The sequence below is a fragment of the Pedobacter indicus genome (assembly GCF_003449035.1).
In the GTDB taxonomy this organism is placed as follows: domain Bacteria; phylum Bacteroidota; class Bacteroidia; order Sphingobacteriales; family Sphingobacteriaceae; genus Albibacterium; species Albibacterium indicum.
In genome coordinates this window covers 2825059-2882729 of record NZ_QRGB01000001.1, presented here as the reverse complement: position 1 = coordinate 2882729, position 57671 = coordinate 2825059, and the positions used below count along the sequence as shown (strand labels likewise).

Annotated in this window: 46 protein-coding genes, 1 tRNA gene and 1 riboswitch (2 of these 48 only partly in view); of the genes, 31 read left to right on the top strand and 16 right to left on the bottom strand. The window is 41.8% G+C overall.

The genetic code is table 11. The features are described 5' to 3' along the window. Positions 1-1863, bottom strand: the 5' portion of a protein-coding gene (gene smc, locus D3P12_RS12675) for a chromosome segregation protein SMC (protein WP_118196043.1). The gene continues 1668 nt to the left of window position 1, outside the view; the window shows 1863 of its 3531 coding nt (coding positions 1-1863); it begins with the start codon at positions 1861-1863; the stop codon falls past the left edge of the window. A gap of 62 nt (positions 1864-1925) precedes the next feature. Between smc and D3P12_RS12670 the strand changes: the two genes are divergently transcribed. Continuing rightward, complete coding sequence (locus tag D3P12_RS12670; protein WP_118196041.1) at positions 1926-2498, top strand: hypothetical protein; 573 nt, start codon at positions 1926-1928, stop codon at positions 2496-2498. Between the two features lie 52 nt (positions 2499-2550). Here D3P12_RS12670 and D3P12_RS12665 read toward each other — a convergent pair whose 3' ends face one another. Continuing rightward, positions 2551-3357 carry a nitrilase family protein gene (locus D3P12_RS12665; protein WP_118196039.1) on the bottom strand — a complete coding sequence of 269 codons (807 nt, stop codon included), beginning with the start codon at positions 3355-3357 and terminating at the stop codon, positions 2551-2553. A gap of 67 nt (positions 3358-3424) precedes the next feature. On the opposite strand from D3P12_RS12665, the gene D3P12_RS12660 reads away from it, so the two are divergent. Together D3P12_RS12660 and D3P12_RS12655 are read left to right on the top strand one after the other, a co-directional pair. Continuing rightward, on the top strand, positions 3425-4732 hold the full coding sequence (locus tag D3P12_RS12660; RefSeq protein ID WP_118196037.1) for a DUF2851 family protein: 1308 nt from the start codon (positions 3425-3427) through the stop codon (positions 4730-4732). A 22-nt stretch (positions 4733-4754) separates the two neighbouring features. After that, positions 4755-4973: a PspC domain-containing protein gene (locus tag D3P12_RS12655; RefSeq protein WP_118196036.1), complete on the top strand. Its 219-nt coding sequence runs from the start codon at positions 4755-4757 to the stop codon at positions 4971-4973. Between the two features lie 11 nt (positions 4974-4984). Here the strand turns inward: D3P12_RS12655 and D3P12_RS12650 are convergent, their stop codons facing one another. Together D3P12_RS12650 and D3P12_RS12645 are read right to left on the bottom strand one after the other, a co-directional pair. Then, entirely contained in the window at positions 4985-5635 is a 651-nt protein-coding gene (locus tag D3P12_RS12650) for an ankyrin repeat domain-containing protein (RefSeq protein WP_118196035.1), read from the bottom strand. A gap of 48 nt (positions 5636-5683) precedes the next feature. Next, positions 5684-6508 carry a sulfite exporter TauE/SafE family protein gene (locus tag D3P12_RS12645; protein WP_118196034.1) on the bottom strand — a complete coding sequence of 275 codons (825 nt, stop codon included), beginning with the start codon at positions 6506-6508 and terminating at the stop codon, positions 5684-5686. 41 nt (positions 6509-6549) lie between these two features. Between D3P12_RS12645 and D3P12_RS12640 the strand changes: the two genes are divergently transcribed. Then, on the top strand, positions 6550-7122 hold the full coding sequence (locus D3P12_RS12640; RefSeq protein WP_118196033.1) for a UbiX family flavin prenyltransferase: 573 nt from the start codon (positions 6550-6552) through the stop codon (positions 7120-7122). A gap of 72 nt (positions 7123-7194) precedes the next feature. Here the strand turns inward: D3P12_RS12640 and D3P12_RS12635 are convergent, their stop codons facing one another. The 4 genes from D3P12_RS12635 to xerD form a co-directional block, all read right to left on the bottom strand. Then, positions 7195-7782, bottom strand: coding sequence for a hypothetical protein (locus tag D3P12_RS12635; RefSeq protein ID WP_118196032.1), 588 nt, complete (start codon positions 7780-7782; stop codon positions 7195-7197). 39 nt (positions 7783-7821) lie between these two features. Continuing rightward, the gene (locus D3P12_RS12630; protein ID WP_118196031.1) at positions 7822-10140 is read right to left on the bottom strand and encodes a TonB-dependent receptor; all 2319 of its coding nucleotides are present in this window, start codon (positions 10138-10140) and stop codon (positions 7822-7824) included. Between the two features lie 72 nt (positions 10141-10212). Continuing rightward, entirely contained in the window at positions 10213-10548 is a 336-nt protein-coding gene (locus tag D3P12_RS12625) for a hypothetical protein (RefSeq protein ID WP_118196030.1), read from the bottom strand. 61 nt (positions 10549-10609) lie between these two features. After that, positions 10610-11506 carry a site-specific tyrosine recombinase XerD gene (gene xerD / locus D3P12_RS12620; protein ID WP_118196027.1) on the bottom strand — a complete coding sequence of 299 codons (897 nt, stop codon included), beginning with the start codon at positions 11504-11506 and terminating at the stop codon, positions 10610-10612. 124 nt (positions 11507-11630) lie between these two features. Here xerD and D3P12_RS12615 point away from each other — a divergent pair. Then, positions 11631-11707, top strand: a tRNA-His gene (locus D3P12_RS12615). Between the two features lie 220 nt (positions 11708-11927). Here the strand turns inward: D3P12_RS12615 and D3P12_RS15380 are convergent. Next, positions 11928-12098 carry a hypothetical protein gene (locus D3P12_RS15380; protein WP_157970344.1) on the bottom strand — a complete coding sequence of 57 codons (171 nt, stop codon included), beginning with the start codon at positions 12096-12098 and terminating at the stop codon, positions 11928-11930. A gap of 56 nt (positions 12099-12154) precedes the next feature. Here D3P12_RS15380 and D3P12_RS12610 point away from each other — a divergent pair, with 56 nt between their 5' ends. The 13 genes from D3P12_RS12610 to D3P12_RS12550 all read left to right on the top strand — a co-directional run bounded on the left by D3P12_RS12610 (position 12155) and on the right by D3P12_RS12550 (position 34184). Continuing rightward, positions 12155-12358, top strand: a complete 204-nt coding sequence (locus D3P12_RS12610; RefSeq protein WP_118196025.1) for a hypothetical protein — start codon at positions 12155-12157, stop codon at positions 12356-12358. A gap of 594 nt (positions 12359-12952) precedes the next feature. Beyond that, positions 12953-14881, top strand: a complete 1929-nt coding sequence (locus tag D3P12_RS12605; protein WP_118196024.1) for a glycoside hydrolase family 172 protein — start codon at positions 12953-12955, stop codon at positions 14879-14881. Positions 14882-14915: 34 nt separating this feature from the next. Beyond that, a complete protein-coding gene (locus tag D3P12_RS12600; RefSeq protein ID WP_205941106.1) occupies positions 14916-18032 on the top strand; it encodes a SusC/RagA family TonB-linked outer membrane protein in 3117 nt (1038 codons plus the stop codon). Between the two features lie 46 nt (positions 18033-18078). After that, the gene (locus tag D3P12_RS12595; protein ID WP_118196020.1) at positions 18079-19926 is read left to right on the top strand and encodes a RagB/SusD family nutrient uptake outer membrane protein; all 1848 of its coding nucleotides are present in this window, start codon (positions 18079-18081) and stop codon (positions 19924-19926) included. 20 nt (positions 19927-19946) lie between these two features. Continuing rightward, positions 19947-21719 (top strand): DUF4886 domain-containing protein, encoded by a 1773-nt coding sequence (locus D3P12_RS12590; RefSeq protein ID WP_118196018.1) that lies wholly within the window; start codon positions 19947-19949, stop codon positions 21717-21719. A 134-nt stretch (positions 21720-21853) separates the two neighbouring features. Next, positions 21854-23020: a glycoside hydrolase family 172 protein gene (locus tag D3P12_RS12585; protein ID WP_118196016.1), complete on the top strand. Its 1167-nt coding sequence runs from the start codon at positions 21854-21856 to the stop codon at positions 23018-23020. A gap of 31 nt (positions 23021-23051) precedes the next feature. Further along, a complete protein-coding gene (locus tag D3P12_RS12580) occupies positions 23052-24293 on the top strand; it encodes a DUF6786 family protein (protein WP_118196014.1) in 1242 nt (413 codons plus the stop codon). Between the two features lie 14 nt (positions 24294-24307). Continuing rightward, positions 24308-26071, top strand: a complete 1764-nt coding sequence (locus D3P12_RS12575) for an L-fucose isomerase (RefSeq protein ID WP_118196012.1) — start codon at positions 24308-24310, stop codon at positions 26069-26071. A gap of 44 nt (positions 26072-26115) precedes the next feature. Then, entirely contained in the window at positions 26116-27447 is a 1332-nt protein-coding gene (gene fucP / locus D3P12_RS12570; protein WP_118196011.1) for an L-fucose:H+ symporter permease, read from the top strand. Between the two features lie 36 nt (positions 27448-27483). Next, the gene (locus D3P12_RS12565; protein ID WP_118196009.1) at positions 27484-29148 is read left to right on the top strand and encodes a ribulokinase; all 1665 of its coding nucleotides are present in this window, start codon (positions 27484-27486) and stop codon (positions 29146-29148) included. Further along, positions 29133-31214 (top strand): glycoside hydrolase family 88 protein, encoded by a 2082-nt coding sequence (locus D3P12_RS12560; protein ID WP_205941105.1) that lies wholly within the window; start codon positions 29133-29135, stop codon positions 31212-31214. Before D3P12_RS12565 ends, D3P12_RS12560 begins: the two co-directional genes overlap by 16 nt. A 31-nt stretch (positions 31215-31245) precedes the next feature. Further along, complete coding sequence (locus D3P12_RS12555; RefSeq protein ID WP_118196007.1) at positions 31246-32265, top strand: LacI family DNA-binding transcriptional regulator; 1020 nt, start codon at positions 31246-31248, stop codon at positions 32263-32265. A 50-nt stretch (positions 32266-32315) separates the two neighbouring features. Continuing rightward, complete coding sequence (locus D3P12_RS12550; protein ID WP_118196005.1) at positions 32316-34184, top strand: CocE/NonD family hydrolase; 1869 nt, start codon at positions 32316-32318, stop codon at positions 34182-34184. A gap of 4 nt (positions 34185-34188) precedes the next feature. On the opposite strand, the gene D3P12_RS12545 is transcribed toward D3P12_RS12550, so the two are convergent. Together D3P12_RS12545 and D3P12_RS12540 are read right to left on the bottom strand one after the other, a co-directional pair. Then, positions 34189-35028 (bottom strand): VOC family protein, encoded by an 840-nt coding sequence (locus D3P12_RS12545; protein ID WP_118196003.1) that lies wholly within the window; start codon positions 35026-35028, stop codon positions 34189-34191. Beyond that, the gene (locus D3P12_RS12540) at positions 35021-35863 is read right to left on the bottom strand and encodes a universal stress protein (protein ID WP_118196001.1); all 843 of its coding nucleotides are present in this window, start codon (positions 35861-35863) and stop codon (positions 35021-35023) included. Before D3P12_RS12540 ends, D3P12_RS12545 begins: the two co-directional genes overlap by 8 nt. Positions 35864-35903: 40 nt before the next feature. Here D3P12_RS12540 and D3P12_RS12535 point away from each other — a divergent pair, with 40 nt between their 5' ends. From D3P12_RS12535 to porN, 8 genes are all read left to right on the top strand, one after another. Beyond that, on the top strand, positions 35904-37514 hold the full coding sequence (locus D3P12_RS12535) for a sulfatase family protein (RefSeq protein WP_118195999.1): 1611 nt from the start codon (positions 35904-35906) through the stop codon (positions 37512-37514). 127 nt (positions 37515-37641) lie between these two features. Further along, on the top strand, positions 37642-38082 hold the full coding sequence (locus D3P12_RS12530) for a VOC family protein (RefSeq protein WP_205941104.1): 441 nt from the start codon (positions 37642-37644) through the stop codon (positions 38080-38082). A gap of 70 nt (positions 38083-38152) precedes the next feature. Continuing rightward, the gene (locus D3P12_RS12525; RefSeq protein WP_118195995.1) at positions 38153-38896 is read left to right on the top strand and encodes an MBL fold metallo-hydrolase; all 744 of its coding nucleotides are present in this window, start codon (positions 38153-38155) and stop codon (positions 38894-38896) included. Between the two features lie 37 nt (positions 38897-38933). Beyond that, positions 38934-40676, top strand: coding sequence for an ABC transporter ATP-binding protein (locus D3P12_RS12520; protein WP_118195993.1), 1743 nt, complete (start codon positions 38934-38936; stop codon positions 40674-40676). A 93-nt stretch (positions 40677-40769) separates the two neighbouring features. After that, on the top strand, positions 40770-41237 hold the full coding sequence (locus D3P12_RS12515; protein ID WP_118195991.1) for a 3-oxoacyl-ACP synthase: 468 nt from the start codon (positions 40770-40772) through the stop codon (positions 41235-41237). A 39-nt stretch (positions 41238-41276) separates the two neighbouring features. Further along, complete coding sequence (locus D3P12_RS12510) at positions 41277-41966, top strand: hypothetical protein (protein WP_118195989.1); 690 nt, start codon at positions 41277-41279, stop codon at positions 41964-41966. A 26-nt stretch (positions 41967-41992) separates the two neighbouring features. Next, the gene (porK, locus tag D3P12_RS12505; protein ID WP_118195987.1) at positions 41993-43291 is read left to right on the top strand and encodes a T9SS ring complex lipoprotein PorK/GldK; all 1299 of its coding nucleotides are present in this window, start codon (positions 41993-41995) and stop codon (positions 43289-43291) included. A 23-nt stretch (positions 43292-43314) separates the two neighbouring features. Beyond that, the gene (gene porN, locus D3P12_RS12500; RefSeq protein WP_118195985.1) at positions 43315-44400 is read left to right on the top strand and encodes a type IX secretion system ring subunit PorN/GldN; all 1086 of its coding nucleotides are present in this window, start codon (positions 43315-43317) and stop codon (positions 44398-44400) included. 31 nt (positions 44401-44431) lie between these two features. Here the strand turns inward: porN and porM are convergent, their stop codons facing one another. From porM to D3P12_RS12475, 5 genes are all read right to left on the bottom strand, one after another. Next, positions 44432-45964 (bottom strand): type IX secretion system motor protein PorM/GldM, encoded by a 1533-nt coding sequence (porM, locus tag D3P12_RS12495; protein WP_118195983.1) that lies wholly within the window; start codon positions 45962-45964, stop codon positions 44432-44434. Positions 45965-45996: 32 nt separating this feature from the next. After that, positions 45997-46812 carry a type IX secretion system motor protein PorL/GldL gene (gene porL, locus D3P12_RS12490; RefSeq protein ID WP_118195981.1) on the bottom strand — a complete coding sequence of 272 codons (816 nt, stop codon included), beginning with the start codon at positions 46810-46812 and terminating at the stop codon, positions 45997-45999. Between the two features lie 157 nt (positions 46813-46969). Next, on the bottom strand, positions 46970-48301 hold the full coding sequence (gene glpT / locus D3P12_RS12485) for a glycerol-3-phosphate transporter (RefSeq protein WP_118195979.1): 1332 nt from the start codon (positions 48299-48301) through the stop codon (positions 46970-46972). Positions 48302-48390: 89 nt separating this feature from the next. After that, the gene (locus D3P12_RS12480) at positions 48391-49941 is read right to left on the bottom strand and encodes a glycerol-3-phosphate dehydrogenase/oxidase (RefSeq protein ID WP_118195977.1); all 1551 of its coding nucleotides are present in this window, start codon (positions 49939-49941) and stop codon (positions 48391-48393) included. Positions 49942-50106: 165 nt separating this feature from the next. Continuing rightward, positions 50107-51345, bottom strand: coding sequence for a DEAD/DEAH box helicase (locus D3P12_RS12475; protein WP_118195974.1), 1239 nt, complete (start codon positions 51343-51345; stop codon positions 50107-50109). 105 nt (positions 51346-51450) lie between these two features. Between D3P12_RS12475 and D3P12_RS12470 the strand changes: the two genes are divergently transcribed. The 5 genes from D3P12_RS12470 to D3P12_RS12450 all read left to right on the top strand — a co-directional run. After that, positions 51451-53418, top strand: a complete 1968-nt coding sequence (locus tag D3P12_RS12470) for a DUF3858 domain-containing protein (RefSeq protein ID WP_245977447.1) — start codon at positions 51451-51453, stop codon at positions 53416-53418. Continuing rightward, positions 53415-55322, top strand: coding sequence for a DUF3857 domain-containing transglutaminase family protein (locus D3P12_RS12465; protein ID WP_118195972.1), 1908 nt, complete (start codon positions 53415-53417; stop codon positions 55320-55322). The genes D3P12_RS12470 and D3P12_RS12465 overlap by 4 nt, the downstream gene beginning before the upstream one ends. A gap of 43 nt (positions 55323-55365) precedes the next feature. Beyond that, positions 55366-55461: riboswitch (TPP riboswitch) on the top strand. A gap of 69 nt (positions 55462-55530) precedes the next feature. After that, a complete protein-coding gene (locus D3P12_RS12460; RefSeq protein ID WP_118195970.1) occupies positions 55531-56253 on the top strand; it encodes a class I SAM-dependent methyltransferase in 723 nt (240 codons plus the stop codon). Continuing rightward, entirely contained in the window at positions 56253-57308 is a 1056-nt protein-coding gene (locus tag D3P12_RS12455) for an AIR synthase family protein (RefSeq protein WP_118195968.1), read from the top strand. Before D3P12_RS12460 ends, D3P12_RS12455 begins: the two co-directional genes overlap by 1 nt. Further along, a protein-coding gene (locus tag D3P12_RS12450; RefSeq protein WP_157970343.1) for a thiamine phosphate synthase crosses the window boundary here: on the top strand, positions 57305-57671 show its 5' portion. 281 nt of this gene lie beyond the right edge of the window; the window shows 367 of its 648 coding nt (coding positions 1-367); the start codon lies at positions 57305-57307; the stop codon falls past the right edge of the window. Before D3P12_RS12455 ends, D3P12_RS12450 begins: the two co-directional genes overlap by 4 nt.

Genomic DNA, 57671 nt, shown 5'->3' with positions numbered 1-57671 from the left:
AAAAAACACATTTTTCAACAGCAACCCACAAAGCGATCGATATTTAGAGTCTACATCGATTACCGTTAGAGCTGACAAAAGATTATCATAACCCACTTTGCTAACATCCTCTTTTTCTATCAAATCTAAGATAAAGAAACCAGCTTTCCCCTTAGCTGTATCATGCAGTAATTGAATTGCAGTGAGCGCATCTTGCGTACTCTGAACCACGTAGTAATTCATATAGGGTTCGAGATAATTTTCAATCGCAACCCGATAGGCTTCCTGACAATAAAGAATGTCAGAGAAAAGAGGAGCTTTTACATCCCATTTCTTGTTCTTTTTTAAAAAGCGAATTGATTCAGGAAAGCCCTCTAAATTATCGACAAGTGATTTCAGTAGATTATACTCGTTCTCTTTAGCATCGAGGAAGCGACTTTCGTGGTTCAACTGACTCGTGAGCTGCTCAATTTGTTCTTTAGTCTCATTGAGCTGGAGCTCCAATTCCTGATCTTGCTGCTTGAGGAAGTCATACTCGCTCTGTAAAGTATCTAGCTTAGTCTCTAATTCTGAAATAGCTTTCTCGAATGAGTTAAGCTCGTTTTCCCTATTTTGCTGATCGCTGCTTGCTTTGACGGTTTCTTCTCGCAAAGCATCAATCTGGATCAGCAAAACAGCGCTCGATTTTTCCAGCTCATACAGCTTGTTTTGAGCTTGGTTCCGTTCGTTGAGCATCTTGTCCAGCTCTTGTTTAGCCGCCTTTTGTTGGTTTTGCAGAGTTTCGACTAATTTTACTTGTCCTTGGAGATCACTTTCTTGAGCCGCCAGCTTCTCTCTTTCAGTAAATAACTCTTCATTGACTCTCTTTAAACTGTATTGAATATGATTAAGTTGCTGCCTGTCTTGAGTAAGCTCTTTACTGAGCCGGTCATTCCGTTCATTCAGATTTCGCAACTGCTCATTCTTAATCTTTTTATCAGTCTCATAGCGGTGAATGGTTGCTGTATGTGCGTTGAGCGTCTTTTGTTGAGTGGACAGGTTCTTCTCTTCGGTGACAAGTTTCTCTTTAAAGGCTTTCAGTTTCTCCTCCTGGAAGGTAAGACTGTCAATAAGCTCTCGGTTTCTTCGGATCTGTAGGTCTTCCTTTTCCCTTAGCTGACTGAGTGTCTGATCATAATTTTTGATTCTCGATGAAGCCAGCGCAATGCTGAATTGTTTATATTGTTCTTTCAGTCGATGGTAACGCTCCGTTTTTTTTGCCTGATATTCCAGGCTTTTCAGGTTTTTCTCAATCTCGATTAAAAGATCTTCAATGCGACTTAAATCCGCCTCCGTGTCTTTTAGCCGGTTGAATGTTTGCTTTTTACGAATCCTGTATTTTGATATTGCTGACGCTTCTTCGAATAGACTCCGTCTGGAATTATCCTTATTGTTAATGATCTCATCAACCATCTTCAGCTCAATGATGGCATATGAATCAGAACCAATACCCGTATCTAAAAAAAGGTCAGTAATATCTTTTAACCGGCATTGCACATCGTTCAAACGGTACTCACTTTCACCGCTGCGGTACAGCTTTCTGGTAATGGTAACCTGTGAGTAGGAGGTAGGAAGCACGCCTTTGTTATTGTTGAACGACAAGGATACTTCGGCAAGCTGAGCCGCTTTGCGAGACCTGGTTCCGTTAAAGATGATGTTTTCCATTTTTTCCGATCGAAGGTTCTTGGTACTTTGTTCTCCCAAAACCCAGCGAATTGCGTCTACGACGTTTGATTTCCCACAGCCGTTCGGACCCACAATTGCCGTCACCCCATTGTTGAAATGAATGGTCGTTTTATCACCAAAGCTTTTAAAACCTTTAATGTCGAGTCGCGTTAGCTGCATGGATAACTTTCAGGTAATCTATTGGACTGCGAATTTAATAATATTAATTGTATCTTTAATTCATGGAAGGATTTATACCCGTTTTAATCGCGATCGCATACTTTGTTCTTCAAGCCTATACCGGTTATAAGAAAGAAAAAGAAAAGGCTGCGAAGCGTCAATTGGGTAAACCTCCTGTCCCGTCAAATACTGCTCCCTCCCGTCGTCCCCAAGTACAGAGATCGGAAAAGCGGAAACCAATTCAACCCCAAGTAGGACGTCCAGTTTCAAGTCCGGAGCCCGTTTATACGGATACACAATACGTCGATCGGGCAAAAGAGTATCATCCCTCAGAACCTGCACAAAGCTATGGGTATAATTACGATAAAAAGCCCTATGTGCCTGATATGCCCCCTAGTTTGTTAGATGAATACCGGAAAATGGGTGAATATGCTGAGATGGAGAAGGTAAAAGCCGAAAAAAGGGAAGCGCTCAAAAGTCAAAATTACAATAACAATATCCAACCTGAATTAGAACGTTTAGAGATGCAGGATATTCAGGATATCGATGACATTGATCTACAGGAGTATGAAGTCAATTTTGATGTAAAACAAGCCGTCTTAGCAAAAGCAATTCTGGATCGACCGTATTCTTAGCAACATTGAGTTATGAGGAATACTGAGTTGTCAGTACTAGACTAAATCATATTTACCTGTTCTTGTCCAGTAATGACCTTCTTCTGCCAAGTGTAAAAGGATCTGCATCTTCTAAGAATGGATATCTCTCTCTTGCATTGATCAGGTCTTTCGGATAGATGGTGAAGGTATAAAGATCTTCACTTTCTGGCTTATAATAAATTACTTCGCCCGTCGGTGATAAACACATTGATCCGCCAGAATGGTAGATTTCATTTCCATCATAGCCTACTCGGTTTACCGCAATAACGAATGAAAGGTTCTCTATAGCGCGAGCAGGAATGAGCTTTTGCCAATGCTCTATTCTGGAATCTGGCCAGCTTGCTATATAAAGTAAAATATCGTAATAAGGCTCCTGATTTCGAGACCAAGCAGGGAAGCGAAGGTCATAACATATAAGCGGTCTAATCCGCCATCCCTTAAGCTCAATCGTGATGTTTTTATCTCCGGCAGTAAATATCTTTTCTTCCTCAGCCAAGCTAAAAAGATGATGCTTGTCATACTGGTCGTATGTGCCATCCGGGCGCATCCAAATCAGTCGGTTATAGTATAAACCGTCTTCCTGGATAATTAGGCTTCCTGTCACTACACAGTTGAACTTAGTGGCTTGCTCCAGCATCCATCGCATCGTGGGGCCACCAACCTCTTCGCTGCACTTTTCCACATTCATGGTGAAACCAGTATTAAACATCTCAGGGAGAATAATCAAATCGGTTGATGTTCTAAGAGAAGATAATCTCAAAGCAAGATTCGATAGGTTCTTTTCGGTGTTTTCCCAAAATAAATAAGCTTGAAAAGTAGTTATTTTTAATGGTTCCATTATGTAAAGATACTTCTTTTATTCAGATAATTGTTATTTTAGTCTCCAAACGAACGATACTTTTAAAATGAAGATTTCTGAACAAATCCTTCAACGGATTTGGAAATACCGGCTTTTTAAACAAACCGATATTTACACCCATTCGGGGAAGAGGTTATCCATAAAGCGGATAGGGGATCATAATCTAAATGAAGGTCCGGATTTTGAGAATAGCATGATCGAGATTGACGGCGTTGATTGGGCAGGGAATGTTGAGATTCACATAAGCAGTTCTGATTGGTTTCGCCATCAGCATCAGCTTCACGCAGGCTATAATACCGTTGTTCTTCATGTCGTCTTCAAGCACGATACCGAAGTATACCGCCAAGATGGTACTGAGCCAGAGACTCTGGTATTAGAACCTTTGATTGATCCGCTAACATTAGCTAGATACCGCAACCTAACGAATAATAGTTTCCGTATTGCTTGTGAAGCATTGATTCATTCGGTAGAGCCCTTCTATATTCACCAATGGTTAGGAAGGCTACTGCTTGCTCGTCTTGTTAGTAAGTCATCGTCCGTACTTCAAATACTTGAATCTACCAATGGCGATTGGGAGCGTACCTCCTTTATTGTTCTGGCAAGAAGTTTCGGGTTAAATATCAATGGTGAGGCTTTCGAACAATTCGCCCGATCGGTTCCCATGGCTTTAATATCCAGATATGCTGATCAACCCCGTAGTTTGGAAGCATTAATGTTTGGCCAAGCAGGTATGTTAGAGACAGAGCGCAAGGAAGACACCTATTATCAAAACCTCCGTTCAGAATATCAGTATTTAAAAACTATTTATAACCTCAAGCCGATGGCAGAGGGAATATGGAAGTTTCTTCGGATGCGACCTCATAATTTTCCAACGGTCAGATTAGCGCAATTTATCGCACTTGTTACAGCTATTCCTCAAGTTTTTACTAAAATTATTGAGACAGAAAGTGTACTTTTGTGGCGGTCACGCTTTGATACACTGAAAGTTAATCCCTACTGGGAGAAACATTTTCATTTTCAGAGACCCACTACATCCATGCGAAGGACAGTGTTGAGCAGGTCGATGGCTGACTTAATTATAACGAATGCCGTAGTGCAAATTTTATTCGCATACGGTCGCTATATAGATGACGAAAGGTATAGCCAGCAAGCTATTCGCTTTCTTGAACAGCTACCGGCAGAGAAGAACAGTTTGGTACAATATTATCGCGGCTTGGGTGTTGAGCTAGCGTCTGCTGCTGAAACACAAGCAATCAAACAGCTTAACGCAATATACTGCGAGCGTAAACGTTGTTTAGAATGTGAGGTTGGGATCCAGATATTAAAACCAATAAGTGGTATTGCGGCCAAATGATGTGTAGATAAACAAAATTAAAATGAAAAAGTTAATGGTATTTTTAGAACAACGTTCATTTGGGGTATGTTCATACTTAGGTGAGCGTTTAGGTATTTCTATATCTAAAATCCGTTTGTTTTTTATCTATAGTTCGTTCCTGGCGGTTGGTTTTCCAGTTATTTTTTATCTGCTAGCAGGTATTGTGCTGGATATCCGAAACTATGTAAAACGCACTAGAAACCGTTTGTGGGATTTTTAAATCTATCGTTTCTATACTTGTAGTATATTTGCTATTTCATGATGACCTTTCTCAGCGGCAACATCTGATGGACGGTCTCCATTGTCGTTCTTCACGTCTACCGACGCCCCATTCTCTAAAAGTAAAATCAACATTTCAATATTGCCATTTTCCGCGGCTGCGTGTAAAGGTGTTTGATTGCCGGCCTGTAGAACATTGACCTCTGCACCGCCCTCAACCAATAATTTAGCGATTGATTCAAAATTTGAACTGACGGCGGTGTAAAGAGGATTTACTGAATATCCGTTGTCTGAACTCTGATTGGCGTCTGCTCCTTTCAGCAGGAGGTACCGAACAATTTCTTCGTTTCCAAAATGGCAAGCCATTCCTAATGCAGTGAATCCATGGGGAGAATAAGAAGACAATAGACTTGGGTCTGATTCTACCATTTTACGCAGGGGTTCTTCTAATCCGACAGCTGCAGCTTCATAAATATCTATTTCCTCAATATGCTTGAGTAGAACTTTGACGATTTTTGGTTTATGATAATAACAGGCCAAAAGAAGGGGGGATATATCATGGCTGGTGTTTTGGCGTCCTAGTGTCGGGTTGTTGTGCAGGAGGTGATCAATCGCCGCTGCATCTCCAGACTCTATATATTCTTCTAATAAACTTAAACTCATTGCTCTCTTCTCTGGTTATAGTAACAAAAATATAGTTTTTTATAAACTTTAAAATAGAGTCGACCATAAAATCCTCACCGCAACGATCAGTAGTGCAATTGCGAGGCATTGGATAATTACTTTTCCTTTAATTTTTGTTGAAAGTCTGGCACCTACTTGTGCCCCTGCGATTACACCAATCCCAAGATAAAGTATTTCAAAAAGCCCTTCGTGTAGATCCCCTTTTAGATAATGCACAATCGTTCCGCTAAGCCCCATTAGACTTAACACAAAATGGGAAGTAGCCGTCGCAATGTGTATGGGGAAATTTAAGAGGTTGACCATTGCAGGGACATGAATAATGCCACCACCAATACCCAAGAGACTGGAAGCAAAGCCGACAAAGAAGCTCAAAATGATACCCAATAAGAGGTTATATCGGTAAATATGTCTGACCCCTTCAATATCTATGAGGTATCTTGCCATCCACCAGAATGATTTTTTCTCCTTATCCGTATGTTTGGAAAGGTTTTTTGTCGGTTTGATAATGAGTGTAATGGCCAGGATTGATAAAATGGTTCCAAAGATCAGGTTAAATGTGTCACGTGGAATGTAGGAGGTTGACAAGGCCCCCAGAACAGATCCGGGGAGCGTAGTAATACAAAACAACCAAGCCGACTTATAGTCAATTCGTTTTTTAAAAGCATAAGCCACAGACCCTGAGCTTGCGTTCAAAAAGACAACCGCCAAAGAAATACTAGTGATGACTTCAGGGCTTTTATCCGGATAAAGTAATAGAAGTATTGGAACCAAGATAAACCCTCCTCCAGCACCTACCATTGTGCCAAAGCAACCCACCAACAATCCGAGTAGTAGTAGAAGGAAGACTGTCATATCCAACAAAACTAAGTATATTTATGCGAGATTTTATTTGGATGAAAAAAAAGAAGATTATAATTGCTGTTACCGGGGCTAGTGGAGCGATTTACGCCAATGTGCTTTTTAATCGCTTAGAAGAAATACGTGATCAGATAGAAGAGGTGGGAATTGTAATGTCTGATAATGCCAAGGCAGTGTGGAGCCTAGAGTTAGGGAACAAAGATTATGATAAATACGATTTCACCTATTATAAAAAGAATGACTTTTTTGCACCTTTTGCATCCGGTTCCGCTGGTTATGACACCATGATTGTTTGCCCTTGTTCTATGGGCACAATCGGTCGGATCGCCGGGGGGATCTCCAACGATTTGCTGAGTCGCGCTGCCGATGTTGTTCTAAAAGAGCGCCGCCGTTTAATTTTAGTGGCTCGTGAAACACCTTACAATCTCATCCACTTGAAAAATATGCAAGTCATTACGGAGATGGGAGGGATTATTTGTCCCGCAAGTCCTTCCTTTTATAGCTTGCCGAAGAACTTCGATGAATTAGCAGCAACTGTGGTCGATCGGGTTCTGCAATTAAGCGGATTGGATATTGAAAGCTACGAATGGGGAAAAGAGCGGGAATAAAATAAAAGCGGGTTATACAAAAGAAGCAGGCTAGTACATTCTAACCTGCTTCTTTTTTATTACATGAATACATTAATGATCATGCCCGCCACTTGTAGTCACATGAAGTTCCGTTGTCACATTGACATCATCCGCACCGCCGGCCTGAGCATAATTAGCATTATCCCATTCTTGTGCCGCGGCGTGATTCTTGTTTAATCCGTGACGCAGCACGATGTTCCAGTCAAATGCATCGTCGCTATGACCTGTAACAGTCAGTATTCCCGTCAAACCGATCTGTTGATCTTCGTAACTATAATCAAACACACCCTCTGGTGCCCCAACAAAGAAAAACTGATGTTCAGCTCCTGCATCGATAATCTCCTGATTAATGGATTCTCCGTCGTGATACAAGGTCACCTTTAGACGGTAGCTTTCTCCTTCTGTTAAATGAGTGTGGCTTGGGGTTGCTTTCCCATCTGGTGAAAACGTGATTTTTGTTGTTTCTCCAGACTCCACAAATTTGCCATCTGTTATATCGCCATGAGCAAATACCAGTTCTGCTGCGTCATATTCTTCCTGATCAATTTCCGGAATAGGATCATCTTTCGAGCAGGAAGAAAAACTAAAAACGAATAAAAAGGCAATGGAGACGATGGATAGTAATTGAATCTTTTTCATGTTAAAATCTTTTTTAATGGTTAATCTTTTTGTTAATTGTTAAAAATTATATGATAATCGTAAACTGATATTTCTGCCCAGATCATGTGAGTAATACCTGAAACGATTCATGTATTCCTTGTAGGCAATATTGAATAAGTTGTTAGCTGACAGGTGGATGCCAAAGCTTTGATCATTTAGCTTTAACTGTGTTCCAGCGCCGACGTTAATCAGGTTATACGTTGGTGGCGGCTCTGCAAAATCGCTCTGCTTGTTGTATTTGTTTTGTTTAAAAACAGTTTGCAATTGTGCTTCGATGAAGAAGTCAGAAAATCTGCCTTGATTAATACTTGAAGTATATAAAAGCTTGTTGTCAAGGCGGTTAGATGGTGTCATCGGAAGGTCTTCGTCTGTCTCTAAGTCGTCCGCATTTAAGTACGAACCCTTCAAGCTGTATTGCAGTCCGTAAGGTAGTTGGTATGACGCTGTAATATCTGCGCCGATAAAAAGTGCATTGGTTTGTTCATAATGGAAAACTGGAAAAGCTCCTCTCAGACTCTCTACTACTTCGCCGGTGGGACTTAAATAGATGTAATTGTTGAGATAGTGAGCATAACCATTTAACTCAATACGTAACTTGTTTTTCGCATAACTCACTGTGTTAATCCACTTATAACCCTGTTCGCTCTTCAAGTCTGCATCACCCACTTCAATTGATGCCGAACCATGGTGAAGACCATCGCTATATAGCTCATTAACAGTAGGGGGGCGCCACGACAAACCCAGGTTGCTTCTCAAATTCCAGTCGGCGTGGAATCTCCAAAGAGCTCCTAACGAACCGGAAACGTTGTGGAATTCATGCTGACCGCCATATAATTCATCACCACGATAACCAGCGGCATCTAGTGTTTTATAGTCATAACGGAGACCTGCTTCCAAATCATATTTCTCTCGAACCAGTCGCTCTACCACAAATACCCCTAATCCATAGCTATCATAGTTTGGGATGATCGGTGTCGCTAATGTTCCCGGTGTGTTGTTGCTGACTATCGCTGTTGCGTTCAATCCGAATAACGAACGCAGGCTGTTGGCATTGATGCGGTCGTAACTCACATCCAAACTATGTGAATTTAATACCAGATCGAGCGCCGGAATCGAACTGCGGTCTCCACGACGTATGTCATATTCCTGTCGAGCATTGCGTTGAAACCCGTACTGTATATCCAGCTGTGTTCCCTTACTCAGATCCTTATGTAGCTTTAACTTAACCAGATCATGGATGACAGACTGGCGCGGAACATCGATATCATAACTGAATTCTCCGTCTGTAAACGGTCGCCCGTTTTCGATGGCAGCATTCAAGTCCTCGATAGAGCCAATATGAGCCCCTTCGAAGATTCCGAGGTCTGTATTAAAATGGCTGTAATAGGCGTCGATGTGTATCTGGCTTTTTCTGTAGGAAAGCGCAGCGGAGTAATTTGTTTCACGGATACCCGTATTGTTTAGATAGTAATCCGCAGCCTGCAAATTCCCTCCCTTTTTTAAGGTTCCCTGCACCCGCCATGAAAGTCCTTGCAGAGGTTTAAAATCAGATTCTAACATCGCTGATGCCGACCCCACCCGTCCGTTTGAACTGCCAACTAAGTCGACTCTTCCTCCCAGACCACCATTTATCGGTAGAGGTGAGGGTTCTACGAGAATCACACCACCAATGGCTTCCGCACCGTATTTTACCGATTCCGCACCTTTAATAACCGTAATTTCTGACGCGATAAAAGGATCAATTTCCGGAGCATGTTCCGTTCCCCATTGCTGACCTTCTTGCTTAATACCATTATTCACCATCAGCACACGGTTACTGTGCATGCCGTGGATAACCGGCTTCGCAATGGTGGCACCTGTCTGCATCATGGTTACGCCCGGAATTTCTTGTAAAATTTCCGCAAGAACTTCACCCTTGGATTTATTCAATTCTTCCTGCCGCAGACTGGTGTTTGCTGCAGTTGTGCGCAATGCAGGCTGATGACCTACAACGTTCACATCGTGCAGGACAACGCCTTCATGCTCCATATGGTAATTCTGTACCTTCTCGCTTTTTACAGCTTCAATTGTATGCGTTGCTTTTTCGAAACCCAGATTCGTAATCTCGATGGTATAATTACCTGTACAAATACTCTGAAAAGAGAAAAAGCCATGACCATCTGCCTGTGTGGTCAGGTTTTTCTCAATAAGATGTATCGAAGAGCCCGCCAAAGGGAGGTCCGTATCCGCATCCAGCACACGGCCCCGGATTGTCAGATCGCAAGTTCTCTGTGCGAACAATGCGTACGGAAACAATAATATAGCGAAAAGTAAAAACCTTTTAGTTAGTAAGTTCATTGGTGAAAATCTAGCAATAGAAAAAGTCAATAAGCTCAGTTATAAGCTATCGATGAGTTGTATGGGTGTTTCCTATGCTAGTGGAGGGCCACGAGTCCGCTCTTTGCCTACCCGCTGATTTAGGAGTGAAGGATAACCTTGATCCGTCAATACATCAATTGCAGGCAGATAGATTGCCAAGCTCTGCGGACTAACAATGATAACAGGATCCGATTGCTTATGAAAGATATAATCACAAACACCACATTTCAATGTTAAGACATGTGCAGAAGATTCAGCTTTTGAAAGATCATGACGATGCTCAACCCCATGTTTTTCATGTGTAAGCAACATGGTCTGCGCATAAGCCAATGTGAAAATCACCAGCAGTGCAGCAAATCGGTGTATGATCCTTCTACGATTCGTCATATAATTTCCACAAAGATTGCGTATATTAAACTAAGTTGCAAGTAATTTTTGTGTTATCTATCTAAGGTCTTGGATGATAGGATCTTATGACTGACTGCAAATAGGCTCTGTCAAGATGCGTATAAATTTCCGTAGTAGTAATGCTTTCATGCCCTAGCATTTCTTGCACAGCACGCAAATCAGCCCCACCTTCAATAAGGTGCGTCGCAAACGAATGCCTAAACGTGTGCGGACTGACCTTTTTAGTAATGTTTGTCTTTTTGATTAACTCTTTGATAATGATGAAAATCATAACCCGAGTCAGTGGTTGGCCTCTCCGGTTTAAAAAAACATAATCTTCAAAATTTGCTTTAATGTTTTGATGAACCCGCACCTCATTGATATAGATCGAAATGCATTTCTTAGCACCCTCGCCGATTGGTACCAATCTTTCCTTGTTTCCTTTTCCGACAACCTTGATAAAGTCAATTTCAAAAAAAAGATTGGATAGTTTCAAGTCAATCAGCTCGCTTACGCGCAATCCACAGCTATACAAAGTTTCAACGATCGCTTTATTACGCATGCCTTCCGGTTTCGACAGGTCGATTGCCGCGATGATTTGCTCAATCTCATCGACGTGGAGGAAGTCAGGAAGCTTTCTGCTTAATCTTGGTGCTTCGATCAATTCTGCCGGATTTTGGTTAATTTCATCTTCCAGCATCAGAAAGGTATAGAAAGCTTTGATTCCCGATAAGATTCTTGCTTGCGAACGCTCCTGCACGTTTAATTCGCTCAACCATTTCAGAAAAAGTTGAATATCGCTGGTCGAGACCTTGAGTGGATTTAATTGATCTTGTGTCAGACAATACGACTGCAGTTTTTGGATATCCCGTATATAGGCTTCTACCGAATTTTTCGCAAGTGAACGCTCCAGTTGCAGATACAACTTAAAATTATTTATTGCGGTTTGCCAATCCATAAAACATTACAAATTAACGCATAAACTTTTATAATGTGTTGAGATGCAAAGATTGTTATGCCAACTCAAAAATTTATTTTGCAGATGTGGTATTATTGGTTATTTTTGCAATCCAATTCACACGGTGGTTTTAGCTCAGTTGGTTAGAGCGCCTGATTGTGGTTCAGGAGGTCGCCGGTTCGAGCCCGGTATTCCACCCCAACATTTAAAATGCCCCTTTAGATAATCCTAGAGGGGTTTTTTATTTTTACAGCATTTAGAAAAACACTGTTTTGGGGCTTTTTAGGGGGGTGTTGGCACTGTTTTGACACTGCAAATAGCACCATTTTAATCTGCACTCTTCTTGAAGCTTGGTGTGTCAAAGTTTGAATGTAACTCAATTGAAGAGTTGCAGCAGCAGTGTTATCTAGCGTTCTAACAATTATGAGTTCCTGATTTGGTCCCTACTTATATCTTTAAAAGCATCGATATAGTACTGAGGAAGGGGAGTGACAAAACTCTCTCTACTTTTCCCTAGTTCATCGTTATACAACAGATAAACAATATCTGCCAAATCTTCTTTTTCTGCTATTTTATAAACTAAATTTGTCATTTGTGATCTTTACTTTACTGTAGTTTTAGAACGACAATATCAAATTAAAAAGGGTAATGAAAGTATTTGATTCACATTTTCATATTATCGATCCACAATATCCGCTGACTCCCAATAATGGATATCTCCCGGATCCTTTCACTGTAGAAGATTACAAGCAACGAACTAAAGAAATAGATATCAGAGGCGGTGCGATAGTGTCGGGTTCGTTTCAAGCATTCGAACAGGAATATCTTAGGAATATCTTATTGATTCATTAGATAAGCTTGGCGAAGACTATGCAGGCGTTGCGAATATACCGATTAATATGCCTTTAGGTGAGTTAAAACGACTGGACAGCCTCTTGGAGTAATAAAAACCTATCTAAGATAAAAATATTGTTGTCACATAAACTACCGCAATCGAAAGTCAAGAACGCGGATCGATAACGTAAGCAAAACACAACGTTCCTACGCATAAAACTCGAAATACCTTGTTTTACTTTAACGCGTTTTTCTCGCGGTATATTAGCGTAGTGAACCCGTATAAACAACGATTTGTACGGGTTGGCAACGGGAGCACTACGGGTTCAGAACGGGAACAAGTAATACAAGTTCTCTCCAAGTTAGCCGCAAAATGCTTGAGAAAAACTGACAGTGAAAAATAAATTGTAATTTTTTTGTTTTGATCAATGATTATTCTAAATTTGCTTAAACGTATAAGCCAGAGTAACCTAATATTGCGTATAAAGATTTTCGGAGAGCTAAATTGTGAGTGATCCAATTTTTTGTTACCAATAGCTTAAACGATTAAGCTATTGTAAAAGCCTATAATAATCTTGATACGTGTATATTATTTTTTTAAACCAGTGAATTATGAGTCTATTTTTACTTCGAAGAGTTACCATTGGTCTCGGTCTTTTATTTATGATGAAAACAGCTGTGCTTGCGCAGCAGATTGTCAATTTCGAGACCGAATTAAACCGATTACATTCAATTAGCCTCCTGTCGAATTATATGGAGGGAACAGTTGTCAAGCAAATTTCATCGTACGATCGGACCGGTGGGAATGATGACGGTTTTGGAGGTACGTATTCTTTTCTTAGAGAGGAGCCCAGCGGCGGATTGGTCATTTTTGACGAAAAGGGCCAGGGGGTAATCGAACGGATATGGACGCCCACACCTACCGATGATACGCTCGACTTTTACTTGGATGGCAGTACCGAACCTAGTTTATCGATTCGTTTTCGTGATTTGTTTAATGATAGTCAGGAACCTTTTTTGGCGCCGATAGCTGATCATAAAGTCGGCGGGTTCTATAGTTACATCCCTATTCCTTATGAAAAAGGATGTAAAATTGTCTTTAGAGGCGAAAAAATACTTTTTCATCAAATTCAGTATCGCACTTATAATGAAAAATATCGGGTAGAGAGTTATGATCCATCTTCTGTAGGACGATATAGACCACTTTTGAACCAGATTGTCGAACTGTGGAGTAAGAAAAGTTTTTTGGTTGATGATTTTACAAAATCAGATCCGATAAAAGTAGAAAAGAGTTTGACACTCAAGCCTAATTCTTCGGAAACGATTCTTGAGCTGAACCGGGGCGGTCGTCTTGTAGGGGTTGAACTAGAACCCGCTGATGCTTTTTCGGGTGTTTATAAGCAGATTGACTTAAAGATTTCCTGGGACGGAGAGAAAAGTCCGGCTGTGTATGTTCCTATAGCAGATTTTTTTGGGTTTGCATTTGGTACGCCATCTATGGAAAGTCTACTGATCGGTGTAACAGACAATAGAGCGTATAGTTATATACCAATGCCATTTGATAATAAAGCGAAAGTAGAATTGGTTTATCGTGGCGGTAACGAGCTGCGTGCAGTCGACATACGTGCAAAAGTTTATTATGAAAAGAGAAAGCGGGATACCAAAAATGAAGGACGATTTTATGCTTATTGGAAAAATGAGAAACCAGCTTTAGGTGTTCCTTATGTATTTCTTGAAGGTCAGGGAAAAGGGCATTACGTTGGTACGGTGATGTCTGGACAGGCAATTGACTATACTCATTTTACAGAGTTCTTTGAAGGTGACGATTATACGGAAATAGACGGCGAGATGACGGTTCATGGAACAGGGTCGGAAGATTATTTCAATGGCGGTTGGTATGCGCAGCCTGGTGGTTGGGTAGAACGATTGGGTGCGCCGTTGACGGGTTGTCTTGAATATAATTTACCAATGGGACGGACCGGCGGATATCGTTTATTTATCAACGACAAGATGCCTTTTTCGAATCATATCCTACACCAAATTGAACATGGTCCGGTTGATAATAACCGCTTGGTGGATTATACATCAGTTGCCATGTACTATGCAGATCAGGCGATCGTTGCGCAGAAGAACCCGGATAACTCACTAACAGAAATCTTTGTTCCCGATACAGTTAGCTTTTATACGGGATTAATGGAGCATTTACGTTATCAGGGTGATTTGCAGAAAAAAGATCCCGGAGCTGTACTTTCAGAAAACGGTAAAGGCCAGTTGTTTGTCGATGTTTCTGAAATTCCTTCTGGTGTATATGATGTTTATATCCACCTGCGCTCACCGGATGATGTGAATTTGGATGTAAAAATGCAAGACAGCAACGAATGGGAGCGTATATCCAGAACGTCGGGTGAGAGTTCTAATAAAGATTTCCCCATTGGTAGGATTAAGGTCATCAAGGGGGAACGTCCCGTTCAAATAGCCATCAATAACCTTGGTGCCGAATTGGCTTTCGATCGGGTCACGTTTGCAAAAACAAAAAAATAACTATAAACCAACAATAACCAAATAACCATTTATTATGAAACAATACCTACAAAAACCAGGTAGAATATTCTTTATTCTCCTTATGCTACAGGTCTTTTTTTCTTATTCGGAAGGAAGGGCACAAGAAACGCAGACAGGCGGACGGGCCGCAGAATCAAGTGCTGATGGGGTTCGAATACTCGGTCGAATATCGAGTGAGATCGGCGAGCGGTTGGATGGGGTAACAGTTGCCGAACTTGGTACAAACAATTCAGTTCTTTCTGTTGATGGCGGGAAATATACGATCAACGTTCTTAACAGGAGTGCGCAATTGGAATTTTCGGCAGTTGGCTATCGAACTCTTACTGTTGATATTGGGGATCGAGAAATTGTTGATGTCGTTCTGCAGGACAGTATAACCGATTTGAACCAGGTTGTGGTCGTGGGTTTTGGAACGCAGAAGAAAGCTTCCGTAGTAGGAGCAATCTCAACAGTAAAACCACAGCAACTGCAGATTACGCCGAATCGGTCTCTCAGTAATAATCTCGCAGGTATGGTGCCTGGTGTAATTGCTGTACAACGATCTGGTGACCCATGGCACAATAATTCGGATTTTTGGATTCGCGGTGTGAGTACATTTGGAGGTAATTCGCGTCCATTGGTTTTGGTAGATGGGGTAGAGCGAAGTTTGAATGACCTGGATCCAGAGGAAATAGAATCGTTTTCTGTCCTCAAAGATGCTGCGGCGAGTGCAGTATATGGAGTTCGCGGCGCTAACGGCGTTATTATGATTACTACGAAACGCGGTAAAATGGGTCCTCCGATAGTTAGTCTTCGCTTCGAAAGATCCAATACGTCGCCCATGTCTATGCCTGAATATGTAGGTTCTGTCAAATATATCGAAATAATGAATGAGCTGTACGAAGACGCAGGGAGGCCCGCTATGATATCAGAAGAAATCCTGCAAAAGTACCGTGACCAGTCTGACCCTGACTTGTATCCTGATGTTAACTGGTGGGATGTTGTAGCTAAGGATCATGCAGCGAGCATGAGAACGAATCTGAACATGTCGGGTGGTAATAATTTTCTGCGTTATGCACTTGAGTTGGGCTATTATACGGAAGACGGTATTATCGACAGAGACCATAATCAGGAGTGGAATTCTGCGGTGAAAGTGAATCGACAAAATGTACGGTCGAACGTAGATTTAAATGTGACCCCGACTACCTTGGTGAGGGTCAATCTGGGTGGTTATCTACAAACACATAACGGTCCTCCGGGTGATGAAACAAATTTTGGTATTTTTTATCAGGCGTCCCGAATCCCGCCATATATACACCCACCTCAATACTCGACAGGTGAGTTGCCGCGGATTAATTTCCGTGAAAATCCTTGGGCATTTGCTACGCAAAGGGGCTATGAGAAGTGGAACCATTATTCCTTGCAGTCGCTAACATCCGTCGAGCAGGATTTAGAAGCACTTACACCCGGATTGAAAGCTAAATTGACTTTTGCGTTCGATAAATTCTCGGCCAACTCGGTGTCGCGGAGTAAGCAACCTGATTATTATTTGCCGACTTCCGGGCGCGATGAAGAAGGGAATCTTATCCTTGAAATCCAGAGCCATGGTCAAGAATTCCTGGGATACGGCACCGGGTCGCAATGGGGTAATCAAAGCGTGTATTTGGAAGGTATGGTTTCATATTCCAGAATGTTTGACGACAAACATGATATCAATTCAATGATCTTGTATAACCAACGAAATTATGATGATGGTAGCTATCTCCCTTTTAGAAACCAGGGGATCGCTGGTCGGTTTTCCTATACCTATGATCGTCGGTTTATAGCAGAAGCAAACTTTGGCTACAATGGTTCGGAGAACTTCGCTCCGGGGAAACGCTTTGGCTTCTTTCCTGCCTTCGCAGCCGGATGGGTAATCTCGCAGGAGGAGTTTATGGAACCCGTAAGAGATGTGATCTCCAATTTGAAAATACGCGGATCATGGGGTAAGGCGGGTAATAGCGATATTGGCGGGCGTCGGTTTGCCTACATTTCTACGATTGCAGATTTCCATTATTACCGTTGGGGTGTTGATAATGATATATATCGTTTAGGTCGGTCAGAAGGTGATGTTGGAATTCCTGAACTGACTTGGGAGACGGTTGCAAAAACAGATATCGGCTTGGAGCTTGGCTTGTTTAACGGAGCAATTAATTTCAATGTCGACCTGTTTAAAGAAAATAGGGAAAATATTTTCATGCAGCGAAACAACGTTCCCGGGTCTGCAGGCTTCATCAAAACAGTATGGGCAAACTTTGGGAAGGTGGAGAATGAAGGGATTGAAATGTCGTTGACGGCTGACAAAAACATTTCTGAAAAATGGCATGTTTCGGTCATGGCTAATTATACCTATGCTCATAATAAGAGAACAGAGATTGATGAGCCGCTCGGAGTGCTGGGTACTTATCGTTCAAGCACCGGAACACCGGTCGGACAATTATTTGGTTTGGTTGATGATGGACTGTTTACGGAGGACGATTTTGATGAGTCAGGAGACTTAAAACTGGGTATACCGGATCAATCCTTTAGCGAGTCGCTTCGCCCGGGTGATATAAAATACAGGGATCTGAACGGCGATGGTGTAATTAATGCCTTGGACCGTACAGCTATAGGAGGGTCCAGGATGCCTGAAATTGTATACGGATTTGGAGCTACCATACGCTATGATTTTGTGGATCTTGGATTTTTCTTTCAGGGAGCAGGTAGAACTTGGCAGATTTTGGGCGGTGAAAACTGGATGCCAGGAACGGCCTTGGGTGCTACGGGTAATATTTTTTCAAACATTGATAGCAGGTGGACTCCCGATAATCCTTCGCAAGATGTATTCTGGCCACGGCTGACTTATGGAGTTAACTCGAACAATGAGCAATCATCAACATGGTGGCTAAAAGACATGAGCTTCTTACGATTGAAAAACATTGAGCTTGGTTTCACACTTCCGTCAAGATGGACGGAAAGGGCACATATCTCTAATTTGAGGGTGTTTGCAAGAGCTTCTAATATTCTGACCTTTTCAAAATTTGACCTATGGGATCCGGAATTGGAAACAACTGACGGACTTCGTTATCCGATGATGAAGTCTGCGTCTCTGGGTATCAATGTGAACTTTTAAGAGCAGTTGAAGAAGTAATTGAGTTAGGTTATTAAAACGATATAAAATGAAAACGATATATAAAATAGGAATCATAGCAGCCGTTATTTTTGCATTTACAGGCTGTAAAAAGTATCTGGACAAAATGCCGGATGACCAACTGACCTTGGAAATGATCTTCAATGATAAGATACGGACGGAAGATTGGCTGGCGGGTGTGTATTCAGGAGTTCCAAACCCAATGTGGGGTTACTTTAAAGATCAGGGTTATAATATTATGGGGGACGATCTGACGATTCCCGCCGAATGGTCACCTTTTGGTTGGCGAAATGTATATGCCTTTACGGTAGGCGACTGGAATGCTTCATCAGCGTGGAATCCGTACTACTGGGTAGAATTACCTAAGCGTATTCGCTCTGGTCTTATTTTTCTGGAAAATGTAAAGCCGTTACCGGGGGTGACGGAAGCGGACGTCGAGGTGATGAAGGCACAGGTACGCTTTCTGATTGCTTACTATTACTCATTGATGATCGAAATCTATGGGCCTATTCCCTTCAAACCGGGTGTGATTGAAGCTGTTGACGCTCCTGCATCTGAACTGATGATTACGCAGACGCCTTATGATTCTGTCGTGAACTGGATTGATACGGAGTTGAAAGATGTATCTGGAAAGCTGCCTGCAATTTATTCGGACCAGCACGACTGGGGCAAGGCTACCTCGATAATGGCTTTGGCGATAAGGGCTAAAACATTACTTTTTGCGGCCAGCCCTTTGTTTAACGGAAACCCGGATTTTCGTGATTGGAAGAATGCGAACGGTAGTAACATGTTTCAGCCTAATGCCGACCCGAAAAAATGGGACCGAGCCGCTGCTGCCTTTAAAGAGCTGATTGATGCGGCGGAGGCTGAGGGTTATGGATTATACTATGAACGGAATGCGGACGGCTCAATTGATCCTTTTATGTCTTATTATAATATGTCGCTCAAGAAGTTTTCCGAAGGAAACCGCGAAATCATATTTGGCAGACCTGATCAGCCAGACCTAAACTCATGGCAAGCCCATCACTTACCCATTGGTATTGGAGGAAATGGAGGGATGGGAGTTACTCAAGAGCTTGTCGATGCGTTTTTTATGGAAAACGGGCTTCCTATAACCGATCCGAACTCGGGTTACTCGGAAAGCGGCTTTTCAACAGCAGACGAGGTTCGGAATACCAAGTGGAGGGGAGGCGGCCCAACCGCAGGTACGGTGACAACTACAGGTACTTATAATATGTATGTAAACCGGGAGCCGAGATTTTATGTTTCAGTCATTTTCGATAACGCATGGTTGGGGGTTGATAATAGAAAGGCGGAGTTTGTTCAGGGAGGAAAAGATACCCGACTGTCTTTTGATGCGCCACAGAATGGGTACAATGCCCGTAAGGCTGTAAGCCTGGATGTGTTTCCCAGAGAAAATCGCTACACTTATCAACCTGGTATATTGTACCGTATGGCAGATGCCTATCTTGGTTATGCGGAAGCTTTAAATGAATCCAGTCCGGATCATCCTGATATTTTAAAGTATGTGAATTTGGTTCGTGAGCGTGCTGGTATACCTCCATTGGAAGCAGGTATGTCGCAATCACGGATGCGTGAGGCCATCCGACGCGAGCGCCGGGTTGAATTTAACAGTGAAGGAATCCGTATCCACGATCTTCGCCGTTGGAAGATTGCTGATCAGTTCTTAAATGGTGAATTATGGGGAATGAACTTTACAGGGAATGTTCGTAGTGATGATCCGAATAATAACAACGCATTCTTTAAGCGAACCTTTTACAAAAACCGCATTTTCACAAATAAAATGTACTTATGGCCGGTTCCGCAAGCTCAGATGGATATTAACCCTAATCTTGTTCAGGCTCCTGGATATTAACAGGAAATAAATCGAATGTTATGAAAAGTATATTAATAAAAATAGCAAAAGGAGATAGACTGATGAGAAATCTTGGCTATATCCTTGTCAGTTTATTCCTGTTAACCGGGAATGTGTCTTGTGAAAAAGCACAGGAGTTGCCACCAGGTCCGCCTACAACCGGAGTGGTTATCCTTGATAAAGATAATATCGAAATGACGGTTGGTGAACGAACAACCGTACGGCTTTCATTGGAAGATGGGAAAAGCTTCGAAAGGAAATTTAGTTTTGAAAGTTCAAATCCGGAGATTGTAGGTGTCGAACGTTCTGGCGGTTATTCAGTGAACGTCTTAGGACGCCGTGCGGGGTCAGCTGTGCTAACCTTTACGTCTGAAGACGGTGAAGTTGAATTGACTTCGACGGTTACGATAAAAGAAGTTCCATGGGACGGTATTACTCGTGTTCTGGCAATCGGTAATAGTTTTTCCGAGGATGCGTTAGAGGCACACCTTCACTCGATCGCAACTGCAGCAGGAGATAGTATGATTATTGCGAATCTTTATATTGGAGGTTCTTCATTGGAACAACATTTAGAAAATGCCCGAACAAATAATAAAGCTTATTCCTATCGGAAGATTAATAAGTTCGGCTCAAAAACAACTGTTAATGATGTGAGTATAGAAGAGGTGCTGAACGATGAACGCTGGGATTATATCAGCTTTCAACAGGTGAGTCAAAACTCAGGGCAATATCCGACGATCGAAGCATCACTGCCAGGTTTAGTTGATTACGTTAAATCGAAAGTAATTTACTCGGAAGCCAAATATGTATATCATCAGACATGGGCTTACGCTCAGAACTCAAACCATAGTGGTTTCCCGAATTATGGAAGCAACCAAATGACGATGTATAATGCAATCACGGACGCTTCATCTAAGGCCGCAACCCTAATGGATGCTGATTTGCTGATACCAGCGGGAACCGCGATCCAGAATGGGCGAACAAGCTTCTGGGGGGATAATTTTACGCGGGACGGATATCATTTGAATTTGGATGTCGGTCGTTATCTGGCCGCATGTACTTGGTATGAAGCACTTTTTGGAAAATCTGTAATTGGCAATACGTTCGATCCCGGATCGTTTATGTTGAGTGATGTTGAGCGCGAGATGGCTCAGCATGCTGCTCACGCCGCTGTATTGAAGCCTTTTGAGGTTACTGATATGACCGATTATAAATCGATCGATCTAAGTAGTTTTACATCGGAAATTTTTGTTGATGTGGCTCAAACCCAACCTGCTTTTGGGTGGAACGGGCTTACCAGTCCGGTGGAAGGAACAAGTATTCCGTTTTTACGCACACCAGAAGGTAGTTTGACCAGTTTGTCCTTGACGGTTACAGAGCGGTTCAATAATATCAATCCTGATGGTCAGCTCAATACAAATACACCATTCAACATGCCTAATTCGGTTTCCGCAAACTCTTATTTTGGAAATACAAAAGCTTCGTTCGGTGGATTATTGGTTTTGAAAAGTACAATGAAAATCAGTGGGCTCGATCCAACGAAACGTTATGATTTCTGTTTCTTTGGTTCGCGGACAACGAATGAAGGTCGGGAAACTAAATACATTACGAAAGGCCAGAATGAGGTAACCTCCTATTTAATGGTGGGAAGTAATAATTCAAACATTGCTTGTAACGAAGGGATACAACCTGATGCTGAGGGTAATATTTTTGTTACTGTTACAGCTGGTGAGCGAAACGATAATGGAACCGGATTCTATTATCTCAATGCGATGCGCATAGAAGTTCGATGATTGGTTAGGTAGAGAGAGGGTTTGATCTCAATGGGGTCGCCCTCTCTTTTGTTCTAACAATATTTGCATATTGAATCATTTCTTTTAACTTAGCTTAAACGAATAAGCATATAAATTTAAACCAAACTAGTATTATGAAAAGAGTCACGTTAGTGCTATTGGGTCTCGTAGCATTTTGCTTTGCTTCTGCACAAGAAAAATTTAATGGGTTGGACATGAACATGGGGACATTGTCCCGTTTGTCTGATGCGCAAACACGTTCAATCAGTCCGGAAAACTTTACCGGTGAAAAAGGTAAAGGGGGAATGGCTGACCCCGAAAAACACAAAGGGCAGCGCAATGTTGCCAATTCTGCACTGCAAGCTAGGGAACTGGGTATCGGATGGAAGGTGAACCCATACATTACGATTAATCCGGGAGAGACTTTCACAATCGCCGAGATTGATGGATCAGGAGCGATTCAGCATATCTGGATGACCCCAACCGGGAATTGGCAATATTCAATCATCCGCTTTTACTGGGATGATGAAACAGAGCCTTCTGTAGAAGTGCCCGTTGGACCGTTTTTTGGCATGGCGTGGAATACTTTCGCTCCGCTAAACTCGATTGCGATGACGGTAAATCCGGGAAGTGCATTCAATAGTTTCTGGAAAATGCCTTTCCGAAAAAAATGTAAGATTACAGTAGAAAATATCAATCCCGATGAATCCATGAACTTGTACTATCAGGTTGATTATACATTAACAGAAGTGGGTGAAGATGAGGCTTATTTCCATGCGCAATACCGTCGTTCGGATAAAAATACAAATTCAGACCACGTTATTATTGATGGAATTAAAGGGAAGGGTCATTATGTTGGAACTTTTATGGCAGTTGGTGTAAATAACAACGGCTGGTGGGGTGAAGGTGAGATTAAGTTCTTTATGGACGGTGACAAAGATTTCGCAACGATTGTTGGTACGGGTACGGAAGATTATTTCTTAGGATCCTACAATTTTGAAAACAAGGAAACCCGTCAATATCAGGAGTATTCGACTCCGTATGCAGGTCTGCATCAGGTAATCCGGCCCGACGGATTGTACAATTCGCAACAACGTTTTGGTATGTATCGATGGCATGTGCTAGATCCGATTCGTTTTGAAAAAGATCTGAAAGTGACAATCCAAGACCTGGGGTGGCGGAGCAACCATCGTTACTTGCCACAAAACTCAGATATCATTACGGTAGCTTATTGGTATCAGCGCGAACCGCATGCGCGTTTCCCGGAACTGCCTGAGAGAAACCGTTTGGAAGTAAACTAGGATATCGATAGTTGACGCTAAATGGAGTACTATGAAGAAAAATAATAAGTTAATGATGGCAATCGTGCTCGGTCTTGTACTCGGGGCGTGCCAAACGAATAACAATTCAGGCCAACAAATGGAAGATGTCGAAAAAGGGAGTTTTGCTTACGATCTGCAATTCCTGAAGGAGAAAGATAGTGTCATTGTGCTCACAGCGGCTAATGGTGCTGCGCAGGTTATTGTCTCGCCAAAATACCAGGCAAAGGTGTTTACTTCTACGGCTGAAGGACTCGAGGGTCGGAGTTTTGGCTGGATCAATTATGATGCGTTTGATGGTGAGCCCGATCCGCACATGAATGGGTATGGAGGTGAAGATCGCTTATGGTTAGGTCCGGAAGGTGGTAAGTTCTCCTTGTTTTTCCAGCCCAATACGACAATGGAGTTTGAAAATTGGCATACACCGGCAGCAATTGATACAGAGAGTTGGGACTTGCTGAGTGCAGACGATAAAAAAGTGTCAATGAAAAAGGATATGACACTCTTGAATTATGCGGGTACGGAACTTGAACTTATGGTAGATCGTGAGGTGGAAATCATCGAACCGGATGCCATTGAGTCGCTGCTAGGAATAAGCTTGAATGATTCAGTAAAATCAGTAGGTTTTCATACAAAGAATGTTTTGACGAACACGGGTGATTTTGAGTGGGATGAAACAACGGGTGCTCCGTGTATGTGGAATCTGGACATGTTTTCCCCTTCACCCAAGACGGTTATTGTAGTTCCCTACCGTGAAGAGGCCAGCGGTAAAGTAGCAACGACAGACTATTTTGGGGAAATTCCGAAAGACCGGGTGCATTATGCCGACGGGACGCTGTATTTGAAAGCGGATGGTAAACATCGCGGAAAACTGGGGATACCGCCTCAGCGTGCTACAGAGTTTGCTGGGAGTTATGCAGCAGATAATGGCGTTTTGACGATTACGCACTTTGATGTCGATAATAATGGAACCTATCTGAATCAAGAATGGACGCCTGATAAAGATCCGTTGATCGGGGATGCTATTAATGCGTATAACGACGGGCCTCTGGAAGATGGTAGTCAGATGGGACCTTTTTATGAAATCGAAAGCGTGTCACCGGCTGCGTTCTTAAAGCCGGGGGATAAATTAACACACAAGCATAGTGTTTTCCATTTCACAGGTGATAAAAATACGCTGAACTCGATTTCGACTAAAATCCTTGGAGTTTCCTTGGAAGAGATTGAGGCTCAATTTTCAAATAGCTCGAATTGATAAATAATAAATAAATGAAAGATTATCCGAAAATAGGAATTCGCCCCATCTTAGATGGGCGCTTTGGCGGTATACGTGAGTCTCTGGAAGAAGTAACCATGAAAAAGGCTCAGATTGTGGTAGATTTATTTACCAAAGAATTACGGTATCCTGATGGAAGTCCGGTACAATGTGTTATCGCTGATAGCTGCATCGGTGGGGTAAAAGAGGCAGCAGCTTGTGCAGAAAAATTTGAAAGAGAGAACGTGGGAGTCTCCTTGTCGGTGACAACGAGTTGGTGCTATGGTTCAGAAACAATGGATATGAATCCGCAAATTCCGAAAGCAATTTGGGGAGTGAACGGAACAGAAAGACCGGGTGCAGTATATCTGGCGGCGACCTTGGCAGCACACAATCAAAAAGGTCTGCCTTCCTTTGGGATTTATGGGCGTGATGTTCAAGAGGCTGATGATCATACCATTCCTGATGATGTTAGGGAGAAGTTGTTGTCCTTTGCAAAAGCGGGTTTAGCGGTTTCAATCATGAGGGGTAAATCATACTTATCGATCGGATCGGTTTCAATGGGTATTGCCGGATCGATGGTTAATGAAGACTTTTTTCAGGATTATTTGGGGATGCGGAATGAATATGTCGATTCAACTGAAGTTTTGAGAAGAATTGAATTGGGCATCTACGATCATGAGGAATTTGAGCGTGCTTTAAAATGGACACGGGAGAACTGTCGGGAAGGAGAAGATTTTAATACTGAAAATAAATTGAAGTCACGGGAAGACCTGGATAAAGATTGGGAGTTTGTTGTGAAGATGACCTTGATTATTCGGGACTTGATGATTGGCAATGATAAGTTAAAAGACATGGGACATCCGGAAGAAGCTTACGGACATCATGCTATCGTATCAGGTTTTCAGGGACAAAGACAGTGGACGGATTTCTTGCCAAACGGTGATTTTGCGGAAGCTATTTTGAATTCCTCTTTCGATTGGAATGGTATACGTGCCCCTTACATGGTAGCGACAGAGAATGATACATTGAATGGCGTTTCGATGCTCTTTAATTATTTGCTAACCAACAAAGCGCAGATATTTGCAGACGTTAGAACCTATTGGAGTCCGGAAGCGGTAGAAAAGGTAACAGGTTGGAAGCCGGATGGAAAGTCAGCCGATGGATTTATACACCTGATTAATTCAGGTTCAGCTACGCTGGATGGTACGGGACAGCAAACCTTGAACGGAGAGCCTGTGATGAAGTCGTTTTGGGAAATAGAAGAAGATGAAGCGCAGGCCTGTCTGGACGTAACCACTTGGTATCCTGCCAATCGGGATTACTTCCGAGGTGGCGGTTTTTCGTCGAAGTTTCTGTCGAAAGGGAATATGCCGGTCACCATGTGTCGCGTCAATCTGATCAAGGGGGTAGGTCCGGTTATCCAAATAGCGGAAGGCTGGACGGTCGATGTCCCTGAACATGTACATGATACGCTCGATAAACGAACTGACAAAACATGGCCAACAACTTGGTTCGTCCCTCGTGTACAGGGTGAAGGGGCTTTCAAAGATGTATATTCTGTAATGGCCAATTGGGGCTCTAATCATGGAGCAATTAGTTATGGTCATATTGGTAAAGACCTGATTACCCTGGCTTCCATGTTACGCATTCCCGTGTGTATGCATAACGTTGAAGAAGCGGATGTTTTCAGACCAGCGGCATGGAGCGCCTACGGTATGGATAAAGAAGGTTCTGATTACCGCGCTTGCGAAGCTTATGGACCGCTCTATAAATAATATGTTATAATTTAATTGAGTTTAAAAACCAATTGTGCTAATTTATGAGTTCGACAAAAAAAAGATCATTTTTTAGGGGAGAGAATGGTGTAAATTATTTTGTGCCATTTATATTTATATGCAGCCTCTTTTTGCTTTGGGGTTTTGCACATGGGTTTTTGGATGTGCTGGATAAGCACTTTCAAGATCTGCTACATGTATCAAAAGCGCAGTCTGGTTTTGTACAATTTTCACTTTATATAGGCTATTTGGCGATGGCAATTCCAGCCGGTTTGTTTATTAAGCGTTTCGGGTATCAAAAAGGGATTATCTTTGGCTTAATATTATTTGCAATTGGTGCCTTTTTGTTCTATCCTGCTGCAAAACTGGCTGCTTTTATCCCTTTTCTATTAGCATTATTTGTGTTGGCCTGTGGTTTGGCTTTTCTTGAAACAGCAGCAAACCCATATTCGATAGCTTTGGGACCCAAGGAAAGCTCAGCCAGGCGGATTAATATCTCTCAATCTTTTAATGGATTGGGATGGATACTGGGTCCGCTGATCGGTGGCTGGTTTATCTTTGGTACGGAGGCTACCGGCGAGCATGATAAGTTTGATTCACTCGTTACGCCTTATATGATGATCGGTTGCATTGTCGTCGTGGTAACGATTGTTTTTCTGTTCATCAAGCTTCCGGAGATTAAAGAAGAGATGGGAACAGAAACTGAAGAGAACCCACCGATGAGGAATCTATTGAAGCATCCGGCCTTTATATTAGCTGTAATAGCACAGTTTTTATATGTGGCGGCGCAAACGGGTACCAACTCGTTCTTTATCAATTATGTCATCGATGCCATCCCTAAGTTGCAAGATCCTATAGCGGATATTATGGCAAACCTTGGTTATTTTGGAGAGGTTTTTATGCCTAAAAATGATGAACAAGCTGCTTCCCTGATTCTGGCAATTGGAGGGATGGGGGCTTTTTTTATAGGCCGTCTGTCGGGTTCTTATTTCATGAAATTTATGGCTCCGCAGCGTTTGTTGGCGCTGTACGCTGTGGTTAATACGATATTGGTCGTGATTGTTATTCTGGATATTGGTTGGGTCTCTGTGTTTTCATTATTTACGACTTACTTCTTTATGTCGATCATGTTCCCAACAATTTTTGCACTGGGCGTAGCTGATCTGGGAACGCTTACAAAAAAGGGTTCTTCATTTCTCGTGATGGCGGTTGCCGGTGGTGCTTTTTGTCCGCCCATTATGGGATTGATTGCAGATCATTCAACGATGGCCACCGCATTTATTGTGCCTGTATTCTGCTTTGCGTTCATTGCATGGTATGCGATATGGGGAGTAAGAAAGTTGAAAATTGATAAGATATCGATGGCTCACCACTAATTGATCAGGTCGGTAATAAAATTAGCTGTTAACAAGATGAAAGATAAAAATTATTGTATTGGTGTAGACTACGGAACGGATTCGGTGCGTACAATCTTGGTGGACGCACATAACGGGACAGAACTCGCTTCTTCTGTTTTCTATTACCCGAGATGGAAAGAAGGTCTTTTCTGTGATCCAGCTTCTAATCGATTCCGTCAACACCCGGCAGACTACGTTGAGGGCCTGGAATATACTATCAAGGAATGTTTGAGTCAGGTGGGTGCTGAGGTCAGAAAAAATGTCCGTGCAATTTCTACCGGCACTACAGGTTCTACCCCAGTGGCTGTTGATGAAAAAGGGGTGCCTTTGGCGCTTTCCCCGGCTTTTGCTGCAAATCCCAATGCAATGTTTTTTCTTTGGAAAGATCATACTTCAATACAAGAGGCAGCGGATATCAACCAAGCGGCGGCGAACCATTCCATTAATTATCTACAATATGTTGGGGGGATTTATTCATCGGAGTGGTTTTGGGCGAAATTGCTTAACGTATTGCGAAATGATGCAGAAGTAGGAGAGGCTTGTTATTCCTGGGTGGAACATTGTGATTGGGTACCTTTCCTACTAACGGGTGGCAACAAGGTTGAAGATATGAAGCGTAGTGTTTGTGCAGCAGGGCATAAGGCGATGTGGGCTGAAGAGTTTGGAGGGCTACCACCGGATGAGTTTTGGACATCGGTTGATCCGCTATTATCCGGTTTTCGAGAACGGCTATCTGGTAAAACTTATACGACTGACCAATCCGCTGGTACACTTTCCAAAGAATGGGCCGATCGCTTAGGTCTTTCTACCGAAGTGCAGGTAGGCGTGGGGGCTATTGACGCACACGTGGCTGCTGTCGGTGGACAGATAGAACCTTATTACCTAAGTAAGGTAATGGGGACGTCAACTTGTGATATGCTGGTTGTGCCGCAAGGAGAAATGGGAGAAAATCCAGTGCGAGGTATATGTGGTCAGGTAAATGGATCGATTATTCCCGGAATGACGGGTTTAGAAGCGGGGCAGTCTGCCTTTGGCGATGTCTATGCTTGGTTCGGTGATTTACTTGTCTGGCCAATGGTTAATATTTTAAAGCAATCTGAACTAATTGATCCTGAAACGGCGGATAAGCTATTATCAGAAACTAAAGATCGACTCCTATATCAGTTAAGTCTTGAGGCAGAACAGATTCAGCTCACAGAGGACATGGAGTTGTCGATAGACTGGTTAAACGGTCGCCGGACACCTGACGCCAATCAGCTGTTGAAAGGAGCAATAAGCGGTTTGACATTAGGTACGGATGCTCCGAAAATCTTTAGGTCGCTCGTAGAAGCGACTTGCTTCGGGGCGAAGATGATCGTAGAGCGATTTTTAGAAGAGGGTGTGCCTGTAAAGGGCTTGATAGGCGTGGGTGGAATTGCACAGAAATCATCGTTTGTCATGCAGATGTTAGCCGATATCATGAATATGCCGATTCGAGTCCATTCATCAGAACAAACTTCTGCCCTCGGGGCTGCAATGTTTGCTGCGACGGTAGGGGGTGTATATGAACGGGTAGAGGACGCGATGGCAGCGATGGGTAAAGGTTTTAATCGGGAATATCTGCCCGTACCCGAACGTACGGCTATCTATAATATTCGTTATCAACAATATAAAAGCCTAGGCTTATGTCTGGATTCGTGAAGTTAGGGCTCTTTGTTTTAGCAATAATAACAAACGTATCGATCGTTTTTGCTTCAGATGAAATTAATCTGAAGTCGATAAAGCGTTTAAACAAATTTATTGAATCCGTATCGGTCGATTCTTTGGGTGGACAAAAAGCAGATGTTAATATATTTGTGCCCACGCATTTGAAATGGGCGCAAGTGACGGTAGATTTCACCATAACGGATACGGTGTGGCAAGATGATTGGAGAATTGAATTAACGCCTATTTTTAAGCCTGACTTTCATTGGTCGCCACATCTGACGCCGACGAGTGAGCACATTATTGCTCAACATGTTTTTAGGGCGCCGGCGATGATTATGGCAGATAAATCGCAACAAGTGATTGTTATTCCAGATTTATCTGTATTGAACAATCATCAAGGACCCGACTGGTATATGGACCTTGATGCGGTGGAAAATAAACTGACCTTGGGTATGAGCAAGTCTGCTGTAAAAGAACATGTTCTTTTTGTTAAAAAAGATGGAGCTGCATACCCACCTGGAAAGGTTCGGTTGGGTTTTTATATTTTATTGAATGATAGTAAGAACGAGCTGTTTAACCCATGGAAGCAGGCTCTTGATTTTCTTTGGAATCATTGGGGACATGAAGCATACGAACAAAGTGATAAAACCATCTTGAGCCCTTATGTAAAAGATACGTATAATTGGGCATTTAATACCTGGAAAGAGAGCGTTCCACAAGTGTTTGAATTAGAGGGGAAAACAGTAGGTGCGCCGACTTTTATTGTGAATGTTACGCAAAGTCCAAATTATCCGGGTCTTGTTAATGAACGAGAGTTTCGTTCAATTTGGAATCAAGCTTGGTTTAGTTCATTGCGTTCCGCACAGGGCTTGTTTCGTTATGCCAGACGGACAGAAAACGAAGAGCTAATGGGATATGCTCAGCTAACCAAAGAACTAGCCTTATCCTTCCCTCAAAAGAATGGGTTTTTCTATGGACTCATTGCTACCGAAATGGAACGTAAAGAAATTGACGGTGAATATTATCATCGCTCAACAGGTTGGGATACTTATTATTGGGGGAACTCCGATAGAAACCCAATAGTCCGTGATGCCAGACTGGCTCCTTTTCACATCCTAGATATGAGTTATACAGCTTGGCTCATGTTGAATTGGTATGATGAGTTAGAAGATGATAAACGCTTGCTAGAATACGCTAAGAACTATGCGGAAGCTTTAATAAATATTCAGGATTCAGATGGCTTTTTCCCTGCTTGGCTGTCTACTGATGACCTCAAACCCTATGAAGTTCTCGAACAATCACCTGAAACATCGATGTCGGTAACTTTTTTGCTTAAGCTATACGAGCTTGATCAAGATGAAAGATACTTAAATGCAGCATTGAAAGCAATGGATGCTGTTATAGAAGATGTGATTATGGACGGTCGTTGGGAAGATTTCGAAACTTACTGGTCCTGTAGTACCTATGGTCAGAATGACCTGGTGGGGAAGAGGGTGGAACGAAATAACATGTACAAGCAGAATACACTAAGTATGTATTGGACTGCTGAAGCTTTGCTGGATGCTTATAATGCCACGGGAAAGAAAGATTACAGAAAATATGGACAGCGTACGTTAGACGAGCTGCTTATGGCGCAGGCAATTTGGCAGCCGCCTTTTATATATGTGCATGCATTTGGTGGCTTCGGCGTGATGAACGCTGATGCTGAGTGGAATGACTCACGACAAAGCTTATTTGCAGAATTGATTATTCGCTATGGTTTAGAGCTTGGTGAACGTCAATATATTCAACGGGGGCTTGCTGCTTTGCGGGCATCTTTTTTAATGATGTATTCGCCTTATAATGAGAAAACAAAAGAGCAGTGGGAGCTAAGGTGGCCGTTTTTCGGTGAGGAAGATTATGGGTTTATGATGGAAAACTATGGTCACGGTGGACAAACCGACGGTCAGGGCTTAGGGATTGGTGAGTTTACGATATATGATTGGGGGAATGGTGCGGCGGCAGAGGCTTACAATCGAATTGTAGATCATTATGGTAAAAAGTTTATTTTAGAAAATTAATATTAAAAGGATTGGTTCTTATCAATAATAGATGAAAAAAAGGGTTTCAATAAAAGATATAGCAGAAGCGGCGGGAGTATCGACAGCCCTGGTTTCTTATGTCTTAAACAATAAGGAGAAAGAAGCGCGCGTTGGAAAGGAAATGGCTATTAAAATCAGAGAGATTGCCAAACAGCTAAATTATCAGCCAAACCAACTGGCGAAGAGCCTCAAGAGTGGAAAATCTTATACCATCGGACTCATAGTAGCTGATATATCGAATCCTTTCTTCTCAAATATTGCCCGAACAATTGAAGATGAGGCTAAAAAGAATAATTATACCGTGATCTTCGGCAGTTCTGACGAGAATGCAGAAAAATCAAAAGATTTGATCGACGTATTAATAAACCGACAGGTAGACGGGTTTATTATTGCACCTACTGAAAATTCTGAGGAACAAATTCAAAACCTTGAGGACAGAGGAATCCCGCTTGTTTTAATTGACCGTTATTTCCCGGATATACCGACAAATTATGTAGTGACGGATAATTATAAAGCATCGGTTGACGCCGTACATCATTTGGTGGACTGTGGATATAAGAAAGTTGGACTAGTGACTTATCAAAGTAATTTGATTCATATTTGTGAACGGAGAAGAGGATCTGAAGAAGCGCTGCGACAACGCGGTTTGTCTCTCGACCCCTCCCAAATAGCAGAGATCCGTTTTGGTAATATCGAAGAGGATATTTCCGCGCAGATTGACAAGCTCTTGAATGCTAAAGATCCGGTTGATTCCATTTTCTTCGCTACCAATACCTTGGCTCTAAATGGGCTGAAATATATCAATGCATTAGATTATAAGATTCCAGATGATCTGGGGATTGTTTGTTTTGATGAAGGGGATGCATTTGATTTCTTTTATTCACCCTTAACCCACGTATATCAACCGCTATTTGATGTGGCTAGCAAAGCTGTGAATGTGCTACTAAACCAAATCAATGACCCTCAAAAGCCTAAAGAAGAGATTGTGATCGCATCAGAGTTGGTTATAAGAAAATCCTCTGGAGCATAAAGCTTTTTTCTATTTTTCATACCTTTGAACTCAATCAATAATCCTTGGTTATGAAAATAAGATCATTGTTATTACTCGTTTCTTTATTTGCCGGTTACGTTTCTTCCGCTCAAGAGGTTTCTGACTCTCTGTATATTCGAGAGAATTATACAAAAATTGAGCGGTTGATTCCGATGAGAGATGGCGTAAAACTTTTTACGTCAATCTACATTCCAAAAGATCAGGGCAAGAAGTATCCGATTTTGTTAAATCGCACTCCCTATACCGTGTCTCCCTATGGTGAAAATGAGTTTAAGACGACACTTGGTCCCAGTCCCGGATTTGTTAGAGAAGGATATATTTTTGTATATCAAGATGTTAGAGGTAAGTGGATGAGTGAAGGGGAATTTGAAGATATCAGACCACACATTGCAGACAAAAAGGACAAGAGTCAGATTGATGAAGGGAGCGACACCTATGACACAATCGACTGGTTATTGAAAAACCTGGATAGTGACAATGGGAAGGTTGGTATGTACGGGATTTCCTATCCTGGATTTTATTCTACTGCTGCATTGCCAGATGCACATCCTGCGCTTAAAGCGGTGTCGCCGCAGGCCCCGGTGACTGATTGGTTCCGAGGGGATGATTTTCATCATAACGGTGCTTTGTTTCTGACTGATGCATTTAACTTTTATAGTAGCTTCGGTGTTCCTAGACCTAAACCTGTTACACGTGCAGACGCTCCACCGTCAGTAGAGTTCCTGATGAATGATAATTATGAGTTTTTTATGGAATTAGGGCCGGTTAAAAATATCAAAGATGAATATTTCGGCGACAGTATCAGGTTTTGGAATGATGTGGTAGAGCATGGCACGCTTGATACTTTTTGGAAAGCTCGTGAAATAGTGAGACACTTATACGATATTAAACCTGCGGTATTGGTTGTTGGCGGATTGTTTGATGCAGAAGATACATTCGGTGGATTCCATACATATAAAATGATTGAAAAGCAAAACCCCCACGCTGATAATCGTTTAGTAATGGGTCCTTGGTTTCATGGTGGGTGGGTGAGAAGCGATGGAAGTTATTTCGGTGATATAGAGTTTGGATCGGAGACGGGTACCTGGTATCAAAAAAATATAGAAATCCCGTTTTTCAATTATTATTTAAAAGGGGAAGGTGAGTTTAATGCTGCAGAGGCAACTGTTTTTCTCACCGGAAGCAATCAGTGGAAGAACTTTAATGCCTGGCCTCCAGAGGGTACAACAACCAAGAAACTATTTCTTCATAAAAACGGCAGTTTAAGTTTTGACGCTCCAAAAGAAGTGGAAAGCTTTGACGAATATATCAGTGACCCAAGTTCACCAGTTCCTTATCAGCAGGGCGTTCATAAGACGCGTAGCAGAGAATATATGATCGATGATCAACGTTTTGCGTCGAAGCGACCAGATGTCATGGTTTACCAAAGCGAGGTGTTGACTGAGGATGTGACACTTGTCGGTCCGTTAAAAGCAAAGTTGAAGGTTTCAACGACAGGCACGGATGCTGATTACATTGTAAAGCTTATTGACGTATACCCTCAGGGTGCTCAGGCTCCCCAACATAATCCTGATATTATTATGGGCGGCTACCAAATGCTAGTACGTGGAGAGGTATTACGTGGTAAATTTCGCAATAGCTTTGAAAAACCAGAACCTTTTGTTCCAGGTGAGGTGACTTCCGTAGATTATACGTTACCTGATGTGGCACACACATTTAAAAAGGGACATCGCATCATGATCCAGGTTCAGAATTCATGGTTTCCGTTAGTCGACCGAAACCCACAGAAATTTATAGATATTTACAGTGATGCGGAAGATTCAGACTTTCAGAAAGCTACACACCGCATTTACCACGATCAAGAAAACGCTTCGTTTATTGAAGTTGAGCTGTTATAAACGGTCAGGCTTTAACCAGCGTTTCGATATCAAATTTCTTCATTTTTAAGAAAGCTTCCATAACACGAGGAGCCTTATCTTCATCTGTCATTAGATTGTCTAAGATAGCAGGCACGATCTGCCATGAAACGCCGTACTTATCTTTTAGCCATCCGCACATGCCTTCTTGTCCGCCCTTGGTTAGTTTTGCCCAAAAATAATCTATTTCCTCTTGAGTCTTACAGGATACTACCAGAGAAATTCCTTCGTTGAAGGAGAAGTTATGATCCAGAGAACTGTCCATTGCCATTAAAACATAGTTTCTTATATTAAATTGTGCATGTTTGACATTCCCTTCTGTATCAGGATCTTCTTCTGAATAGTTTAAGATGCCGTGAATTTTTGACTCATCGAAGATCGACATGTAAAAATGGATAGCTTCTTCCGCTTTGCCATTTTGTTCTCCGACGAACATCAAGGATGGTGTGAATTTTTGACCTACGTCGGCAAGTTTTCCGTAGGATAATTGCCAGCTAACATGGTAGCGATCTTGTACCCAACCGTATTTTTTACTCCATGGGTACTCGTCTAGTGCCATGAGCTCAGTACCACCTTCTCGTAGTTTCTCCCAAGCATATACGAGTTCTTTATCAGTTTCGAATACAACGAAAAAGGATATTGAGGGGTTCACAGTAAACATCGGGCCGCCATTGAGCAGCATAAATCGTTGTCCATGAAGCTCCATGTTTATAGCAACGGGACTCTTCTGTGTTACTTCTGTTTCTTTGAATACCGAACCGTAGAAATCGGCGGCTTCAGCTGCCTGATTGTCAAACCAAAGACAGGGATAAATCGAATCATTCATCTTTTTTCTCTTTTAATATTAATAAGGGTAAATGGGTCTTATTAGCTAAAACCTTACTGGTGCTTTTGTGGAATATACTTTCAAAAAGTGCATAATCCTTTGGTACTGTGATTAATAAATCTGCTTCCTGTTCGTCAGAAAAAGATAATATACCATCTGCAATGTTTTTATTTTCAGTGTAATAATATTGGGGCTTCTCGCTCTCCATAAAATTATCGAGTTCATAGATGTCTTCAGTAAGATCTGGTTTCAAGTTGTCGCCCTCATTATGGCCAACGTTTAATACTAAAACCTGAGCGTTAAGTTGCCGGACAATTGTTGTAATTGTTTGGATTGGTGTGTTTTTGGTTAACTTTTTAAAGTTAACTGCATATACTGCTTTTTTTATTAGGACAAAGTGTGAATCTTGAGGGATAATTAATAGGGGTAAAGGCGCGTTCCTGACCAAGCTGCTGGTCGTACTACCCATAATTAGTTTTTCGATTCTTCCTTTACGGCTTGCGCCCATGATTACGATACTATTGGGTGATTTTTTCCTCAATAACTCTAAACTTTTTAAGATAGATATATCACTCGCGATTATATTGATATTTATGTCTTCAGCTAGAAGAGGCATCAGCTGTTTTTGCAAATCCCCAAGTTTTTCCAAACTACGATCACGTAGCATTGTTATATGAGAAGAATCGGCTATGCTTACTTCTGATGTAATAGGTAGCTCATAAGAATTAAGCAGCACAATTTCTTTGACAGCCAATTGTTCACTAAGGGCTGCGCCGTATTTTGCTGCATTTGTGCATGAATCCGAGAAATTGGTAGCAATAATTAGAGTATCCATGACAATAATATTAATTATAAGAACTATAAACCGCTTTATTATGAGAAACGTTTTTTACCTCCGTTCTGTTTTTATAGGTTGTTTTATTCTCGTGTTTTTCGTGACATTGAAGGCACAGGAATCACAACCTAATATTATTTATATCATGAGCGACGACCACGCCTATCAGGCAGTAAGCGCTTATGGTTATGATTTGAATAAAACACCTAATATTGATCGTCTGGCAGAAGAAGGTGCCCTATTTACACGTGCAAGTGTGACGAATTCTTTGTGTGCCCCGAGTCGCGCAGTTCTGTTAACCGGAAAACATAGTTTTGTGAATGGGAAAGTCGATAATATGCAACCGTTCGACTGGGATCAGGATAATTTCGTAAAACTACTTCAGAGGGCTGGTTATCAGACTGCAATGGTAGGTAAAATACATATGGACGGACTGCCACAAGGTTTTGATTATTCCGCTGTCTTGCCGGGTCAAGGGCATTATTATAATCCGGACTTCATTATCGACGGTAAAAAAAAGCGCATACCAGGCTATGTTACAGATATAACGACTGAACTAGCCCTAAACTGGCTTGATAAAAGAGATCCTAACAAACCATTTGTTTTACTCTATCACCAGAAAGCCCCACATCGAGAATGGCTCCCCGCATTAAGACATCTAAAAGAATATACAAGCATGACTTTTAGAGAGCCAAGAACACTTTTTGATGATTTTGAAGGGCGTGGACGGGCTGCAAGATCTGCAGAAATGAATCTATTAGATCATATGAACTGGGCCGGCGATTCCAAGATACGACCAGAGCTTATGGATGAATTAGGAATCGAGGAGTATATGGAATGGGATAAAGGTGCTTATAATAACAACTTAGGTAGGATGACCAAAGACCAACGTGCAGCTTGGGATGCCGTTTATGACCCGATTAATGAGGATTTTAAAAAGCGCTATGCGAATATGTCGAGAGAGGACTTGATGCATTGGCGCTATCAGCGATACATGCAAGATTATATGGGGAGCATCGCATCAGTCGATGAGGGTGTGGGGGAGTTATTGGACTATTTAGAAAAAAATGGATTGGCAGAGAATACCATTGTTGTTTATACTTCGGATCAAGGTTTCTATTTGGGAGAACATGGTTGGTTTGACAAACGCTTCATGTATGAAGAGTCATTGCGAACGCCGCTTTTGATTCGCTATCCGAAAGAAATTGAAGCGGGGACCACGATCGATGCATTGGTGCAGAATCTGGATTTTGCACCGACATTCTTGGAATATGCAGGTGTCGATATTCCATCGGATATGCAGGGCGAATCGTTCAAAGATCTGGTTTCGGGAGAGACATCGGAATGGCGAGATGCAATTTATTATACCTACTACGAATACCCGTCTATCCATATGGTGAAGCGGCATTATGGGATACGGACGGATCGTTATAAACTGATTCATTTTTATTATGATATAGACGAATGGGAGCTATATGATCTTGAAAAAGACCCCCAAGAATTACGAAATGTGTATGACGATCCAAAATATGCTGAAGTAAGGCGAGAAATGCATGAAAAACTTGAACAGACCCGCACTAAATACGGCGACTCTGATGAAAATAACGAACGCTTTTTGAACCTGTATCTGGAAGCCACAAAGAAGAGGTAATAACCCATTAAGCGAGTGGTGTAGTAAGAATGTTTGTCGCTATCACCTCTTTTAATGACGTTTTCTGCCACCTGGAATATTTAAAATGTGTCCTACTTTTATCATATAAATAGAAAACATTAAAATTATGAAAATACATCCTTATTTGAATTTCGACGGCAAGGCTGAAGAAGCATTCAATTTTTACAAATCTGTTTTCGGTGGTGAGTTTGTTGGTGGTATGTCTAAGATGGGTGACGCGCCGGGTACTGAAGATTTATCTGACGAGGAAAAAAACCGTGTTATGCATGTCTCTCTACGTATATCTGACGATCTATTTTTAATGGCCTCGGATATTGTTCCTTCTATGGGGCATACCTTAGTTGAAGGAAATAATAATTATATTTCTTTGCATCCGACCAGCAAAGAAGAGGCTGATCGTTTATTTAATGGTTTATCCGCAGGAGGCACCATTGAGATGCCTCTGGAAGATACCTTTTGGGGTGCTTATTACGGTAGCTTCAAAGATCAATTTGGGGTTCACTGGATGATCAACTTTGATTACAATAACCCTTGTGTGGATGAATAGTTATGCTGTCTGCTAATGTGTTCAAACAAGAAAGGGTTTTAATCGTTCTTTTAGGAAAACCCTTAGAAATTTGAGAACTGAAGATATTAGCTTGACAGTTATTGGAAGTGGAGATGCTTTTAATAGTGGTGGCAGAAGACAAACTTGTTTTCACGTAACCACTAAATCATTAAACTTTCTGATTGACTGTGGTGTAAACACATTACAGGGATTGAAAAGCAATAAACTTTCGGTCAATGATATTGACCTTATTTTTATATCTCATTTGCACGGAGACCATTTCGGTGGTCTCCCTTTTTTACTTCTGGAGGCCGCCGTTTACCAGAGGACGACGCCTATCTCTATTATCGCACCTGAAGGCTGTAAGAAAAAGCTTGAAAAGCTAGCCAAGCTCTTATACCCTGGTACTGAATTTCTTTCAAAACTAGATTTACAATTCCATGTATATTCTGATGATGCACCCTTTATGGTAAAGGGTCTAGAGGTTACCGCAATGCGAGTCGTCCACAAAGCCGAATCGCTTCCTCATGGGTTACGGATCGCTCTGGGAGATAGGGTAATTGCTTATTCAGGTGATACGGAGTGGACTCCAACGTTGATATCGTTGGCGAAAGATACAAATCTGTTTATCTGCGAATGTAATTTTTACGAGAAGAAGATTCCGGGACATATGAGCTACCAGGTTCTATTGGAGCATGTTAGTGAATTGTCTTGTAAGCGAATGTTATTGACTCATTTTGATAACGAGATGCTGGAAAGACTCGATTTGCTAGCTATCGAATATGCATACGATGGACTTCAGGTTGTGGTCTGATTCTAGTTTTATGCCGTTTATTTTTGTTTAATAGCCTATGCGTATCCTTTGGAAATATTTTAAAGTGCAAAGATGGTGGATTCTTCTCGCTTTGTTGCTGGCAGGTGTTGCACAGCTACTAACGCTTATTGACCCTATTATCTTTGGGAAGATTGTTGATGAATATGCTAATAATATAAATAACCTTTCTGAACAAGAGCGTATCGACGGGGTGCTTTACTGGCTAGGTATAGCCGTTGCCTTTGCTTTGGCAGCCAGGTTAGCAAAGGCTTTTCAGGAATATTTTACCCGGCTAGCGGTACAGCGCTTCGGGATGCAGATATTTAACGATGGGCTCAAACAAACTCTTCGATTATCATTTCAGGAATACGAAGAACAGCGAAGCGGGGAAACTCTTTCGGTGTTACAAAAAGTAAAGGTGGATACGGAACGCTTCTTAAACTCTTTCATCAATATACTGTTTTCTTCTATCGTCGGTTTAGGTTTTCTTGTTTGGTACTCGGTAAGTAAAAATTGGCTACTGGTACCTGTCTTTGTTATTGGGATACTATTGCTCGGATCATTAACAGGTATGCTTAGTAAGAAGATTAAGACGGTGCAGCGAACAATTAACCGAGAAACCAATAAAATGGCTGGAGTGATTACTGAATCACTTAGAAACATCGAATTGGTGAAAAGTTTAGGCTTGACATTTCCTGAAATAAGAAAGTTAAACGCACAAACGAGAAGTATTTACGAGTTGGAAATGTTAAAAACCAAAAGAGTGAGAACTCTTTCTTTTTTGCAGGGAACAACACTAAATATTTTGCGTCAGTCTATCTTGTTTATACTCTTATGGCTAATCTTTCGTGATATTTTAACCACAGGGGAATTAATAACCATGCAATTTATTTCGACTTCGATTTTTGTTCCATTGCAGGATTTGGGAAATATTATTCTTAGTTACCGCGAAGTCGAAGCTTCGGTCAACAATTTTGACGAATTGATGCAAAAGCCGATTGAACGAAGGCCCGAAAACCCAAAAGAGCTGGGTGCGCTAACTCGTATTTCTTTTAACGATGTTGTGTTCAGGCATCGAAGTTCCGCAGTAAATGCAATTGACGGTATTTCTTTTCACGTGGATTTAGGTCAGACTGTTGCCTTTGTGGGGCCTTCTGGTTCTGGAAAGTCTACACTTGTCAAATTGTTGGTAGGCTTATACCGGCCAGTACAAGGGAATATTTTGTTTAACGAATATTTATCATCGGAAATACGCTATAATGTTTTACGCCGGCAAATTGGCTTTGTTACGCAAGACACCCAGCTTTTCGCTGGTACGATTAAAGAGAACCTGCTTTTTGTTAAAGGAGATGCTACTGACGACGAGATTTTAGATGCGCTTCACAAAGCTTCATGTGATCATTTATTAGCACGATCCGAAGATGGGATTAATACGGTTCTTGGAGAAAGCGGATTAAAGCTGTCCGGGGGCGAAAAGCAGCGTATTTCTATTGCCCGTGCTTTATTACGACAGCCGCGTTTACTTATTTTTGATGAAGCGACTTCTGCATTGGATTCATTGACGGAAGATGAAATTACACAGACTATTCGTGAACTTTCTTTGAGCAAAGAGCGGATTACGATATTGATTGCCCATCGATTATCAACGATCATGCATGCTGATCTGATTTATGTGCTTGAGCGGGGAAAAGTGTCTGAGGTAGGCTCTCATGTGGAATTGTTAGAACAGAAAGGACTTTATTATGCAATGTGGCGCCAACAGGTAGGCGAACGGAAGTAAAGTCGAGGGGTGAATTAAGGCAGGGTAATTGCTTGTTGTTTTAAGTTTTTCTGGATAATCTATGGAGCGGGATTTAAATGGAGCAAATAAATAATGAATTCACAAATAAATGATGAACTCAAAAAGCTGGTTTTCCAATCTTGTCATCAGCAAATTAGGGAAAGGGTAGCAAACATCGAGGTAGCCATCGAACAAGCAGAGCATGCTGGTGCCGAGGATACCAAAAGCAGTGCCGGTGATAAGTATGAGACAACACGAGAAATGATGCAACAAGAAATTGAACGAAATCAATCTCAGTTATTGGAAGCAAAGAAAGCACTTTTTCAACTGGAGCAGCTTGAGGATATAAACTCCAATGATCAGGTTGTCCTTGGTTCACTGATCGATACGAACCGAGGGTTGTTTTATTTATCGATCAGTCTGGGGCAGCTGCTCGTTGATGGCCACAAAGTTATGGTATTATCGCCTGCGTCGCCTCTTGGACAAATTTTCAATGGGAAAAATAAAAACAGTTCCTTTTCGTTTAATGGTATAAGTTATACCATTAATAATACTCTATAAATGATTTAGGGATAACGGTTTTAAATAGAAAAATAACATATGAAAAAAAGTGTATTTTTAGTTTTTGGGATAGTTTCCCTTTTCTTCGTAAATACTGCCTTTGCACAATTCTCGCGTCCCGTAAGCGTGGGTGTCGGAGCAGGCGGTACATTAAGTTTGGCTGATTTAGGTAACAGTGACATCCGTTTCGCTGGGCATGTCGATGTAGACGGATTAATTACACCATTCATTTCCGTTGGTATACATGGTGAAAAAGGTATTCTAAGTGCCTATGGATGGAATAGTGACTTTGAAAATCGCTACTACACACTTAGCGGGAACGTTAAAGTGCGTCTGGGTCAATTTCTTTCTCTCCCTGATAATTACAGTAATTATACACTTCGTGCCAGCATCTTAAATCAGATTTTAGCAAATATCTACTTGGGTGGAGGTGTTGGTTTTATTAAAAATTCGATAGAAAATAGCATCGACCCTAATTACGTCGAATCCATCAGCAATATGGGCGGCGAAATTACCGATGACCTGAATTCTGAGAACTTGGTGATTCCTTTGAATATTGGTTTGGATATTCCGTTAGGACGTTCACTTTATGGCCCAAAATGGGCTATTAATTTAAATTATCAACATTCTTTGCTACCGAAGGATAATTTGGATGGTGTTATCAACAAAAAAAATGATCAGTACTCCTATTTGTCTTTAGGCGTTAAAATGGCATTATTTAATCGATAATATATAAAGCACATAAACTATAACATATGGATAAGAAAAATCTGAAACATAGGTTCAAGTCTCATTTGTATATTGCTGGCTTTTTGGCCTTTATTACCTTTGTTGCGGCTTGTAAATCAAATAACTTTTATAAAGCACCAAAGGTTTCAGCTTTTAGGGGCGGCGAACTTCCCGCGCCTCCGGGAATGGTGTATGTTCCCTCTGGGACGATCTTGTATAAAAGCTCATTGGACAGTGGGAACGTTGGTAAGAATATAAGTTTGAGCGCTTTCTTTATCGATGAAACTGAAGTTACTAACAAGCAATACAGAGCCTTTGTAAATTGGGTTGCAGACTCGATTGCGGTGACTGATTATTTAAACGATGACCAATATTTTCTGGACGTTACAGGTGAGGAGATTGGCGAAAGGCAGATTAATTGGGAACGTGTCAGGAAAGTTTCCCCTCTATGGAGAAGCAACGACCCCTCCATTCAGGAGCGTTTAGCTCCGATGATCGTTATGAAAGGATCAAGAAGAGCCTTGAATGAAGATGTTGTTAAATATCGTTTTTCCTATTTAAAATCTCAAGGTAATCTGGAGAAGGAATACGTTACGGATACTGTTTCCGTGATGCCGGTTGAAGATATTTGGTCTAAAGACTTTCCGAACTCTCAGCTGGTCTCAATGGATGCCAACTACTTTACACACGAATCCTTTGATTATTATCCGGTTGTTGGCGTTACCTGGAGACAAGCCCGGGCGTACACAGACTGGCGGGGTAAAGAACTGATGGCAACCCTGATGAAAAATTCCTATTTAAGTGGATATCAACTTACATTCAGTCTCCCCACAGAAGCACAATGGCAGTACGCTGCAGAAGGTAAATTAGACCCTCGGGATACGGCGTCTGGAACGCGCATGACGATTGAGGGAGAGGGGGGTAAGAAAAAATTAGCAGTGAACTATAAACAAGGTGAAGGTACTTATTCTCGAGATGGAGCAACATTTACCGTTCCGGTAAAATCTTATACACCCAATGCTTTTGGAATATATAACATGGCAGGAAATGTTGCCGAATGGACACTGGATGCTTATAGCCCGTCTGCCGTTGCTTTCGTAAATGATTTAAATCCCGTGCTTCTTTACGATGCAGATCAAGAAGATAGTGATGCTCTGAAAAGGAAAGTTGTACGCGGTGGTTCCTGGAAAGATAATGGCGAACAGCTGAATAGTGAAACCCGTAATTATGTGGTTGATTACGAACCTCATTCATATATAGGTTTCCGTTGTGTGATGTCTGCATTTGAGATGCCGACAAGCCAAAGCAAGACAAGAAGATATTAAGTGTAGAATTAAAATACCAACAGATGAAAATATTAGTAGCAACTGCTTTATTATTTGGGTTTAGTCAGGCAATGGCTCAACAGGAAGTTGATGTTCCGCCCCAACAACCAGTTTCAGAGCAAGATACCATGACAACAACAGAACCTGTTTTTGAAGAAGGTGGAGTTGTCATGCAGAGAACGCCGACAGACACGGCTGCTGGCGATCTTCTTATCGACACAATTCCGGTTACAGATGGCTTCTACCAGGCTAACAACTTGGAAGATGCTGTGCCTTTTGCGTACCCGGCGATAAACATGAAAAATATTCGTTTTTATAAGCGCGTATGGAGAGATATTGATTTATCGAATGAAGAGAACTATATTTTTGCAACGCCTGGCTCTTCCTTAATTGAGGCAATTATGAAAGGGATTAATGAAGGGAAATTAACGCCCTATAGTCCCGAAGATGATTCTTTTCAAACCAAAATGACTGCGAAAGAAGGGGTTGCCCGCTTTGCAGACAGTGTGTTAGTGCCTATTTTTGATGATGAAGGAAATCAGATTGACGCACAGATGGCATTAAATGAGTTTAACCCAGAACGTGTAACCAAGTTCAGGATTAAAGAGGATATTTTCTTTGATAAGCAAAGAGGTCGTCTGGAAACGCGTATTATCGGCGTCGCTCCGTTAATGGATATAAATTCGTCAGCAGAGTTAGCTCAGTCAGTCGGTGCCACACCTGCCTTTTGGCTCTATTTCCCACAACTTCGCTATACTTTAGTGAAAGTTGACGTGTCGGATCCCGATCGTGGGCTCTATGACATGAGTATGGACGATCTATTTGTACAGCGTAAGTTTGCCAGTACGATTATTCGTGAATCATCTCCTGGTATGCAACAGAACTTTCAATATGCTGAAACAGCCGAACAACAAGTTCAAGATGCACGTGAAATCGAAGATAAGTTGGAAGCTTACAAAGAACGACTTTGGTCAGCTCCTAAAGGTATTAACCCCGAAGAGTTAGAAGGGTATGAGGCTGAGCAGGCAGCTCCAAATAGTGAAGCCGTAGAACAACCTGTAATAGAAGAGTCGGCCCCCGTTTCTGAAGAGCCGACCCCAATCCAGTAAGTTTTATAATAAAATATTAAATGCTGTGGTACTAATTAGCAGTTAGTGCTACAGCATTTAATTGTCTGGGTGAACCGTCAGGTCCCACCGCAATGATGTTGTCAAATATTACTCTGGTTCCCGGAACTATGCCATTCAGTGCAGATTTCATACTTCCACTCAGGTTATTTCCATTCGTCGATAGTACAATTGCATCTGCCCTAGGTTTCGCAATGATCATGCTGAATTTGGTAATATTGAATTTTGCATCAAAATCGAAGTTCTCTAACGACGCAAAGACCGCATTTTGTGCTTTCAGTGCAACGGTTGCCATCGTTCCACCTGTCTTTCCAGCAAATTTAGCAATTGGGTCAGGTATCCTTTTTACACGGAACTCAGTTGTACTCAGTGTCTGAGTCTTTCCGGGAGCTACCTCTGCGGATACCGATATGCGCGCCGTTCCCGGTGAAGTTACCCGGACATTGTATTTTCCTCCTGATCCAGAGATACTACCGCCACTCATACTGACGTTGATTTTATCCGTCGGTGTTCCTGGTGCAGATACGGATACCGGATTATTTACGCCGATATAAAGAACATTCATCTTATCTGGTGATACGACCGCCGATGGTCGCGCTACCTGGAACGTTTGTTCGGGCGTACGATATTCTTTAACTGTACCATCCGTTTGTTTTACTTGAATCGTTCCAGTCCACGTAAATATACCTTCCTGATTGGTTGGTACAGTGTAAACTCCTTTACCGTCTACAATCGGTAGTTCTGTCCCGTTGACTGTAATAGAAGGTTCCGATTTGGAGTCGGAAGCCGTTAGAAATACTTCTGCCGTATAGGGTTGCCCCTGAACCAGGTAGGAGGTAGGCGCCACTGCTACTGCAGCAAATTTATCAAGGTTCACGACGGCCTGATCCATCTTTCCAAGAATCAATTTTACGACGTCCGATTCCGCGTTGGTTGCATCAGTTTGGATTTTGGTAAGAATAGTCATCGCCGCGGTAAGGGGCGTTCCGCTACCAAAATTAATTTCTTCCCATTTTCTCTTCCCATTTACTGCTTTGCTTGCGTCACTCGCTTCCAACGAAAATGACACCGCACCTTGGTCTTCTGGCCCCAAGAGAGCCAATAATTTCTCTCTCGTCTGATTTATCTTTTCCTTTAATTCAGCACCTTTCTTTTTGTTAATCATTAAGTTAGGTGCGATGTCTGGATTCTCACGTCTTAGTAAATCGCCCGTATCTTCATTATATCCACCACCTTGTGCCTCCAATTCCTTTTTCAAGGAAACGATCATCTCATCCAATTCACCTACAACCGCTCTTGCTTGTTTTGCTTTATCGTAGATGGGTTTAGCTCTTTCGGGTTCTTCTTTTAATTTGGTTGCTTCAAACGCAGCAAATAGTTGGTCGACTGAGTTATCTACATTCGATTTAGAAGTTTCCAGGCTGTTATTTATATTCCTGAAAGCGTCCAATATAGAGTTCGGTACGTTTAACGCGAGTAAGGCTAGTAATACCAAGTACAATATATTGATCATCCGCTGTCTGGGAGTCTCTCTTCCTATAGCCATAGTCTATGTTTGTTATAAAATGAAAGGATTGATTAACCGCGCGGTTGGTTCATTGCACTTAACATATTGCCGTAGATCGAATTTAAAGCAGTTAAGTTTTTCGCGAGTTTGTTGACTTCTTCTTTGAATACTTTAGAATCGTCTAAAGATTCGTTGAAGTTTTTCATTGTATAACTCAGGTTTTCATAGAAATGGTTCATGGACTGTAAATGGGAAGCTGAATCCCTTAGCTCACGTTCATACATGTTGTTCAATGAGCGCAGATTGCTGGTAAGTTGTTGAACTTGCTCATGATAATTAGTGGTATCGGTATTGGTATTAGACATCGCAACCAAATTTGCGGATGCTTTTTCGAATGCAACACTAAGATTATCAAACTTAGAAGAAGCATTCCGTAATTTCTCAGTAAACTCATTCGCAGCGAAAGACACATCAGATATTTGATTGATTGCCGAAACCTTATCCCCAAAATCACGTAGTCCTCTTCCAAGGCTTTCGATCGTAGCGGGCTCAATATTTGCGTCTGCGAACATCTTGTCTAAGGCAGCAGTGGTGGGAGGGTTAGCCGGTACATTGCTTGCACGAAATGAACTTGTTGGCAACTCACCCTGATAGTTATCATCCAGTTCAGGGTAAACCCTTGCCCACTCAGGCTCTTTTGGCGGAGGGTTGAAACCCATCAAAAAGAAGAGGATCGCTTCAACACCTAACCCGATGCCGATCATATAGTTGGCTAAGGATCCACCGATATAGAGGATCTTGAATAAAACCCCAATAATCACAATACTAGCCCCCCAAGAAATGGCAACATGTAGCCAATTTGAATTGTCTTTTTTCTTTACGTTCATATTTTGTCAAATTTTAATAGCAGAGTGAGTTTTAGATAAAACCTTGAAATAATTTAATAGTATTAACGTTAAACGACGATAATTGGTATTTTATATGGTATGAATATTGAAAATCATGATATAAAAACCTTTCCAGCGTCGAAATGTTTGCGTCAGACTATAAATTCAAGTGTTGTTTCTCTCTCTTCCAGGTTAGTGCAGTAAAGAAAATAGACAAAATACAGCTCAATATCAAGATAGCGAAACCACCGTCCCAACTCCAATGATCCACAACAAACCCCATTGCAATATTAGCAAATAGCGCTCCGCCCATGTAACCAAAAAGACCAGTAAGTCCTGCCGCAGTTCCTGCCGCTTTTTTAGGCGCTAAATCTAGCGCCTGCACGCCTATCAACATGACGGGGCCATAAATCAAAAAGCCGATTGCTATTAACGCGACATTGTCAACCCAGATATTGCCTGCGGGGTTTTTCCAATAGATTACCACCGCCACTAATACCAGCAGCATATAGATAATGGTTGCAGGCGCCCGTCGGCCCTTAAACACCCGGTCGCTGATCCAACCGCAGAGAAGCGTACCCGGAATTCCAGCGTACTCATAAGCGAAATAAGCCCAGCCCGACTGTTTAACAGAAAACCCTTTTGCTTCCTCAAGAAAGGTGGGAGCCCAGTCGAGGATGCCATATCGAACTAAATAGACAAATGCATTTGCAAAGGCAATATACCATAACAAGCGGTTATTAAGAACGTAATTAAAAAAAATCTGCTTAGCTGTCAGTTCTTTTTCTTTCTCTTCCGAATAATCGGAAGGGTAATCGTTTTTGTATTTTTCGATTGGCGGCAACCCGCATGATTGGGGAGTATCCCGAATTAATAGATAGCCTATGAGAGCGATAAAGAGGGCCACAAAGCCTGGGAAATAGAGCTTGCTTTGCCAGTCACCAAAAATAGCTACAGCCATGATTGCAAGCGGACCAACTAAGCCACCACCAACGTTATGTGCTACATTCCAGACCGACATTTTGGTGCCTCTTTCTTTTGTAGAAAACCAATGTACCATTACGCGTCCAGACGCAGGCCAACCCATTCCCTGAAACCAACCATTGATAAATAGTAACACAAACATAATGGTTAATGAGCCTGTTGCGAAAGGGAATAGCCCCATCAGAATCATCGTCACGGCAGACAAAGCCAAGCCGGCAGGTAAAAACACCCTGGCATTACTTCTGTCGGAAACGTTTCCCATCAAGAATTTACTTAAGCCGTATGCGATCGATACGCCGGAAAGAGCAAGACCCAGATCTCCTTTGCTGAAGCCTTGGTCAATCAGGTCCGGCATGGCAAGAGAAAAGTTCTTCCTAACCAAATAGTAGCCTGCATAACCGATAAAAATTCCAAGGAATACTTGAAGTCTAAGCTTTTTATATTCAGGGTCGATGCGGTCAAGAGATTTTGCATCAATATGAGGAGCTGGTTTAAATAAATTCATTGTTTCTAGCTTTTATTCGAAAAACAAATTAAGGTACCCTTTCATAAAAACTGAATTATGTTAATTGGATATTGTTATGACGCATATTCTTACTCAAAGGCATTAAAATGTTCAATTAGGTAAGGCTCTGCAATTGATTTGAAATCAGCAACTTGTTTGCTGATCCATACTGCATCCCTACCGAGCTCTTCCGCCATAACTTTTGCTACCTGTGGCGCTAGTTGCAGCGCAACGTGAGCATCGAGAAAGAGAATTCGAAATCGTCTGGCCAGTACATCTTCTACTGTTCTTGCCATTTCATTTCTGACAGCATCAATAATAGCCGACTCGCTGATCGGGTAGTTCGCATGCAGAGCTTGATCGGATGTTTTATTGGTCTGATTACCCGAAGTTGCATTCGTGTTTTCGCCAATCTTCAGATCGTAGGTTCTGCACATACGTTTATCTAGTCCACCTATCTTGATTGCTTTATTAACGGTATCTTCAGCCATTTTTCGATAGGTTGTCCATTTGCCACCCGTGATTGTAATCAGATCGGAAGGCTCAACATAGATTTTATGACTTCTGGAAATCTCTTTGGTGCTGTTCACATCTTTATCTGGAGCTGCTAAAGGTCGCAGTCCCGCGAAAACAGAAAGTACATCCTCTCGCTCGGGTTTCTTGCTTAAATACTGCCGAGCGGTTTTCAATATAAATTTTATCTCGCTTTCTAAAGCGATCGGTTCTATGCTATGCTCATCTAGTGGAGTATCTGTGGTGCCTAATAATAAATGCTTGTGCCAAGGCACTGCAAAAAGAACACGACCGTCAGATGTTTTTGGTATCATCAATGCTTTATCGCTATCCCAAAACGACCGGTCAAGCACCAGATGGATTCCCTGACTAGGTCTTGTCATTGGTTTTTTTTCTGGATGATCCATTCGTAATATATCGTCCACAAAAACCCCAGTAGCATTAATGATAACTTTACCTCTAATCGTATAATCATTCTCTCCCTCAATATCATGCGCTATTACCCCGTCAACTTTTCCGGCGCTGTTCTTTAGAAAGCCTTTTACTTTCATATAGTTGATTAACACGCCATCATATAACGCGGCTGTTTTTGCAAGATCGATGGCTAGTCGTGAATCATCAAATTGTCCGTCGTAATATTCTACCCCACCTTTCAAATCAGTCGAATTGACATCAGGTATTGCCGCTTTCACTTCCTCTTTTGACATGGAAGTTGATTTTCCAAAACTGTATTTTCCCGATAGCCAATCATATAAGGTTAAGCCGATTAAGTACTTCATCTTAGAGAACCATGAGAAACAAGGGATGATAAATGCTTGCTTCTTAACCAGATGAGGGGCATTGTTTAGTAAAAGTCCACGTTCTTTCAATGCCTCTCGCACCAGCGCAATATCCCCTTGGGCAAGGTAACGAACCCCTCCATGGACAAGCTTAGTGCTCCGGCTCGATGTCCCTTTCGCAAAATCAGATTGTTCCAGAAGTAGGGTTTTATAACCGCGAGAAGCAGCATCAAGAGCGACACCCAAACCAGTAGCCCCTCCGCCAATGATTATAAAATCCCAAAGAGGTTCCTGCTGCAGTTTTTCGATAGATAAATTGCGATTGAATTGAGAAGATTGAGTCTTCATATTTGCCGGTCGAAATATATTGAAATGTATAAATGTGGTTTCTTGTTAAGAAGAAACTAAAAGCAATATTATAAAATAATACAAACAAAGGCAAATATAAAACGAAATAATACGAAAGTATCTAGTTGGCTGCAATGAAAGGAAGGTTCAGTGTTTATTCCTCGCTTATACGTGTCTTTTTTTCTCTTTATATTGTGGTTTTCTCGACTTACGAAAGTTTTGTTTTCGATTTTTATTATTTGACTTTTGTTGTGTTTTACTGGTAGCCAGAGTGGGCGTAAAGACTAATGCATATGGATGGTCCTCAACGATACGAATATTCTGTCCGGTCAGTTTATTAATATCATCCAGGTATGGTTTTTCTTCCTGGTCACAAAATGACCAGGCCGTACCGCTTAAACCCGCGCGACCTGTACGCCCAATCCGGTGCACGTAGGTTTCTGGCTGATTGGGTAAATCGTAGTTCAGCACGTAATTCAGTTGGTCGATATCGATACCTCTCGCAGCGATATCTGTCGCGACCAGTACTCGGATTTTTCCCGTTTTAAATGAACTAAGGGCTTTCTGTCTTGCATTCTGAGATTTGTTTCCGTGTATGGCTGCTGCCTGGATCGAAACACGTCCCAAGATTTTCACGATTTTATCCGCGCCATATTTTGTCCGACTGAACACCAGTACACTCTTAATCTGTGGGTCTTTTAATAAATGTATTAATAGAGATGCTTTATCTTTTTTAGCGACAGGGTAAATAGCCTGCGTTACTTTTTCGGCCGTTGTAGAGACAGGTGTAACCTCCACTTTTAAAGGATTTGTCAATATCCCATTCGCTAACCCCGTTATTTCCTGAGGCATGGTCGCTGAAAAGAACAATGTCTGTCTTTTTTCTGGAATTTTTGTTATTATCTTTTTTACATCATTGATGAACCCCATATCAAGCATGCGGTCAGCTTCATCCAGTACAAATATTTCAATCTGAGACAGTGAAACTGCTTTTTGATTCACCAAATCAAGCAATCGGCCCGGTGTTGCAATTAAAATATCGACACCTTTTTTTAATGCGCTAATTTGGTTGCCTATTGGCACACCGCCAAATACAACTGCCTGCTTAAGTGAAGAATACTTTCCATAAGCAACGAAGCTTTCACTGATTTGGATAGCCAACTCACGAGTGGGACTAACAATAAGAGCCTTGATTCCTTTTCGATTGTTATTTTCCAAAAGTTGCAAAATAGGCAAGGCGAAAGCAGCGGTTTTACCTGTACCTGTTTGTGCTATCGCTAGTAAATCTCTCTTGTTTAATGCTATTGGGATAGATTGTTCTTGGATTGGGGTGGGTTGTGTGTACCCTTCGGTCTCGATTGCCCTTAATAAAGACCTGCTGAGATTAAGATTTTCAAATGACAAATTGATATATATTATTTTCGCAAAGGTAGATAATATACCTTGGAAAGTATCAATTTTTACATTATTTTCGAGCCAGATACGATAAACTATTATAAACCTATATTCGTGAAAAAGCTATTACTTATTTGCTTGATAGTGAGCTCAGTTTTGCAATCAAAGGCTCAAGATTTTCCATTCGGAGAGATGGATCGTAATGCAATTACGATGACTTCCTACGATAAAGACACCAGTGCGGCTGCCGTTGTAGTAAGGGAATTTGGCACGACAAGTTTCTTACATGATGGCAATAAAATCCGGCATCGATATCACGTACGGATAAAAGTATTTAACAGTGCCCGCTTTACCCGTGGCGACGTGGTTATCCCGCTATATCAGGGATCATCAACAAGGTATGAAAGTGTGGATAAAATAAGAGGTATTGTTTATTATCCCGGACCGGATGGCGGACTCCAAAAAGCTGAATTAGATAAAAAAAGTATTATTCGTGAGAAATCTTCCGAACACTTGGAGCTAGTCAAGTTTGCTATGCCAAATATCGTTGACGGGAGCGTGGTTGAGTATGAATATGAAATCGAGACCCCTTATATCTTCAATTACCACCCTTGGCAATTTCAATGGGATATTCCGAAAATCTATAGTGAGTATGTCGCACTTATTCCAGCCGTCTTTGTGTACAATGTTTCGCTAATCGGCGCGCTCAAGTTGGATAAAAGTGATGGTAAGGTTAAAAAAGAGTGCTTCCAGCCGGGTGCGCACCGCATCGATTGTTCGGAACTCACCTATGCGATGAATGATGTTCCTGCCTTTATTGAAGAAGATTACATGACATCACCGAAGAATTTCATTTCAGCCATTAATTTTGAACTTTCGGAAATGACATTACTGAACGGCAGTAAAGAAAAAATCACGAAGGAGTGGAAAGACGTGGATTACGAAATGAAAAAGCATGAGTACTTCGGAAAACAGCTGCGACGCGACGATATTTTCAAGAAAATTTTGCCGACAATTCTTAAAGGGGATGAAAGCGACCTGGAAAAGGCCAAAACGATCTATTCATACATTCAGTCTCGGGTTAAATGGAATAACCGCTATGGTCATTTTACTGACGAAGGTCTGAAGAAAGCCATTGAAAATAGAGCAGGGAATGTAGCGGATATTAATCTTGCTCTGATTGCTGCTCTGGGAGCCGCAGATTTAGATGCAGACGCTGTTGTACTTTCCACGAGAGAAAATGGGGTCGTCCATCAGTTATACCCGGTGATATCTGATTTTAATTATGTGGTAGCGATGGTAAATATTGATGGAAGGAGTTATTTGTTAGACGCCACTGATCCTTTATTACCTTTCGGATTATTGCCCATGAGGTGTATGAATGGTCAGGGAAGAATCATGAGCATGAATAAGCCGTCTGAATGGATCGATCTGGTAGCTTCTCAAAAACGAAGCGATGTGTATTCATTAGAGCTCGAATTGCAGGCCGACGGTAAGATTGTCGGCTCGGTCAAAAATTATAAAATGGGCTATGCGGCCTTTTATCAGCGACATGAAATAAAGAAATTTAACAGCATCGATGAATTTGTCGAAAACAAAGACGAAAACATGCCGAATATCAGGATTTTGGATTATGCGATCACAAACCTGGATAGCATTGAGCGGACTCTTGAAGAAGCTTATGAAGTTGAAATCGCTGCTTTCGATTCACTTTCCTATGATCAGCTCTTTTTCAACCCTTTTTTTATGGATAAAATGGATGAGAACCCGTTCAAATTAGCGGAAAGGACATATCCCGTAGACCTAGGCGCTCCTATAAACTCACGAATTATTATCAGTCTTCGCATACCCGAAGAATATGAGATGGTTGTTAAGCCACGAGATGTATCCTTAGCCCTGCCTAACAAAGGCGGTAGGTTTTTAAATAGAACGGAGGTTATCGGAAACAAAGTGCAGTTTTCCCAAAGCATGGAACTGGAGAAAAGTATCTATCAGCCCGAGGAGTATCCAGCGCTAAAGGAGCTTTTCAACCGGATTATTCAACTTCAAAAGACCGATGTAATTTTTAAAAAGAAATCATGAGAAAAATTTGCTTTATATTCTTTCTTTTTCTTCTTCCTGCTACGCTTCTTGCACAGAACAATTATGCCGTTGATCACATCAACAAGAACCTCTTGGCTCGGGCAAGTTCGGTTATCCGCACAATGGATATGAATATCGACATAAAGAATACCGATCAATTCAGCTATACTGTTAAACGTGTTATTACGGTGCTCAATGAGAATGGCAATGAAGACGCAGCTATTCGTATATGGTATGATAAAAGCCGCCAAATTCGTTCAATCCGCGGCGCGGTCTATGATCAGTTTGGTAGACAAACCGCCAAGATTTCTGAAAAATCATTTAGCGATATCAGCGCGAGTGATAACAATTCACTGTTTTTAGATTCCCGGTTAAAAGTTTTTAGACCTAACCCGACTATGTACCCTTATACACTCGAGATCGAATATGAGATACGTTCTAAGCAGACACTGAATTTGCCAGATTGGTATCCTGTAGGTTCATCAGGTGTTTCACTTGAAAAAGCTACCTTGGTTGTAAATACCAGTTCTGGTTTTCCTTTACGGTACAAAGAGGTTAATTATCCCGGTTCAGTAGAAGCGAGTGAGGCTGACGGCATCAAAACCTATCACTGGGAAACTACGAATAAACAAGCTCTCAAAGACGAGCCCTATAGTCCCGCTCCCGAGACATTCCTTACTTCGGTAAGGTTGGCTCCCGAGCATTTTAGCTATGAAAAAGTCACTGGTAGTTTTTCGAATTGGGAAGAATATGGCAAGTGGATGTATGATGCCCTGCTGCAAGGGCGAAATGAGATTCCGCCACAAACGGCATCGCATATCCGAAATTTGACAGCTGACATGGCTGATCCGTGGGAGAAAGCAAAGGCGATTTATGAATTTGTTCAGAAAAAAACCCGTTACGTGAGTATACAGGTTGGTATTGGTGGTTTTCAACCTTTTCTTGCAAGTCAAGTAGATCAGACCGGATATGGGGATTGTAAAGCGCTGGTTAATTATACGCAAGGGCTTCTGGCGGTTGTAGGTATTCCGTCTGATTATGTTGTTGTCGCATCAGGTGATAAGAAAAAGAACGCCATCCCTGATTTTGCAAGCATCAATCAATTCGATCATGTAATCCTGCGAATCCCATTTGAGTCAGATACCGCTTGGGTCGATTGTACAAGCAAGGATAATCCTTTCGATTACCTGGGTACCTTTACAGATGATCGGCTTGCCGTTGCCTGTACTGAAAATGGAGGAGAGCTAGTCCGCACTCCACGTTATCTGGCCGATAACAGTAAGCAAATTAGGACGGGCAGGATGAGCCTAAACGAGGAAGGCGCAATCAAAGGGGAGATCGTGACCGAATTTGAAGGCTGGCAATATGATAACCGAAACTTTCTTATCGGAGAGCCCTTGCGCGAACAGCTTAAAGAGGTGCCTAAAATCTACCCGATAGGCAACCTTACGGTTGCCAACTACACCGTCGATCAACAAAAGGGTAATAATCCGAAAACAGTCGAGAAGCTTAGTTTTACAGCACGTAATTATGGTGCTGCGAACGCTGATCTGATGTTCGTTCCGCTTAATAAAGTAAATCAGAGTCCGCTACCTCCGGAATTACGAAGCAGGGAGAACGATCTATATATTAACCGGGGTTATATCGACGTAGACTCAATTGTTTACGAACTGCCAGAAGGGTTTACGGTAGAACGGCTGCCTAATGAAATTTCACTGGAGCATCCTTTTGGTATTTTCTCAATGGAGTTTGAGCAGAATGGGCAAGAATTGCTTTACTCGCGTAAGATCCAGATGAATCAGGGACAGTATAATCGCGAACAATATAACGAGCTGGTTGGTTTTTTTCGGCAGATAGCTGAAGCAGATAAGAGCAGACTTGTTCTCAAAAAGAAAAGCCTATGATTATGAAATAGCCTTTTATCGTATAATTATTCGTACCTTGCGGTATAAATGCACGGGGTGCCCACCTTAGAGTGAGCTGAGAAAATACCCGATACCTGATTTGGACAATGCCAACGTAGGGATGCAGCACGTAAGAATTTCCATTTTATGGCTCCATTCTTTTGGTATTGAAAGAATCGGAGCTTTTTAATTTTTAACAAAATTTAAAATGGAAATCCAAAAAACAGATCAAATTCTTATCCCTAAAAACGATCGCAACTGGCAGGGCAGAACCGAGTGGTTCTTTAATCGTGAACACACCGATACTTACGAGCAGTGGTATGAAGGCAGGTACAAACGCGCTGAAATATGGCAGAAAAAGGTCATGGAGCAGTTGGTATCGAAAGATAAACGTGTAAAAACCCTATTGGAGTTTGGTTGCGGAACAACTCGGTTTACCAGATGGTGGAAAGAGATCGGCATTGAGGCTACGGGTGGGGATATTTCCCCGTTGATGCTCTCTCAGGCGATTCATCTGTTTCAGGGGGACTTGGTGATGGCCGACTCTCACCATATGCCATTTAAAGACCATACTTTTGATTCACTGGCATTCATCACCACTTTTGAATATTATAAAGACCCGGTAAAAGTCATACGTGAATCTGCCCGCGTTGCCAAATACGGTATTGCCATGGGCATGATGAACCGCAATTCACCGAAAGTATTTCGACGAAGAGTCCAGCAGGCATTCGGGAAAAACCCGTTTTATGTGACAGCAACATTCTATACGCCTCAAAAACTAATTGCAATTATAGATGAAGCTCTTGCAGGACGCGAATATTCAATAGAATGGTCTTGCACAGGTCTGCCGAAATGGTTCCCTGTTCAACAATGGAGCATTCCTTACGGTGATTTCTTTGGTCTTTACGTTAAATTTAATGATGTTCCATAATGACCAAAGAACTCGGAAAAATACAGAAAGATTTCTTCGAAGATGCGATCCTCTCCAGCTGTGGCTACCCTCGACCCGAAGTATCATGTGGTCCTGCATTTGGAGTTGATGTAGCGGTGGTCGATTTGAAGAACAACTTAGCGATGGTAAGTGCGAGTGATCCGCTGTCATTGATCCCCTCTTTAGGGCTTGAGGAGTCTGCATGGCTTTCGGTTTGCCTGATGGCGAATGACATAGCCACAACAGGTTACCTTCCCATGTATGCACAATTTGTTTTAAATCTGCCAGCAGGTTTTTCGGGTTCCGACTTTAAAGTGTATTGGAATCATATCAGCCGTTTTTGCAGTGAGATGGGTGTTGCCATTGTCGGCGGACATACCGGGTTTATCGAAGGGCAAAATTCAACCATTGCCGGTGGCGGTACAATGATCAGCATCGTAGAGAAAAAACATGTCTTAACCTCCAATAAAGCCAGACCAGGGAATCTTATTTTGGTCACCAAGCAATGCGCTATCTCCTCAACTGCTATTTTAGCGAAGAGCTTTCCCGATACGGTTCGAAACAAAGTAGGGGAGGAAGTCTATCGCCAAGGCTGCGAGCTTTTTTATCAGACTTCCAGCATCCATGATGCTGTTGCGGCGGTAGGAAAAGAAGAGCGTTATCCGGATGTTGTTGCGATGCATGATGTAACCGAAGGAGGTGTATTGGGCGCTATTTATGAGATGGCGACTGCGTGTGATTGCGGAGTGCTCATTCAAAACGATTTATTGCCAGTCGGTCGCGCCCAAGCTGAAATTTGCCAGCTCTTTTCTATTGATCCACGCTATGTTATTGGCGCGGGTTCGATGGTGTTAGCGATTGAAAATGGCGCAGAAGAACGAGTGATCGCGAGACTGAAGGAAGCAGAGATCGAATGTGCCGTCGTAGGAGAACTAACAGAAAAAGAAGATGGAATAAAACTTATAGAAGACGGCGAAAAGAAAAATATACCCTATTTCGAGACCGATCCTTATTGGTCCGCATTTTTTACAGCAAAAAAGAAGGGATGGACATGAGAAAAAAAAGAAATATTCGTGAAGGCGTTTATCTGGTAATAGACCCTTCGATGGAGCGGGATCTCCTGTTTGAACGACTTGAAAAAGCAATGAAAACCCGCATTTCAGCCATCCAAATCTGGGATAATTGGCAAGAAGATGCAGAGAAAGAAACCATTATCATCAAATTAATCGAACTATGCTCAAAACACGATGTCCCTTTGCTGATCAATAATGATTGGAGCTTATTAAGAAGCTTTCCCTTAGACGGTGTGCATTTTGATGAGATACCAGCTAACTTCGATGATATTCAAAGGGTACTAGAAGCTAGTTTGTCGAATAAGCCTATTTATGGGATCACCTGTAATAATGATATGGAGATTA

Bases quoted from the DNA above. Each gene is read 5' to 3' on its own strand.
- D3P12_RS12530 (WP_205941104.1), top strand. From the start codon at position 37,642: ATGAAAATACATCCTTATTTGAATTTCGACGGCAAGGCTGAAGAAGCA.
- D3P12_RS12645 (WP_118196034.1), bottom strand. From the start codon at position 6,508: ATGACAGTCTTCCTTCTACTACTACTCGGATTGTTGGTGGGTTGCTTT.
- D3P12_RS12600 (WP_205941106.1), top strand. From the start codon at position 14,916: ATGAAACAATACCTACAAAAACCAGGTAGAATATTCTTTATTCTCCTT.
- D3P12_RS12510 (WP_118195989.1), top strand. From the start codon at position 41,277: ATGAAAAAAAGTGTATTTTTAGTTTTTGGGATAGTTTCCCTTTTCTTC.
- D3P12_RS12480 (WP_118195977.1), bottom strand. From the start codon at position 49,941: ATGAAGACTCAATCTTCTCAATTCAATCGCAATTTATCTATCGAAAAA.
- D3P12_RS12640 (WP_118196033.1), top strand. From the start codon at position 6,550: ATGAAAAAAAAGAAGATTATAATTGCTGTTACCGGGGCTAGTGGAGCG.
- D3P12_RS12625 (WP_118196030.1), bottom strand. From the start codon at position 10,548: ATGACGAATCGTAGAAGGATCATACACCGATTTGCTGCACTGCTGGTG.
- D3P12_RS12595 (WP_118196020.1), top strand. From the start codon at position 18,079: ATGAAAACGATATATAAAATAGGAATCATAGCAGCCGTTATTTTTGCA.
- D3P12_RS12635 (WP_118196032.1), bottom strand. From the start codon at position 7,782: ATGAAAAAGATTCAATTACTATCCATCGTCTCCATTGCCTTTTTATTC.
- D3P12_RS12455 (WP_118195968.1), top strand. From the start codon at position 56,253: ATGACCAAAGAACTCGGAAAAATACAGAAAGATTTCTTCGAAGATGCG.
- D3P12_RS12560 (WP_205941105.1), top strand. From the start codon at position 29,133: ATGTCTGGATTCGTGAAGTTAGGGCTCTTTGTTTTAGCAATAATAACA.
- D3P12_RS12580 (WP_118196014.1), top strand. From the start codon at position 23,052: ATGAAGAAAAATAATAAGTTAATGATGGCAATCGTGCTCGGTCTTGTA.
- D3P12_RS12550 (WP_118196005.1), top strand. From the start codon at position 32,316: ATGAAAATAAGATCATTGTTATTACTCGTTTCTTTATTTGCCGGTTAC.
- D3P12_RS12520 (WP_118195993.1), top strand. From the start codon at position 38,934: ATGCGTATCCTTTGGAAATATTTTAAAGTGCAAAGATGGTGGATTCTT.
- D3P12_RS12660 (WP_118196037.1), top strand. From the start codon at position 3,425: ATGAAGATTTCTGAACAAATCCTTCAACGGATTTGGAAATACCGGCTT.
- glpT (WP_118195979.1), bottom strand. From the start codon at position 48,301: ATGAATTTATTTAAACCAGCTCCTCATATTGATGCAAAATCTCTTGAC.
- fucP (WP_118196011.1), top strand. From the start codon at position 26,116: ATGAGTTCGACAAAAAAAAGATCATTTTTTAGGGGAGAGAATGGTGTA.
- D3P12_RS12655 (WP_118196036.1), top strand. From the start codon at position 4,755: ATGAAAAAGTTAATGGTATTTTTAGAACAACGTTCATTTGGGGTATGT.
- D3P12_RS12610 (WP_118196025.1), top strand. From the start codon at position 12,155: ATGAAAGTATTTGATTCACATTTTCATATTATCGATCCACAATATCCG.
- D3P12_RS15380 (WP_157970344.1), bottom strand. From the start codon at position 12,098: ATGACAAATTTAGTTTATAAAATAGCAGAAAAAGAAGATTTGGCAGAT.
- D3P12_RS12670 (WP_118196041.1), top strand. From the start codon at position 1,926: ATGGAAGGATTTATACCCGTTTTAATCGCGATCGCATACTTTGTTCTT.
- porN (WP_118195985.1), top strand. From the start codon at position 43,315: ATGAAAATATTAGTAGCAACTGCTTTATTATTTGGGTTTAGTCAGGCA.
- D3P12_RS12630 (WP_118196031.1), bottom strand. From the start codon at position 10,140: ATGAACTTACTAACTAAAAGGTTTTTACTTTTCGCTATATTATTGTTT.
- D3P12_RS12650 (WP_118196035.1), bottom strand. From the start codon at position 5,635: ATGAGTTTAAGTTTATTAGAAGAATATATAGAGTCTGGAGATGCAGCG.
- D3P12_RS12565 (WP_118196009.1), top strand. From the start codon at position 27,484: ATGAAAGATAAAAATTATTGTATTGGTGTAGACTACGGAACGGATTCG.
- xerD (WP_118196027.1), bottom strand. From the start codon at position 11,506: ATGGATTGGCAAACCGCAATAAATAATTTTAAGTTGTATCTGCAACTG.
- D3P12_RS12535 (WP_118195999.1), top strand. From the start codon at position 35,904: ATGAGAAACGTTTTTTACCTCCGTTCTGTTTTTATAGGTTGTTTTATT.
- D3P12_RS12575 (WP_118196012.1), top strand. From the start codon at position 24,308: ATGAAAGATTATCCGAAAATAGGAATTCGCCCCATCTTAGATGGGCGC.
- D3P12_RS12460 (WP_118195970.1), top strand. From the start codon at position 55,531: ATGGAAATCCAAAAAACAGATCAAATTCTTATCCCTAAAAACGATCGC.
- D3P12_RS12465 (WP_118195972.1), top strand. From the start codon at position 53,415: ATGAGAAAAATTTGCTTTATATTCTTTCTTTTTCTTCTTCCTGCTACG.
- D3P12_RS12605 (WP_118196024.1), top strand. From the start codon at position 12,953: ATGAGTCTATTTTTACTTCGAAGAGTTACCATTGGTCTCGGTCTTTTA.
- porM (WP_118195983.1), bottom strand. From the start codon at position 45,964: ATGGCTATAGGAAGAGAGACTCCCAGACAGCGGATGATCAATATATTG.
- D3P12_RS12515 (WP_118195991.1), top strand. From the start codon at position 40,770: ATGAATTCACAAATAAATGATGAACTCAAAAAGCTGGTTTTCCAATCT.
- D3P12_RS12555 (WP_118196007.1), top strand. From the start codon at position 31,246: ATGAAAAAAAGGGTTTCAATAAAAGATATAGCAGAAGCGGCGGGAGTA.
- D3P12_RS12540 (WP_118196001.1), bottom strand. From the start codon at position 35,863: ATGGATACTCTAATTATTGCTACCAATTTCTCGGATTCATGCACAAAT.
- D3P12_RS12665 (WP_118196039.1), bottom strand. From the start codon at position 3,357: ATGGAACCATTAAAAATAACTACTTTTCAAGCTTATTTATTTTGGGAA.
- porK (WP_118195987.1), top strand. From the start codon at position 41,993: ATGGATAAGAAAAATCTGAAACATAGGTTCAAGTCTCATTTGTATATT.
- porL (WP_118195981.1), bottom strand. From the start codon at position 46,812: ATGAACGTAAAGAAAAAAGACAATTCAAATTGGCTACATGTTGCCATT.
- D3P12_RS12590 (WP_118196018.1), top strand. From the start codon at position 19,947: ATGAAAAGTATATTAATAAAAATAGCAAAAGGAGATAGACTGATGAGA.
- D3P12_RS12545 (WP_118196003.1), bottom strand. From the start codon at position 35,028: ATGAATGATTCGATTTATCCCTGTCTTTGGTTTGACAATCAGGCAGCT.
- D3P12_RS12585 (WP_118196016.1), top strand. From the start codon at position 21,854: ATGAAAAGAGTCACGTTAGTGCTATTGGGTCTCGTAGCATTTTGCTTT.